We start from the raw sequence: 55,793 nt of genomic DNA on the forward strand, positions 1-55,793 counted from the left end.
TGGTACCCTGATGATTGGTATCCTGATTTGTCGGAGATTTTTCCGACCCTTGTTCGGATTTTTTTCCGACCTTGCTCGGAGATTTTTCCGAGGTAGATCGGATATTTTTCCGACCCTTGGCTTTTGGTGGGGTCGGATATTTTTCCGACCCATCCAGCTTCTGGTTCCACTCGACGGCCTTCTCTGTGAGGCGGAAAAGCGTGATGTTCGAAGTACTGGAAAGCTCAATCAAGCCGGCCTCTTCCAGGGCCTTCAGCATGCGATAAGCAGTGTCCGGCTTATCAGTGAGCAGCGGCAGCTCCTCGATGATCTTGGCCTTGCTCAGCGCGAAGAAGATCCCGTCAACGCCATGTGGAAGCGCCGAGCATTTGCCCAGCTCGCCAAATGCGCCGAGGCCCAGGCCCTGCGCAAAGCTTTTCCTGAAGTCGGCTCAGCGCCAACGGCCGACGAGATGGAAGGCAAGGCGTTCGAGGAGCCGGCGCGCGATGTCAGCCCGCGACAGCAAGCCCAGCCTGAACCGGAAGCGCTGCCCGCCTACTCCGACGAACTGCTGACCGAGAACATCGTGAAGTGGCAGCCACTAATTGACTCGAACCGCACCAGTCCTGAACACCTCATTGCGACCATCAGCAGCAAGTACATGCTGAGCTCGGCGCAGATTGAAAAAATCACCAACCTCAAAGCCCTCGATGGAGATTCAGCATGAAAATTCACAACGTAGCTCAAGGCTCCGCCGAGTGGCTTGCCCTTCGCGCCAAGTTCCGTACCGCCTCTGAGGCCCCGGCGATGATGGGGGCTTCGAAGTACCAAACCCGGAGCGATCTGCTGGCGGCCAAGAAGACCGGCATCACGCCCGATGTCACGCCGTCGCAGCAGTTCATCTTCGACAAAGGCCACGCCACTGAAGCGCTGGCCCGTCCACTGGCTGAGGCGTTGATCGGCGAAGAGCTGTATCCGATCGTTGCCACCGAGGGCAACCTGCTGGCCTCCATGGACGGCGCTACCATGCTCGGCGAGACACTGTTCGAGCACAAACTCTGGAATGAGTCGGTCGTGGCCCAGGTGAAAGCCGGAGAACTAGCTCCGCACTACTACTGGCAGCTTGAGCAGCAGTTGCTGGTCAGCGGCGCCGAGCGAGTGATCTTTGTTTGTTCGGACGGCACGCCGGAGAACTTCGTGCACATGGAATACCGCCCTGTCGCCGGGCGCGCGGCCCAGTTGATCGAGGGCTGGAAACAGTTCGAGGCAGACCTGGCCAATTTCGAGATGGCTGACGCTCCTTCAATCGTCGTCGGCAAGGCACCCGATGAGCTGCCAGCGCTGCGCATCGAGCTGACCGGCATGGTCACCGCCAGCAACCTGAAGGTGTTTGAAGACTCGGCCCTGGCTGTCATCGACTCGGTGAAAACCACGCTCTCTACCGACCAAGACTTCGCCGACGCCAAGAAGGCGGTCAAATGGTGCGGCGACGTTGAAGAGGCTGTCGCCGTCGCCAAAAAGCAGGCCCTGTCGCAGACCCAAAGCATCGACGAGCTGTTTTCGTCGTTGGATCGCATCAGTGCCCATGCTCGCGAGACACGCCTGAAAGTCGACAAGCTGGTGAAGGCTCAAGAGCTGCTGGTGAAGACCAACATCAAGCAAAAAGCCGAGCTGGCGCTGGCGGATCACATCGCCGCAATCAACAAGACGCTTGGCAAGGTCACGCTGCCTCATGTCGTTTCGGACTTCGCCGGCGCCATGAAGAACAAGCGCACCATCGCCAGCCTCCAGGACGCGGTAGATACCGAGCTTGCCCGGGCGAAGATCGACGCCAGTCAGGCAGCGGACAGTATTCGCTTGAACCTGACCAGCCTGGCGGAGCTCGCCGTTGATTACGCCTTCCTGTTCAACGACGTGCAGCAGCTGGTGACCAAGGCCAATGATGACCTGGTGACGCTGATCAAATTCCGAATCTCCGAACACCAGAAGGCGGAGAAGGTAAAGGCCGAAGCGAAGCGCATCGCCGAAGAGCAGGAAGCCCAGCAGCTGGCAACCATCAAGCCAGAGCCTGTCGTGGAGAAGGTGGCGACACCAGAGCCTGTCCGCACCGCTCCGGTCAAGGCGGCGCCCGTCGGCCAGGCCACAAAGCCTGTGCCGAGCCACACGGTGGAGCAGGTAGCGCTGCAGGCCAACGTAACGGACTTCGAGGCACTGATCAAAGCAGTGGCATATGGTCAGGCGCCGATCACGCTGCTTTTGGTCAACTGGGAAGCGCTCGACGCGATGGTCGCAGCGCAGGGTGCAAACTTCAGCATGGCCGGGGTGACACTCGGCAAGGCGGCAGCATGATCAGCAACCTCAGATCTGATATCGAGTTCCGGCGCGAAAAAGCGCTGGAGCTTTCCAGTCAGGTCCGGCGGCACCTGGCCGCCGGCGGCCAGCTCACCATCGGCGATAGCCCGGCGATCAATCCAGCGCCGGCGAAGCGTTCGGAATTCGTCGATCCGACAACCATCCTCAAGCGCCGCAAGCCGCTCATCACCCGGGCCGAGCGTGAAGCGCTGCGCAAACTCGCGGAGGCTTTATGAGCAAGCGCAAGCCGCACAACCTCAAAGCCCGCATTGACCGGTCCTGCCGGTCGCTGCTGGCCGCCAACCACGTCGCGGTGGTCAACATCGACCCCAGTGGCCGACAGGGCATGATCAACTACAAGTCGCTGAAGAACATCGCGCCCGGGAAGATCGGTCAGGCCGTCTGTGGCATTCCCCACCGCTGGACGATCTACCTCAGCGCCCTCTGCATCGACGCCCGCGGAGACCGGTACAGCAAATCGGTGGAGGTAGCGCCCGACGGCGTCTACCTCTCCGACCACCTGGAAGACGTGATCGAGCATTGCTACAAACAGCTGCGCGACGAAGCCAACCAGAGCCAGATGGTGGCTTCTGGCTGGATCGCCATTCCTGAAGTCATGTCGCTGGACGAGGAACACGCCGCGCGGATCTTCGAAGCCGTCGGCGCCTGGCATCAGGTGAAGGTCGATTCATGCGCCGCATAGCCCGCACCCAGCAACGCAAACGACAAACCTGGCTCGCACTGCCGGCCAGCGGAATAGAAGAGGTAGGCTATGGCTGTGACACAGGAAGAACGAACAGCCAAGCTTGCCGAGAAGCGGCAGGAACTGGGCGAGCAGGAAATGCGGCACACGGTCCCGTACGGCACCAGGCAGATGCTCGACGAGCTGATGCTCTGGCATGAGATCGAGGAAGTCAGCGAGGCGGTGCAACTGCTGGTGCTGAACGCCCGGGCCGTGGATCTGCCTCCGGCGCCGCCGAGAGTCAAAGGGCCGTCCGACAAAATCCGTCACTACTTCCGCCAGGGAATGCGTGACCGGCTGGCGGCAGTCACCGCAGAGCTGGGCGAGACAAAGGGTCGGGCGACCATCTGGCGCCTGATCGCATACGCCCACTCGCTCGGCGCCGAGAAGTCCGCGGCACTCTTCGAAATTAAGCGCCACGGTTTGACCGTATCGGAAAACGTGGCGCTCAAATTACGGCAAGCAGGTTTCGCCGAATCGCTCCAAATGAACGCCGAAGACGACGGCGAAAACGGCTGACAACCTACCCTGCTCGCTGCATTCAGTACCAGATGATCGGGCATTGAGCTCGTTTCAATCAGGCAAGAGCAAGCCCAGCAACTGTATTTACTACAGCGATGATCAACGGCGGAACCCAGGAGTCTTTCAACGAGCTTATGACTTTATGAATAAGGCCCTCGTCGGGCTTTTCTGATTCAAGCTGCTTTGCGAGTTCTGAAAGCGAGTCAATAAGGCCCTGCACTTGCTGAGTTATAGCGGTATCTGCGGCTTCATAAGCAATCTTGATGTCAGCGCTGCCGACTCTCACTTGATTACCTATCACCGAAGACCCAGGCCCTCCACCAGTAGCATTGACCACCATGCCGATACCGCCACTGGTCGAAATACTCTGACCAACAGCTGTTGCCTGAACGTTGATAGTGAACTGTTTTGGTTGTGCCGAAATGCTCTCGACCAGAGTTCGAATGATGAGAACAGCTTCGCTTCTTTCCATTGAGATTCTCCTTAATCCGGCACCGTGCCGGTAACACGTCATACCCCAACCCTAACCAAATTGCCACCACCGGACACCGGAGGGCGGCGCTTACCTGAGGTAAACGAAATGCCTGTACGCCATAGCGTCATCCACAAGATCGACAAGAAGCCCGACGGCAGCCCGGCTGTCCTGTTTCTGGGCGCTTCCGAGCAGGTCGAGAGCCAAGCCCGCGACGACCTGATGAGCCAGCTCAACGAAAGCTACAACGCCACCACCGGCAAGGGCTGGGGCTTCTTTCATCAGGAGTCAGGCGCCTACCCCTTCAGCGGCTGGCTGGGCAAGTACTTGGCCGGCGTCACCGACTTCCTGGCATTCAGCGCCACGGCCGTCGAGCACCTGACCAAGCTTATGGAAGAGTCGAACCTCACCACCGGCGGGCACGCCCTCTTCTGCCACTACCAGCAAGGCCTGACCGATTACTTGGTCATCGCCCTGGTGCAGGAAACCGAAGCGGTGACGATGACCGAAGAGCTCGCACTGATGACGGTGAAGCGCCTGGACCTGGACCATATCCGTCTGGCTGCACGCATCAACATCAGCGAATGGCAGAACAACAAGCAGTCGAAGCAGTACATCTCGTACCTGAAGGGCAAGCAGGGCCGGCGGCTGAACGATTACTTCCGCGACTTCATCGGCTGCCAGGAGGGTGTCGACGGCCCAGGCGAAACCAGGACCCTGCTCAAGGCGTTCAGTGACTTTGTTGAAAGCGAGGATCTGCCAGAAGAGTCAGCCCGGGAGAAGACGCACACCCTGGTCAGCTACTCAATGGCCCAGGCCAAAATGGGCGAGCCCATCACCCTCGACGAGCTGTCTGGCCTGATCGACGAAGACCGGCCAAAGAACTTCTACGACTTCATCAAGGCGAAAGACTACAGGCTTTCCGAGACCCTGCCCCCGGACAAGAAGACGCTCAACAAATTCCGGCGTTTCACCGGACGGGCCGAGGGCATGTCGATCAGCTTCGAGGCGCACCTGCTGGGCGACAAGATCGAGTTCGACGAAGCCGGCGGCACGCTGACGTTGCGCGGCCTTCCAACGCAACTGACCGAGCAGCTCAAGCGCGCCAGCGCCTAAACCTCATCGATTACGGCTTGAGCGTGAGAGCCGTCGCATGCGCGTCACTGATCTCCTTGCATGCCATGTCCACGTAGGGGTGGTCGACTCGGCGGTATGGGCTATGCCCCAGGATAAGCGCAGTGGCATGGTCCAAAAGATCCTTGGTGTTGATCCCCTTGCTTTCAGCAGCACCAATCACCGCGATCAGTGCTTGTTCCAATGCGATCTCACGCTCTTTGCTCATAACTGCTCCTTGATCCGGCTCCATGCCGGTCACCCGTAATACCCCATATCAACGAATCACGCCAGCCGGCAAGCGTTGCACCGCTAAGATCCTACTCATCGGATGAGGGCATTTCTAAATCCAGAATGTTAGGCAGTTTTTGAGCAAGAAGCCCCTTGATTTTTACTACATCAGTAAACTGTGTTACTGAAATTTCAAGCGCCAAAACTAGTAGAGCATTTGCCGCGTCATTCGCCTTAATCTTCCTTTGTTGAAGATTCTTCAATGCAGCACTTTTTTGGTCATAGGGAATGGTAGCGACTTTAGTTGAAGATATATGCACTTCTAAGTTGTCAGCTATTCGCCGTTGGTGCTCCATAAACATCTCGACCAAATTAATTTGAGATGTCTGATAGGCCTGAATTTCCGACTGCTGAGACTCTGTCTTTGCCAAGACTAACTGTTCCGACTGGGAAGCAAGAGTCTTAGCTTGAATATTATTAATAAAGCCAAACTCTTCCTTTTGCGCATCAAGCAACTCCCTCTGCAAGTAAACCGTTTTAAGAACAGCGAGAAGAGTGCAAAAGGATATTAGCGGGCCGAATACACCACCAAAATAACTACCAAATGCTGACCAATCTGAAGAGTTTGAAGAGCGTTGGCCACCGAATGTTTCCCAATAATAATAAGAGGCAAAAAAAGCGCTTACAAACACTATGCAAACCAATAAAAACCAAAAGCTAAAAACTGTTCTTTTCAAGCGTTCCATGCAGATCACCAACTATTAATAATCGGCGAAATATACCAGCGGAGCTTAAGTATGCCTATCATTTACGGAAGCGTGTGCAGCGGCATCGAAGCCGCCACCCAGGCCTGGCACCCGCAGGGCATGCGCGCCGCCTGGTTCGCAGAGATTGAGCCGTTCCCCTCGGCGGTCCTGGCCCACCACTACCCCAACGTGCCGAACCACGGCGACATGATCAAGCTGGCCGCCCTGGTGCTGGCCGGCAAGATCCCGGCGCCGGACGTGCTGGTCGGCGGCACCCCATGCCAGGCCTTCTCGGTCGCCGGTATGCGCGAAGGCCTCACTGACCCGCGCGGCGCCCTCACCATCAAATACGTGGAGCTTGCAGATGCAGTTGACTATGTTCGCGCCGGCCAGCGAAAGCCCGCCAGCGTCATCGTCTGGGAGAACGTCCCCGGCGTCCTCAGCGACAAAGGGAACGCCTTCGGATGCTTTCTTGGCGCGCTTGCTGGGGAAGACTGCGAGCTGCAGCCTCCAGGGAAAAAATGGCAGGACGCTGGTTGTGTGTATGGACCCAAAAGAACAATCGCGTGGAGGGTCCTGGACGCCCAATATTTCGGCCTGGCCCAACGACGCCGTCGTGTGTTCGTTGTCGCAAGTGCTCGAGACGGATTCGATCCCACCGAGGTACTTTTTGAGCGCGAAGGCGTGCGCCGGGATACTGCGCCGCGCCGAGGCGAGGGGCAAGACGTTACCGGAACAGCTCCTTTCGGCCCTGCACTCCAGTGCGGATGTGGATCCGTCTTCGCTGAATCGCTAGGCCAATACGGCTGCCCGAACTGCGAAGGCGATGAAGGCCCGGCGGTGTCAATGTTCGGCGGGATTCCGGCGTTCGGCGGTCATGGTCTGGAAGGATCAGTTGAGCGATCCGCCACGCTTACCGCGAAGGACACCCGCCTGGACGTGGAAAGCGAAACGTTCTTCGTCGCGCCCACCCTGGCTGGCGGGGGCCGAAAGTCCGGAGGGTACTCGCTCGACGACATCCCGCTCACGGCTCCAGCACTTCGTGCACAAGCACAAAGCAGCCACCGAGCCGACTCTGAAGCATTCATCGTGGCTGGCACACTGCAGGCCAGCGGCAAGGCGGCCGGCAGCGCCACTCAGCAGGATGCTGAATCGGGTCTACTGGTGGTACATGGCACGCAAGACCCTGGTGTCAGTGACAGTCTTGCCTTTGCCTTGGGTCGAAACAACGGAGCGGAAAACGCGGTGCTAGCGTTCTCCTGCAAGGATCATGGCGCTGACGCCGGGTTTATCGCTCCCACGCTCCGCGCCATGGGCCACTCAGGCAGCCACGCCAATGCAGGCGGTCAGGTCGCCGTCTGTATCACCGGCGACATCACGCACACGCTGAAGCCCGAAGTTTTCGACGGAAGTGAAGACGGAACAGGTCGGGGGCAGCCGATAGTCGAATGCCGCGACGTAGCCCAGACATTGACCAGCAACTACGGTAAGCAAGTCGACAACACAGACTCATCCCTGGGCCCCAACGTTGTGTCTTCCACCAGTGCTGTCCGTCGACTCACTCCCCGCGAGTGCGAACGCCTCCAAGGCTTCCCCGATGATTACACGCGCATCCCTTGGCGCGGAAGGGTTTTGGGTTTGTGCCCGGACGGCCCCCGCTACAAGGCGATCGGCAACAGCAAGGCCGTCACCGTGGTTCGCTGGATCGGCCGACGGCTATTGCGTCAACTGGCGAACTGATCAGCAAGCGCCAGGCGGAATGCCGTCTTTGTTGAAGTCCTTCAAGCGCTCACGCTCTTCCTCAGTGGAGTGAGCTGGAGTTTCCTGCTCTGGCTTTTTCTTCTTTTCTTCAGTCATTGCTATGTCCTCTGGGTGGTTGCTGTTTCGGCACCTCGTGGAATCAGCAGTTCAAATCAATCAGCTCCACCGCCTGGGCATGGCCCGGCTGTGACCCACGTGAAGCACATCAACAACCAGCGCGACAGCGCCGGCGGCAGATAGGGGCCAGCACACGAAATAGAAAAAGGTACGCCATGGCCGAGGAAGAACAGCAGCCGACGGCGGAAGCACTGAAGCAGCGCCGCAAGCGCGAGAAGGCAGCAGCGAAGGACGCTGCATTGGGCGTCGAGAAATTTACGATTGAGGTGGCGGGTATCTTCAAGAAAGACCTCAAGCGCCTGATGAAGCAGCACGGCTTTAACAACCAGCAGGAGGTGTACCAGACCCTGCTGCGCAACGCGATCGCCGCCGACTTCGAAACGGCGGCGCAGATGCTGATGTGTGTCACGACACCTTATGTAGTTACTGAAAAGGTGTCGAGCCTAATCCGTGCGGCAGGGCTGAAATCGCTCGCCGACGAACCGCCAGAGCCTGAAGACGAGATCGAAAACCCGCCGTAGTCGAGCGTTAAAGTACCTCTACCGCACTTGATATGCTTCATGTTGCGATTTCAACTCCTGTACTAAAGCCTTTGGCTCACAATTAGCACAGGGTTAGAAACGTTCTTGGCCGAAGGAGGCGTAATTGAAATATCAAATATCGCCTCGCCTTCGCCTTGGTCAATATCAAAATAGTTTATACAAAGGGATTCTGAGTATTGAGGCTCGCCAGCTTGACAAGAGATATTAAAGTTACAAGTAAATAATTCTTCCCATACGGCCCTAACATTTTTCAAGTGAGCGAGCTGCCCAGTAAAATCTAATCGCACCTTGGTCACTCTCGCCCCTTTGTTAGTAATACTCAGGACTATCATGAATGTGTTATCAAGCTGATGCGCAGTGAACTCCGCATCAAAAAATGGGCTTATCGATCTAGAGCGCTGAAGCTCGCGCGACCTTATATTAACTTGCTCCAAATCTAGCTGGGTACGTGCTAACTCAACCATATCCTTATGCTGATCCACTGAGTGTTTCAGCTCTTCGGCTTGGGATTTAAGCGCAGCCGAACTAATACTTAACTCACGCCCCTGTTGCAAGAATCCGAGAACCAACCAAAAAAATGCCAATGGACTAAACCCACCAGCTAAAAAGTCACCAAGCTCATTCAAGCCCATCGTACCGAACTTTGAATAACGATCACCTATTATTAAATGCATAGCAATTAAATAAGCTGCGCTTATAGCGAGCCCAGGCCAAAACAAAGAGTTACGCATAAATTCTCCAAACCGGCTCCATGCCGGTCACCCGTAATACCCCATATCAACGAATCACGCCAGCCGGCGAGGATCCACGTTGCTTTTTGAAAGTGTCATTTTTCAAGCATCTCGATATCCGCCTTTTCGCCGAGGATTACTTTCAGCGAGTTTTTTTGAGATTGCTGATACTCAAATGTCAAGTTGGTGATGTCGACCGCCAAATCTCCACTGGTTTTCACGATCTCTGGGAACATAGACTCTGGCAAATTAGATAGTGCCGCGGCACGTTCCGATATTTGTAAGCTGAGGATAGCTGCTTTGCCATCAAGCCGAGCAGCAGCTGATGCAGCGGCCACGGCCAACTGCTGCGCAGCGGTACTCATCTCCTTACCGTAGGCAGCGGTCTTAAGCTTGCTTTGAGCTGTATAGATTTCAGCAAGCGGTTTGGATCGAAGCTCAAAAAGTTTCAGCGCTGCTGAATTTCTCAGTTGCGCCTGCGTAGCAGATAGCGATGCGTCGGCCTGAGCCCGCGCTGCATCCACAGCTGCTTTACCAGTCAGCCAAGATGCTGCAGAGGCAGAAGCAAGGCTGATCACAGCAACAAGAATTCCATCAGACACTTTCACCAAATCAACTCCTTAGATTTCTCGGCGAACTATAGCCTGGAGGTATCCCTATGCCCACAGAAAACAAAACGGCCGAGCCGCTGAAGGTCGAGCGCTCAACAGTAACGAAGCTGGTGATCACCGGCGCACCGCGGCTCGATGCAATAACCGTGTTCCTCGAGGACTTCGGCCGGCGCGACTCCCCGATTTACTCGAACCCGAACTACCAGACCGCCCAGGGCAAGATCACCATCAACTGCTGGGACAACAGTTGGAACGCCTACTGGGGTGGGATGGGCCCGCGCACTGTCGCCGAGTTCGTCGCCGACTGCGGCTGGGACTATGTCCTGAACTGCCTGGATCGTGGGATCAGCCCAACTGTATTCAGCGGAGATGCGCTTCACACCCTGGCCAAGAAGTGCATCGTCCAGCGCCGCCGGCAACAGACCGGGCGACACGAGTGGGAGCTTGGCGAGTTGAGCAAAGATGAAGCCCGCGATCTTTGGCACGACATCGACTCATTACGCAGCATCGAGAGCCCGAACGAGTGCTGGCATCAGAGCGAGCTGCTGACTGAGCTGTTCGGGGATGAGTGGCATTACCCGCTCGACGGTAAGGCTGTCGAAGAAAACCACAAGTTCACCTACCTTCGCCGAGTGGTCGAGGCAGTCCAGTCAGCCCTCCGCCAGGAACAGCGGACATCGACCACCTGACTTGCCTCAAATGTTTTTAAACATACCCATCAGAACGGACTGGGCTGCCGAGCGAAACACCATCCCACAACGGATCATGCAGTGAGGTCACAGCCATAACACTAGTAATATCGTGGCAAACTTGATATCGAGAGCCGAACGCAGACACTACTTCCAAGCTAAACAAAAGATATTTATCATTAGTGCCCTCCGACTTATTATTGTCAATATCGTAACTAACTTCGAGTATCTTAATGTCGCCCGGCTCAATTACAAAACTAGTTACTTGACCACCTGACACAACGGTAAAAGGTCTAGGGTCTCTCAGATTCCCATGACAGCTTGGACCACGAAGAATATCTACACTTTTAACACAAAGAGCTTGCTTTCCAGTATTACTAACACTGTAGCTCAAATTCGTTTTAGCTCTGCTAACGACCTGACGATGCTGAATATAAATATTACGCTCATCAGTTTTCACCGACACCACCTCACCACTTTGCGAGCGCTCTAACATAGTTAGCGTTAAATCCGCTGGCTTATGAACATTAGCAAAGTAAAAACTCGCCGCTGCAATGAGCAGTGCGACTACAGAAACACCAATCGTTATAAAGTCTTTGAGCTGAAATTCCATGAGCGCCCCCATTGAGATGCGCTCAAGCATAACATCTCCACTTCCCCCCTCCCCCTTCAAAGTCAGCCGCTATAGCGGCAAGGACGAAGTCATGCCTGAAGAAAAAGTCGTGATGTACGAATCCCCACAAGCTGCCAGCATCCAAACCGTCACAGGCTGGGTAGGCGCTGATGGCCGCTTCTGGGGCAAAGATGAGCATATGGCGCGCTGGTGTGGCGCCACCCATCGCCAGTGCGAGAAGAATCCAGATCATCCGATCCACGAGATTCGGAGCTACTGCCAGCCTTGTTACCAGGAGAGCCGACAGGCGAAGTTCGCAGCGATGCCCGTCAAGGAGTGGTCCGGCGAACCGCTGGTAATATTCGATAGCGACCAGTACTTCTTTGACGAAGACAGCCTACGTGACTTCCTCATCGACAGCGATATCGACCTGGCAGACCTGCAGCTTTGCATCTGTGAGCCGAAAATGCCTCGCGAAATCGATCCTTCGGACGTCTTCAGCGATGATCTACCTGAAGACGGTGAGATCCGTGATCAGCAACTTGTCGCAGCGTTCGAACTGCTGAACGAAATGATTCGCCAGTCCGAGCCCCTTTCGTGGACTGAGGGCAAGGTCGCCGCTTCTCTGCCGCAATCTCTCCTTGATGAAGTCGCGGCTGCACGGGTGACGCCATGATCGCCACCCTCTGGTTCGCCTACGTCTTCATCTACAAGGGGTCAAGGCCATGATCATCAAGATTGCTTTTGACCCAGGCAACCTGAAACCAGACGATGAAGCCTATCCCGCTTTCCAGGCCGGCGGCGTCACGTTAAAGGTTTGGGCTCTCTACAAGAAGCACTTCATCACCTGCCAATACTTCCGGGAAAACCTGATCGCGATGGCAGAACTGTTTGAGCGAATGCTTGATATCGAAGACCGCGACGTTCTCCCGTACACAAACATTGATGAGTTCGTAGCCTACCTGGGCGCCTGTGGAATTTACGGAACAACAGCTGGCCCACGACACAAGGAGATGGTCGGGTGGGTTGTGAGGTACTGGGACTATTTCAACCTGGCCACCCAGTGGTCGTTGACCCTTCAGTACAAAGTCGTGAAGGAGGTTGACGAAAACTTGATCATTCGCGGCTTCCACTCCGCAACAGCCTAACCCAATCCCCCTAAATGCCTGCCGGTCAACGGCGGGCCACCTTCTGCCGCCCAGCGCGGCAAGGACACCCCATGTTCGCTATGAAACTCACCTCGATACTGCTGGGCGCTTTGCTGTACCCGGTCGCCAGCGGCTGCTGGTTCACCTGGATCGCGCTGGACCTGTTGGAAACCGGCACCACCGAGGCACTGATCTACGCCTTCGCCGGTACCTGCGCCTGGCTGCTGATCACCTTCGGCCTGGCCGTTCACATCATCAAGACAGCGCGGCCCACGGCCGGCGGGAGGTAGTTATGGATGGAATTCAATTCCTGTCGCATGAGGATGTTTGCGAATTGACCGGCGCCAAGACGAAAGCTGGCCAAATCATGGTCCTGTCCCGCAATGGCATCCGCCACACTATAAAGCGCAACGGCTGGCCCTGCGTGATCTCTGCTTCACTGCTGGCCGGGAAAAAAGATCGGCAGCCCGAAAAGGCTGAATGGCAACCAAGGATGGGAATTCAGTAGATGGCAAGACGACCAACTAACCCTGGCAGCATCCCTCGGCTGAGAAAGCGCCTACGGCCAGGGGGAAGGGTTTATTACTACTACGACGCTGGCGATAAACCTAGGAAGGAAATCGCACTTGGTTCCGACTACGGAGCCGCAATCGTTGAATATGCTCGACTTGAAAAGAGCCGGGCAGCCAATGCAATCGTCGCACAGGTGCTCACCTTCGAGTGCGTCGCAAACAAGTATATGGACGAGGTGGTGCCTACGAAGTCGCTGAACACACAAAAAGACAACATCCGCGAGCTAAAACAACTGTTGATTTTCTTCAATGATCCGCCCGGCCCGCTTGAGGCGATCGAGCCGAAGCACGTCGTTCAATACCTGCGTTATCGGTCGAAGACTGCGAAGGTGCGTGCCAACAGAGAAAAGGCCCTGCTCAGCGCTATCTGGAATTTCGCGCGTCAGAGCGGCTATACGTCGCTGGCCAATCCGTGCGCCGGCATCAAAGGAAACAAGGAGACGGGCCGGGACACCTATGTAGAAGACGAAATGTTTGCGGCGGTTTACCTGCACGCTGATCAGCCACTCAAGGACGCGTTAGATCTGTTCTATCTCACAGCTCAGCGCATAGGCGACACGCTGAAGATGGACGAACGTGACTTGCTGGATAACCAGTTGTTAATCAAACAGGGGAAAACGAGCGCCAAACGCCGAATTGAGGTTGTAGGAGAGCTCAAGGTAGTTATTGACCGCATTCTGGAAAGAAAAAAGGGGCACAAGATTCGATCAACCAGACTCGTCGTAATGGATAACGGCCAGGCGATGACAGCGAGCATGCTCAGGGGAAGATTTGACGCGGCCAGGATGAAGGCCGGAATTGAAAAGTCTGCATTTCAGATGCGCGACCTGCGCGCAAAAGCAGCAACAGACAAGGAGGAGTCGACAGGCAGTATTCGCGACGCGAGAGATCAATTGGGGCACACAACTGTCGGCATGACAGAGCAGTATATCCGGCGCCGCAAAGGCCTAAAGGTGCTTCCCACTAAGTGAAAATCCGTTCCGCAATAAAATATGAGCCCTTGAAAGCAAAGGGCTACAAGCGACGCATCCACCTACAATTGCGGAACGTAAATATCGCTAACCTACTGTTTTTTACGTCTTTGTGCGTGGACTTAAAATCCCCCGCTCGTAAGGGCGTCCCGGTTCGATTCCGGGTTCGGGCACCACAGATATGAAGGGCTTGCCGGGGAAACCTGGGCAGGCCCTTATCTTTTCTGCTGCGCAATTACCATCCTCCAGCGTCCTGCTGATCGAATGACCCTTACCAAAAATCAACCGAACTACGCCCCATCCCAAGGCTCTATCAGGAGAAGCCTGGACATTTCCAGGCCAACCCGCATGGAGCTGAATATGTCTGACGATCTGAACAACCGTGGCCCTCAAGACCGTGCTCGAGTGAACACTTCAGAAGCTTGGGAAGTGAAGCATTGGACGAAGGAATTCGGCGTAACTGAACAACAGCTTAAAGATGCGGTGAAGGCGGTTGGCCCAATGGTCGACGACGTGCGTAAAAAGCTCGGCAATTGAAGGTCGGTGGCGCCCCCGGCAGCACCAACTGAAGCCGCATCTGTTGCGGCTTCTGTTGTTTGCCATGTATCGGCGCGAAATCTGCAAAGCGCGGTAGCCATAGCGGTTTGCGTAATGTGGTTTTCCTTGTGTCCTGCAGGTTAACCCGCGATTGCGGCGGCACTGAGTGCGTGGATCTTGTCGACGATCTGGCGTGACGCCGTCCTTATTGCCGTGGTGGTATTGCCGGCGATGTGCGGCGTCAGTTGCGCGTTGGGTATAGCGGTCAACGGCGAGTCGAAGCGGTCTTTTTCCAGGGCAAAGGTATCGATGGCGACCGCTTTGATATGTCTGGGAAACCGGCTCATGAAGGCTGCCAGCTGGTGCTCGTCGACGATCCCGCCGCGAGCGGTATTGATGAGGATTGAACCTTGGCGCATCTGCCGGAACTCGTCAGTGCCGAACAAGCCTCGGGTCAACGCGGTGAGCGGTACGTGAATCGAAACGATGTCCGCCTCGGCCAGTAGCTGCTCAAGGCTTGCCCGTCGTTCAAGCTCAAGGCTGCGCGCCACTGCTTCGGTAAAACGTTCGGATCCGGTGGCGATCACCTTGATGCCCAACGCCGCAGCCTTGCGCGCTACCTGTCGGGCAATGCTGCCAGTGCCCACCAGCCCAAGCGTCAGTTCGGCGTATTCGGGGGTGGGTGCCAAGGTGCCTTTTGCCCAATGCCCCCTGTGCGTTTCGGCGTTGTAGTAATCCAGGTCGCGAGACAGAAACAGCGCCTGGGCCACGACGTATTCGGCAACGGCGGCCGCGTTGGAGCCCGGCGTGTTGAGTATCGCCACGCCATGCTGCTCGCACTCATGCCGATCGATATGATTAACCCCTGCGCCGGCCTGAGCGATGGCACGCAGCGGCGTGGTCAACGCGGGAGAGGTGGCGGCGCGGATCAGGCTGGCGCCAAGGGGGATGTTCAGGCGCGTCTTGAACACGCTGTAACCCCCTGCCCGCGTTACAGCGGCAATGAAGGCAGGCTCGTCATGGCAGTTGATCTCGGCATATTGAATGCGCGTGGAGTAGTGCTGCCGGATGCGGTCCTTGTCCGCGAAATAATGCAGGTTGAGGGTCACGTCCAGGCCCAGTTCAAGAAAGTGATCGACTTCCTCAAACAGCAACGGCGGGCCGGGGGCATCCAGTATCAGGGTGGTAAATGCCATTCAACTGATCCTCTTGGAGGGTCGTGCGCTGTACGGTCAAATCGAATGTCAGCCTGAACATCGCCAACCACTGCACATCAAAAAATACCGCGCGGTATTCGCAGGAGGCAAGCAGTCGATTCAGGTTACCACTGCGCAACTATGGGCTTGGAAAAGTCTCGGTGGTAAGTGAGTGTAAGAAGCTCCTGAAACCAAAATACTCGCTGCCATACAAAAAAGGCGCTCCGCAGAGCGCCTTCTTACCGCCGATTACCTCACTGTAAACTTACCTGACGCAGCTCAGGCTTGGCCTCGCCACCAATCGTGATGCGTTTGGGTTTGGCCTCTTCAGGCACCTCACGCAGCAGGTCGATGCTCAGCAACCCGTTGGTCAGCGATGCGCCGCGTACTTCGATGTGGTCCGCCAGGCGGAACGACAGCCGGAAAGCACGCTGGGCAATGCCCTGGTGCAGGTAAGCGACCTTCTCGTCGGTTTCGCGTTTTCCGCCGGAAACCGTCAGCACGCCTCGTTCGACCTGGATATCCAGATCCTCCTCGGTCAGGCCAGCCACGGCGATGACAATGCGGTACGCGTCGTCACCGTGCTTTTCCACGTTGTGAGGTGGATAGGAGTTCGGAGCCTCGCTGCGCAGCGCCGACTCGAACAGGTCATTGAAGCGGTCAAAGCCCACCGATTGACGGAACAGTGGGGCCAACGAAAGGGTAGTAGCCATTTTAAAATCTCCTGAGTTTCTCCAAGTGATTTAGTCCGCGACCCGTATGCGGCATCGCGTGATCAAAAATCTAGGGACGTGCAAAAGGATTTCAAGAGACCTGCAAAAAAAAATTTATCGCCCTCAAAACGCTGCCGCGAGAACCGAAATACCTGGGGTGTGCTCTAATCCAGTGCCAGGCGTGCGTTAACCCCCTTAAACGCCTGTGCGCAGCCCCTAGAGGTACACAAAATGAAAATGACACTCCCGGCCCTGGCATTGGGCGTCCTGATTTCTCAGTCGGCGCTGGCCGCCGGCGATGGCACCTCCGCGCTGGGTGGCGGTGTGGGTGGTGTGTTGGGCAATGTGGTCGGCCAGCAGCTCGGTGGCTCGACCGGTGCGGCCATCGGCGCGGGTGTAGGTGGCGCGGCCGGCGGTGCGGTGGGTGCGCAGAAAGGCAATCGAACCGAAGCGGCGCTGGGTGGCGGGGTCGGCGCTGCGGGTGGTTCAGTCATCGGTAATCACTTGGGTGGCAGCACCGGTTCAACCATCGGCGCAGGCCTGGGTGGTGCAGCCGGCGGCGCGCTGGGTAACAACCTGGCGGACGACGAAAGCGGCCACCGTTCCGACGGCAAACACAAAGGCAACAAGCATAAACACAAGAACAAGCGCCACTGATGACCTGACACGGCGTTGATTGCAACGCACCGGGATGAACGACGCAGAACGCCGTTCATCCCGGCTTGCCAGCCTTACATCGGCGTACTGCTCACCACCCGCAACGCCAGCCCCTCGTAGGCATCCAGGGTAATCGTAAACGTCCCCTCCTCCGTCAGATCCCCTTCCACGCGCTCATTGATGATATCCACCACCGGCCCCGGTGCAATGTTGGGCAGGTTCAGGGATTCGGTGATCGGCGTGGCGCCGAAGTTCAGCGCGGTGATCTGCGTGCCCTTGCCGGCCGGCAACTCATGCACCATGACCAGCAGCCCTGGATGCTCGACGTCCGGGATCAGGATCTGACGACTGGCGGCGATGTCGTAGGCGCGGCGCACGCCGAGGATTTTCTGCAGTTGCGAAGCGAATGAGTCCGGGTCCTGCAATTGGCTGTTCAAGCTGCCGTACAGGCTTCTGGAACGCGGCATCTGCCCGGCCGACAGCTCCGCGTCGGGGTTGAGGTCCACCAGGTCGTAGGCGCCACGATGGACCCAGCGGGTGTCGCCATCGGCCATCAGGTGCGCGACCTCGTCGGCCGCCAATGGCAGCGCGCCCACCAGGTCCCAGCCGGACAGCGCAAACACCCCAGGCTGCATGGCGTTGTACATCACCAGCAGCAAGTGGATCTGGCGAATCTGCTGGATATCGGCCGCAGTGATCGCGTCCAGGTCGCGAATGCCCAGGGCTGCGGTGATGATGCTGGCGGTGGTGCACGATACGCCGTTGGTGACGAATTTCAGGTTGTACGGCGCGTGTTCACCGGTCAGGCGTTCGTACATCTGCTCGCGGATGTGCTCGCGCAGGATGTTGCCGGGGAAGGTCTGGCCCTGGAACAGGAAGCTGTCATGGGCATGCAGCGTCCAGAAGTGCACCAGCTCCAGGGTCAGTTCGTCGTGGTTTTGCAGGGCATGGATCAGCGAGCCAGGGTCGATGCCCAGGCTGTGCATCTGGCGCAGCATCAGGCGCAGGAATTCAGCGTCGCCCATCAATAACGCGTGCTGGTAGGCGGGACGGGTGATGAAGTCATAGGACAGGTCGGCGCCGCCGTGGGACATGGAGGCGATGTCGTCCACGGTGAGGTTGAGTTCCTGGAAACTGAAACCGCCCGCCTTGCGAATCGCCCCGCCCAGTAACTGGTTGCCGGTGATCGACAGCGGATGGCTTTCCGACCAGGCGCTGCCGTCGAGCTTGCGCTCTACGCCGAGGAAGCCGTTGGCGTCCAGGCGCAGGATCTTCGCGCCCATCACATCAATGGCATGCAGCGCATCACCGATGATCATCTGCTGGGCGGCAAATGACGGATCGAGCCAGTTCAGCGACGGCTGGCCTTCCTTGAAGTAATGCAGGTAAACCCAGCGACGCGGCTTGCCATCCACGCCTACGACGACCGGCGTGGCGCTCCAATCGGTTTCCTTCACGCCGGGCTCGAAGAAAATCACCCGCTGCAACTGGCCGACGATGTAGTGCTTGTCGCGCAGCGCATCCACCTGCTGCGGGCTGAGGTTCTGCGCGTCGCGGCCCTCGGCGACCTCTGGCAGCAACGCCCAGTCTTCATCGCGGATTTCGACCATGTGGTACAGGCCGGGGTAGTCTTCATAGGCCATTTCCGCCAGACGAAAATCCGCGCCCTTGCCGGTGTGCGATGGGATCACGTCGTCGATGACCACCGCATTATGCGCGGCGGCCATGCGCGTCAGCGCCTGCAGCTGCGCCTCGGTACCCAGTAGCGGGTCGATGTCGAAGCTGATGCGGTCGAAGTTGCCGTCGATGGTCGGCGTGTAGTCAGTGCCGGACAGACCGCCGGACTTCTTCAACGGCCCATTGTGAATACCCTGGATGCCGATCTTCGACAACGCATGCCACAAGGCTTCGTCCCCCAGCGCTTCGAGCACGGTGCCGTCTTCGCGGGTGACGATTGATGCCGGATAGGCGGTGAACCAAACCGAGGACAAGGCTGACGCATCACGCGGCCTGGTTTGCGCAAAGGGCTGTTGCCACATCCGTCCCTGCCCCGAATAGAGCTTGGCCCGCTGGCGCGCCGCGTGCAGCATGGAGCGCTGCACCAGCCAATTCACATGATCGTTGTCCGCCGCCGTCATAAGCCTGATACCTGTGGTCGTGAGAGGTTACTCGTAAGCATAGGAGCGACGAGCGAAGCGATTCGTTGCATTGAAATGCAGATCTGACTGTACTGATCGTCCCCACGCTCTGCGTGGGAATGCCTCCTGGGACGCTCCGCGTCCCGCCAACCGGCGTACCTTTGAGCGACTGCGCATTGGTGACGCGGAGCGTCACAGGCTGCGTTCCCACGCGGGAGCGTGGGGACGATCGTTGAACTGACCCACCGATATCGGGGGCAAGCCCCCTTGTGTCTTGAGCCAGGATTAGACTGAGGGTGAGAGCGGTGAGTAGCAAGCTGAATGCCCCGAGTGCTTAAAGCACGTGTGGGAGCCCACGCTGCTACTCACCTCTCCGCTCTGGACATGAGCCCGAACAGTTGAACGAGCCCACCTCGAACAGTTACAAGCGTGGGCCAAGCCAGAGCGCTCTCACATTAAGTGTAAGAGGATTTGGCTATGTTTTCCTATCCAGCAGGTATTGATGTTTCCAAGGACAGCCTTGAGGCTCGAGTTAATCAGGTTGACGTTGGGGTAAATTGCGCTAACGCCGAAGAAGATTTCCCTGGGTTGATTGGGTGGCTATTGCTTCACCAGGTTGGTCGCGTGGTATTGGAGGCTACTGGCGGTTATGAGCGCAAAGTCATGAAGGCGCTTCAGGCTGCGGGCCTTGATGTCATCTGCATCAATCCGCACCGAGCCAAGAGTTTTTCCAGGGCGATGGGCAAACAAGCCAAAACCGACCCGATAGACGCAAAGTCTCTTGCGCACTATGCAGCTGTTCTAGACTCGCCAAGCGCCCGAGTTACAAGCCCGGAGCACGATAAGCTGCGCGCGTTGGTCCAGCAGCGGGAGCATTTTGTTCAGCAAAGAGATGACGACAGACGACGCCTGAAAACAGCTTCCTGCGATGCGGTAAAGCCTGCATTACAGAACCATATCGACTATTTGACCATGGCAGTGGAGGCGATAGATCAACTGATTCGTCAAAGTGCGAACGAGTTAGATAGCGAAAAGGTGGCTCGACTGTGTTCAGTCAAAGGAATCGGGCTGGTTACTGCCACCAGTCTTATGGCTTACCTGCCTGAGCTGGGAGAGATTGGAGGACGCCCTATCGCGGCACTAGCGGGCCTCGCTCCGTACAACAACGACAGCGGAAGGCATAAAGGTGCACGCCATATTAGTGGCGGAAGGTTTTCAGCCCGTCGCTCACTTTACATGGCCTGTTGGGTGGTTATCCGTGACCAGCCAGAATTCGGGACTCGATATAAGGCGCTACGTGATAAAGGGAAATGCGCCAAAGTCGCGTTGATCGCCTGTATGCGCGTTTTGTTGGTACGTCTGAACGCGATGCTGCGTGACCGCACTGAATGGAAAGAGCGCACCGATTAGCTCGGTAGCAGCAATTTCCTTCAGCATTGCACGGCCTAAGCTGTGGGAGCTTTGCTGCCTATGAAAATGACTTCTGAATTGAATCCAATAAGACAGTTGCTCCCACATTGGGTTTTGCGTTGTTACTCGGAGATGGAGCGGTCGACCAGCACCTGGGCTTCTTCTACCAGCTGCTTGAGGTGGTCTTCGCCCACAAAGCTTTCGGCGTAGATCTTGTAGATGTCCTCGGTACCCGATGGGCGCGCGGCGAACCAGCCGTTTTCGGTCATGACCTTCAAGCCGCCAATGGCCTGGTTGTTGCCTGGCGCATGGCTGAGGATCTGCTGGATGCTTTCCCCGGCCAGCTGCGTGGACGTGACCTGCTCCGGCGACAGTTTGCCCAGCAGGGCTTTCTGCGCGGGCGTGGCCCTGGCATCAACGCGGGTGGCAAAGGGCTCGCCCAACGCATCGGTCAGGCCGCGGTAGATCTGGCTTGGGTCCTGGCCTGTGCGCGAGGTCATCTCGGCGGCGAGCAAGGCCGGGATCAGACCGTCCTTGTCGGTGCTCCAGACCGTGCCGTCCTTGCGCAGGAACGAGGCACCGGCGCTTTCTTCGCCACCAAAGCCCAGCGAACCTTCGAACAAACCATCAGCAAACCATTTGAAGCCCACCGGCACTTCGTACAAACGACGCCCGATGCGCGCGGCAACGCGGTCGATCAAGCCGCTGCTGACCACGGTCTTGCCCACCGCCGCATCGGCGCGCCAGTCGGGACGGTTCTGGAACAGGTAGTCGATGGACACCGCCAGGTAGTTGTTCGGCGCCAACAGCCCGCCGGACGGCGTCACGATGCCGTGACGGTCGTGGTCCGGGTCGCAGGCAAACGCCACATCAAAGCGCTCCTTGAGGCCGATCAGGCCTTGCATGGCGTAGCTGGATGACGGGTCCATGCGGATCTGGCCGTCCCAGTCGACGCTCATGAAGCGGAAGGTTGCGTCGACGTCGGTGTTGACCACGTCCAGGTTCAAGCGGTAGTGCTCGGCAATCGCCGACCAGTAGCGCACCCCTGCTCCGCCCAGCGGGTCCACGCCCAGGCGCAGGCCGGCGCTGCGGATGGCGTCCATGTCGATCACATTGATCAGGTCGGCCACGTAGCTGTTGAGGTAGTCATGGCGATGGGTGGTATCGGCCTTGAGCGCCTGGGCATGCGTGATGCGCTTGACCCCGGCGAGCTTGTTGGCCAGCAGCTCGTTGGCCTTGGCTTCGATCCACTTGGTGACATGGGTGTCGGCCGGGCCGCCGTTGGGCGGGTTGTACTTGTAGCCGCCACTTTGCGGCGGGTTGTGGGATGGCGTGATGACGATACCGTCGGCCAGCCCGCTGGTGCGGCCACGGTTGTAGCAGATGATCGCGTGGGAAATCGCCGGCGTCGGGGTGTATTCATCGCCTTCGGCGAGCATCACATGCACACCGTTGGCAGCGAGCACTTCCAACGCACTGGCGCCGGCCGGCGTCGACAGCGCGTGGGTGTCCAGGCCTACGAACAACGGGCCATCGATGCCTTGGGCTTCGCGGTACAGGCAGATAGCCTGGCTGATTGCGAGCACGTGCCACTCGTTGAAGCTCAGTTCGAACGAGCTGCCACGGTGCCCGGAGGTACCAAACGCCACGCGCTGGGTGGAGATCGCTGCATCAGGCTGGCCAGTGTAATAGGCCGTGACCAGTCGCGGGATATCCACCAGCAACTGGGCTGGTGCCGGCTTGCCCGCAAAAGGACTGATAGTCATGCATAAACCTCGAAAAATAAGGATTCGGAAAAATGACAGTTTACGGTGACTTGGACTACCGCGCGACGGTATCGATCCAACAACCGATACAGAAATTTCTTACACGTCAGATCTGCGACTGCTGCAGCGCCTCGGCCAATGCATCCAGAGCAACGTGCAGGTTCGGATGACCACTGAACGCATGACCGAGGCGCATATGCTGGTGATGCAGACCGCTGAGGCTGAACAGCTCACCAGGGGCGATCACCACATGCTGAGTGACCATGCGCTGGAACACGTGGCGCATATCTACCGCCGCCATCGACTGTAACCAGAAACTGGCGCCGGCGACCGGCATGCGGTAGCTCACCTGCCCCTCCAGGTGGGCGTCCAGGCGCCGGCTCATGGCCTGCGCTTGTTCGCGCAGCCGTTGCTGGAGTGTCTGCACGTGCTGGTCAATCCGCCCGTTTTCGTACAAGCGAGCAATGGCGCGCTGACGAATCGACGATAACCGGAATGCGCGCAGCGCAAACTGGCGTTGCAACTCAAGGCTCAGTTGGCGCGACAGTACAAAGCCAAAGGGCGCTTCCGGGCCCAGAGTCTTCTCGAACGAGGAAAACACGATCAGGCGCTCAGGGTTGACCAGGTGTCGCAGCGCCGCAGGGGATGGGACGAAGCTCAGTTCGCCATAGGTGTCGTTCTCCAGCAGCCAGCAGCCGAATCGGTCCAGCAGATGCGCCACCTGCAGTCGCTCCTGAACCGACAATACGTTGCCCGATGGCATGCTCGCCACCGATGACAGCAGCACCAGATGCACCGGCTCATGGCTGAGCAGGTGTTCAAAGGTGGCCAGGTCGAATCGGCCATCGGTGTCCCAGGGCAACTCGATAACCCGCACGCCGGCGCTCTGCAACAGGCGCAGGACCAGATAATCGCAGGGTGATTCAGCCACCACCACGCTGTCCTTGAGGCCCAGAACGTCAATCAGGATCTCAAGGACGCCGCGCACGTCGGCGCCGATATACACCTCATCCGCCTGCCAGCAGCGCGTGGGTGACGAGGTGTAGCGTGCCGCCAACGCCGCGCGCAGCTCCCACACGCCGGCAGGCTGGGAGTGAGTTTGCAAGTGATGGGGGTGCCGGCGGATCAGTTGGCGCTCCAGCGTAAGCAATGCGCCATCCAGGGAGCCGAGCAGTGCCGGTTCATCGCCACTGAGCACCACCATGGCCGGCCGCCGCGCCGCCGCGTAAAGGCGCTCAAGCAAGTCCCCGCTCGCTGTCACTTGCGCGTTGGCAGCCACCGGCCAGGCAAAGTAGCCAGACTTGGCCACCGAGTAGATCCGCCCTTCCTTTTCCAATATCGAGTAAGCGTATTGAATCGTCGAGATCGACACCTTCAAGCGAGTCGACAGCTGTCGCAGGGAAGGCAGCTTTACCGGCTTTTCAAGGCTGACTTCGTTGATCAGGTTGATCATGTAGCGGTACACCGCCTGATAGGCAAAATCCGCTTGCCGCTCCCCTCGCAGTTTCATCAGCGGCCACCCGGGTTTGCACGCACAGGCACGCTGCTAACGCCCCGACAATTGCGCAGTCTGCGCATGCACATGCACCCCGCGCTGTTTGCGCGGGTCGATGCCCCGGCGCGTCTGCTGAGTGCGCTTGCGGTACAGGTGCTGCAACAGCGGCAAGGGCAAGCCACTGGTGTCGATCAGCCACTGCTGCAGCATGTCTGCGGCGGGTTTGCCCTGCAGCGCCTTGTGCAATTCGGGAAGGCCCACCAGCATGCCGGGGTGGCACTGACGCAGATAACCCTCCAGACGCTCGCCATGGTGGATGAAGGGTGAAAACAGCAGGCAAGTCAGTTGGCCTTCGTCCAGGCCGAAGAACTCCTGGGCGTATGACGTGGACAATACGCGCCCGTCGTCACTGCCCAGCTCATCGATCAACGTGCCGGGGATGTGTCGGCGCAGCATCGCATCCCGCGCTTGGCGCACGAACGCCTGGACGCCCTCCTCGTAAGACAATTCACGCAGGCATTGGGCTTGCAACCCGTGCAAGTGCGCCATGAGCAACGGGTTGGGGTAGTCCGGGTGACTGAAGTGGAAGTCAAACGGGTCCGGCTTGTGCGCTAGAAACTCGGTAAGCAGCGGTGCCGAGGCGACGTCGACCTCGTCGAGCAAGTCGGCAACCCCGATGTAAGCCAGATGGCGATGCCCGCCACGGCTGGGACGCTCGGCCTCCACGTACTGCTCACCATAAAGGTCGCGGTAGCAACCGGCGCTCCACTCTTCCAGGCGCGCAAACAGGATATTGAGCGAGGCTGGCCGGCGCGGCGGAACAATCACGCCGGCGTCCAGGGCCGAGCGCTTGAGCCAGGCCAGGTACTGGCTTTGCTTGCGCGCGGAGTCACCGCTGACCACGGCGTGTACGCCGCCGTTCCAGGTGCTCACGCGCTGGTAGAAGTCCCCCAGGGCCAGGTAAGTGTCGCTGCACAGCGTTGCACGGACATCGCCGGACGTCAGGTGCCCGATCATCAGCATATTGCGCTGGCTCACCTCACGGCCGACGCTGGAGGCAGGCCGCTGATGGTTGAAAGGCTGCACCTCCTGGTTTTCCACCATCAGCAGTTCCACGCGGGGGTCATCGTGAAAAAACAGCGCGTTGTAGCCCTCGTTCAGGCTGGTGAGTGTCGCCTGGGTCATCCCGGCATGCCGCAGAGTCGCTACCCTCAGGTGAAAGGTCTTGGGCGCACGGCCTGCGATGCTCAGTTGCGCCGCCCGCAGCAGCGCCAGGGTATAACTGCTGACCTCGCCGCCACCGTGGGCGATCAGCACCTTATAGTTACCCACCTGTTCCATGCCACCTGCGGCCACCACTATTCGCTGGATCAACAATTGAAGTGCAGTCCGTTCGGCGCGAGTGAAGTGCCCCATCAAACGTTGCAGAACTTGCTGATAAACATAGTTCATGGCTTGTTCGTGAATTGCGCTCATTGTTCTACTACCTGAGTTGAAATATCTGTTTCAAGCAACTCGTTGAGGTCATTGCTTGATCCATTACATTGATGGATTTGTTTTCCGCCGTAGCGCACAAGGATGATTAAACATTAGCACCTTGCAATAAAATTACCGGAGCGCAGATCCAGGTGCCTTGCGACCCAGCAGCCGTCCAGACGCGCCAATGCGCGGTCGCCTGTAGCCAGATCGCATACCCTAGGAATATTCCGACAACCTCCTACAGCGCATTAATGGATTAATTAGCGAAAATTCCGACAAATATTAAATCGCCCATTTAATCCGGACCTCCTGCAGAAAGACCCAATATCCTGATTATCTTTTCGACGGCCAGGCGCTCGCCTTGTAAGTTTGCTGATGCGAGACAGTAATGTCGGACGGCTAATCATTGCTCAATCCCTGAGATGATGGTTAAGCCACAATTATCGGCACTCAAATAATGATTAATAGATACAGAACAGCGCAGGAAAGCAGTTCAGATGATCCCCGGCGCGAACTTCAGTCGCGCCCACACAACAGCGCCGCACTGGATTTCAGGGCGGCGTAAGGGTCAAAGGTATTGTTTGCGGGGCGCAACGCCCTCGGGGCGGCTCAACCCTGGCGTGGGTTAAGCCCTTACAAATGGCGCATCTGCTGCATACGTGCAGACGCTGGAGTATTCATTTGCGAATACTCCTACAGCTCAAACAGCCTCAACCTGCAACGCAACTCGTTCGCGGCAAGGGCATTCGTCCATGTAGCGGTGCGCTTCGACGAACTGACTGAATGGAAACACCGTGGTTTTCAGCGGCACCAGTACCCGGTCGGCAGTCAGTTGGTTGATATCACGCAAGGCGCGCTGCAACGCTACCTGGTCCTGGATGATGCCCAACTCCGGCTTACCGGTGAAGTTGCCGATGCAATGCACGAAAAACTGAATATTCTTCTGGAACGCAGCACACGCCGGGAACGGTGTCTGGTTACCGCCTTGCAGACCGTACAGCACCAGGCTGCCGCGTGGCGCCAGCACGTCCCCGAGCAATGACATCTGCGGTCCGCCCAGGCCGTCGAACACCACATCGACGCCGCGGTTATCGGTGATTTTGTTGATTTGCATGAGCAGGTCCTGCTCTTCGGTGACGATGACTTTTTCCGCCCCGAGGGACAGCAGGTAATCACGCTCCGCACTGTCCTTGGTCGCCGCGATCACCCGCACACCCAGGGCTTTGCCCAACTGCACGAACGACGGCCCGGCACAGTGGCTGGCATCGGTCACCAGGGCAAACTGCCCAGGTTTGACGCGCGCCAGGTCCATGTAGGCAAAGTAGGCAATCAACAGCGGCGTGTAATGCACGCTGGCTTCAATCGGGCTCAAGACATCCGGGTAACGGGTCAGGGCCGAACGGGGCAGGACGATCTGTTCGCCATACACCGGGTAGTCATTGGGGCTTTCGGCGGGAAAACTGGCGACTTTATCGCCCACCGCCAAGTCGTCCACGCCATCGCCCAGGGCGACCACGACACCGGCCATTTCATGACCAAGGCCCGACGGCAGGCGTGCATGGGAGGACGCCAGGTTCTGGCGCCACAGGATGTCGTACCAGCTGATACCAATTGCGTCGACACGCACCTGCACTTCGCCCGGTGCGGGCTGTGCGGCTGCATGCTCTTCGCATTTGAGCACCTCGGCCGGACCAAACTTGTGAAAACGAATCGTGCGGGACATCGCAAACCTCGTCAAAGTAACCTCTAATGCCATGAACTCTATCTGGGCTTTCCCGCCAAGACCACCGGTCGCCATTAATAGTCGACATGCCTGTCATTGATTCCGCTTCTGAGGCATAGACCTCAGCTTGCGTAGGAAAACTCAATTATCCGGTGCAGAGTACCAGCCTTTCCCCGTAAGATTCATGCCGGTCATGCTTACGAAGGGAGCCTTGGAGGTTCTTGATATGACCGCTTTCGTCAAGTTCGCTGACTCTTCCAGGACACAAGATGAACCGTAACGACCTGCGTCGTGTCGACCTGAACCTCTTGATCGTATTCGAAACCCTGATGCACGAGCGCAGCGTGACCCGCGCCGCCGAGAAGCTTTTTCTCGGCCAGCCGGCCATCAGCGCCGCCTTGTCACGCCTGCGGGGGCTGTTCGACGACCCCCTGTTCGTACGCACCGGACGCAGCATGGAACCGTCGGCCCGCGCCGTCGAAATCTTCGCCCTGCTCTCCCCGGCCCTGGACTCGATCTCCACCGCCGTCAGCCGCGCCGCCGAGTTCGATCCCGCCACCAGCACCGCAGTGTTCCGCATCGGCCTGTCCGATGACGTGGAATTCGCCCTGCTGCCGCAATTGCTCAAACGCCTGCGCGCCGAAGCCCCCGGCATCGTGCTGGTGGTGCGTCGCGTCAACTACATCCTGATGCCCGGCTTGCTCGCCTCAGGCGAAATCTCCATCGGCGTCAGCTACACCGCCGATCTGCCGGCCAACGCCAAGCGCAAGGTACTGCGCCGCAGCCTGCCGAAACTGCTGCGCGCCGACAGCGTGCCGGGCTCATTGAGCCTGGACGACTTCTGCGCCCGACCGCACGCCCTGGTGTCCTTTGCCGGTGACCTGAGCGGGTTTATCGATGAAGAGCTGGAAAAACTCGACCGCAAACGCCACGTGGTGCTGGCCGTGCCGCAGTTCAATGGGCTGGGGACGCTGCTGGCCGGCACCGACATCCTCGCCACCGTGCCGGACTACGCGGCTGAGGCGCTGACATCAGCGGGTGGCTTGCGAGCGGAAGACCCACCGCTGCCGGTGCGTTCGTTTGAATTGCATATGGCGTGGCGTGGGTCGCAGGACAATGACCCGGGGGAGCGGTGGTTGAGGTCGCGGATTCAGATGTTTTTTGGCGACCCTGAGAGTCTTTAGGCGTCGTCGGGCAGGCTGTTTAGCTGATCATTTCTGCCTTTCCACAAACCATGGAGATCTATTCACTTCCAGTGGATTGCTACATTGGGGGCATATCTGAGGGCATGCTTTGGATGGTTTGAAAAGGATGCCCCCAGCCTGAGGCCAAGCAGGCTATTGATGAGGATGGGTGGACTGAGGGAGATATGAACCCTCGGCCCTACCTCGTATCAATGGCCGAGCCGTAGTGAGCGCACCACCAACCACGCTGGACAAATGCGTGCAAATGTAAAAAATTATGATGGCATAATGCCTCGGCAACCTGCAAAATCCACACGTTTCCAACGGATTTTAAGGAGCGGTTCCGATGACATGGCCAGTCACGCTGAAACTCGACAGCGCAGCCTACCCGCTCAGCGTGGTGCAACGCGCCGCTTATTCCCTGGCCGACACTGTCGCGATCCAGGTCGGTATTGAAACCAATCAGATAAGCCTCACGGCCCACCCCGCTGAAGCAAGGCTAACGCTTTCCCCGGAGCAGGCTCACTCGCTGATCCTCCAGCATCTGAACGACTTTGCCCTACGCGACCATATCAACCGCGAAACAGCAGGGTTGCGCGAAGTCCTGGCCCGAGCCGCGCTCGCTGGATGTGGGGTTTCGCAGTGACACTGATAGCGACAGACGCCAAGCACTACCGCTTGCTGCCTTTTCGATTCATGCGCATGAACACGGGACATGACCGTGACATCCTACTCACCTCCGATACCGGTGAGTACATGCACGTGAACGACGCGCAATTACGAGCCCTCAGTTACTTCGACGTTCAAGCAAGTACGCCTTTTTACAAGGACTTGCTGGCCCGCCACTTCATCTACGAACCAGGCCGCCACGACCCATTCCCAGAAATGGCCGCGCAGTATCGCAGCCGCAAGGACTTCCTCTTCCAGGGCCCAGCACTGCACTTGTTCGTAGTGACATTGCGCTGCAACCACACCTGCCAGTACTGCCAGGTGTCGCGTGCCCCTCTGGGAGGATCCGGCCACGACCTGTCGGAAGCGGATGCACAGGCGGCGGTCGATCGCCTGTTCGAATCGAACGCTCCCGCCCTGACTGTGGAATTTCAGGGTGGCGAGCCGCTTCTGGCCTTCGAGCGCGTCCGCCAGATTGTCGAATGGATCGTTGAACGAAACGTGGTCGAACAACGGGATATCCAGTTCGTCATCACCACCACGCTGCACCACCTGACGGAGGAAATACTCGACTTCGCAGAACAAAATCGCATCCAGTTTTCGACCTCGCTCGATGGGCCGGCGCCCTTGCACAATGCCAACCGCCCTACCCCGTCACGAGACTCCTACGAATGCACTGTAAAAGGCATCCAGTGGGTCCGTGAACGCCTTGGCCATGATGCAGTTTCCGCGCTGACCACGCTGACTTCAAGAAGCCTCGAACAACCTGAAGCGATCATCGATGAGTATGTAAGCCAGGGCTTTTCCAGCATCTCGCTTCGGCCTCTGAGCCCTTATGGGTTTGCCACCAAGATTGCCCATCGACTTGATTACCCTATTGAGCGATACCTGGCCTTCTACAAGAAGGCACTGACCTATTTGCTGCATATCAACCAACAGGGCGTATTCCTCTCAGAGAGTTATACGAGCCTGTTGCTGAAGAATATCCTGACACCCTTCTCCTCCGGCTATGTAGACCTGCGCTCCCCCGCTGGCGCAGGCACTGCGGCGCTGGTCTACAACTATGACGGTTACGTCTATCCCTCGGACGAAGCCCGAATGTTGCTGGAGATGGGTGAAGACGGCTTAAGGCTCGGCACCGTGCAGCAACCCTTGTCTGAATTGCTCGCATCGCCCGTTATGAATGCGTTGCTCGCCAGTGGTGTAGCAGAGGCGCTGCCGGGCTGCTCCGATTGCGCACTTGTCCCGTACTGCGGTGCTGACCCCATCGAACACTACGCCCGTCAATCTGACCCGATCGGACACCGAGTGTTCAGCAGCTTCTGCAAGAAGAACATGGGGCTGCTGAAGCATCTTTTCGGTCTGCTTTGCGATGGCGACGACAACGTACAGAGAGTGCTGCTGTCTTGGTTGAACAGGCGCTCTTACAACGATGTTCGATTTCCGGGTTACAGAGGCTGATGGCGATGCTGCGCAAAGATACCCGCTTCGAAATCCATCACCTGAATGAGCCGAAACTGCTCAAAGTCATCACTCTGGATGAATTCATCGAACAAGGCCTGGCTGTTTGTGCCGGAAGCGCTGAATTCGGTGACCTGCTGCTTTGGCTGCCAAACGAAGAACGGCTACGGAGCCCGCATCTGCTCTCATTACCAGTGGGTGGATTCCTGATCCCGGAGCCATTGATCGGCGACTTCGACTGCGCGCGGCCATACCTGCACACCCCCAAAGATGCGGATGTCGTGCAGCCCGGCGATGTCATTGCCATCACACCAGGCAACGCGTTAGTGCGAGTGCTCTATCGACGAGGCTCAGACAGCAACCTGCTGTTCATGACCGATCGTTGCAACAGCCTCTGCCTGATGTGCTCGCAGCCGCCCAAAGATATCGATGACAGCTGGCACATCAAGGAGAACCTACGGCTGATCGACCTGATGGACCCGGGCGAAGAAAATCTGGGAATCAGCGGTGGAGAACCAACGCTTTATCGCGACGGCCTGCTGGAAATCCTGGCCAAGTGCAAAGCCGTTTTGCCACAGAAATCCATTCATGTACTCAGCAACGGGCGTCTGTTCCAAGACCCGAGCTGGATCGCAGCGCTCTCTGCAATCGGCCACCCTCAGTTGAGCTGGGGCATCCCGCTGTATGCCGACAATGCCGAAGACCATGACCATGTGGTGCAGGCTCCCGGCGCGTTTAGCGAAACCCTGCAAGGCCTTTACAACCTGGCGCGCGCCAACCAGATCATCGAGATACGCGTGGTGCTCAATCGCCTGACCGCGCCACGCTTGCCGGAGCTCGCCCACTACGTGTTCAGGAACCTATCCTTCGTGCGGCATGTTGCGCTGATGGGTATCGAAAGCACCGGCCTGGCCAGGAAAAACTACGAAGATCTGTGGATTGACCCGCTGGACTATCAGGAGTCGTTGAGCCAGGCCGTGTATTTCCTGTTCAACCGAGGAGTGCCGGTTTCGATCTACAACCTGCCCCTGTGCCTGATCCCGGCCCACCTCTCGCGTTTCGCCCGGCAGAGCATCTCGGACTGGAAGAACCTGTTCATCGATACCTGCCAGCAATGCGCAGCCGTCAAACATTGCTCCGGCTTCTTCAAATCCCACACCGACCGCTGGCAGAGCCGCGGCGTACGACAACTATCGACAGAGGCCTTTAGCGCCTACGCAAGGAGTGCACAGTGAAATTGCTTGACCGCTGGAAAGTCCTGATCAGTGGGATCACCCTGCTGCCCATGGCAGGTACCACCCTGGCACAGGCAGGCAATATGTCGCTCGCCGATGCGAACTGGCAGCCTGCCGACAAGCTGCAACCCCCGGTATTTGCCGATACGCTCAATGCGCCAGACGCCGTGAACATCTATGCGGCACATCGCTCGCACAGTTCACATAGCTCCCACAGCTCGCACAGTTCTCACTACAGCGGCTCGGGTGGCTATAGCGCACCTCGCTACTACAGCCCACCCACTACCAGCACCCGAAGCTACAGCGCGCCGAGTGCTTCGAGCAGCACCCCAAGCAGCAACAGCCTTTATCAGTCGTCTGGCACTACCAGCGGGACAAGTTCGAGCACTTCTAAGAGCCGCGCGACCAATGAGCAGAAAAGCAACCTGGTCACCCGTGTGCAGACCGCGCTGATGGTGCGCCAGTATTACCAAGGTACCATTGATGGGGTGATGGGCAAGACGACACGTGGTGCGTTGATGGCCTTTCAGATGGACAGTGGGCTGACCGTGAATGGCCGGATGGATACGCCATCGCTGAATGCTTTGGGTATCAAGATTCCATAGTCGCTTCAGGTTAAAGCTGCGCTTACTGATGAGCAATACGTACGGATACAGAAATGGCAAGGATTGATCTGAAAGTCCCCTTCTCAGAAAAAGATGAAGCGAAATCACGCGGTGCCAGATGGGACCCAAGCCTGAAGACTTGGTACATCCCGGAAGGTGTCGACATCGCCCCCTTGGCTCAATGGCTGTCCGTAACAGCGCATGCAGACCTGGAGCACGGACCCGAATTTAGTGTAAGAGCACCGTATTACTACGTCATAGAGTCCGTGTCCGAGTGCTGGGGCTGCTCTAATTTGACCCGCGTGTTCTCGTTCAAGCTGCCCGAGCAACACGAAGAGTTCGATTACTACGAGGATGAGGACGAAGATTTCGCGCTCACAAGCTACCTCGGCGAATGGAAGTGCCATGGGTATCGCGGAACGGTCTCCAACGTCGCCAGCCTCTCTCCCTTGGTCACGAAGCAGATCCATCACTTCACCAACAAGTTCACGCAGGCCTACAGCAAAACGGCAAGCAGCCGCTACCTGATGAATCACTGCGAAAACTGCGGAGCAAAGCTCGGCGATTTCTTCATGCACAGCGAACCTGGTGGAGCTTTCTTCCCGACCTCTCCACAAGAAGCTAAGCGGATGACGCTCATCAGAATCAACGAGCGGTTCGACGCCAACTGCAGCGTTGGCTTTGCATCCGAAGATTTTTTCGACTGGATGCAGGTTCGCGAGCAATCCTAATTACCCCATCCGATCTCGGACTGCCCGAGGAACCTATACGAACTCCTATAGCATTACGCGCTCAATCCTGCGATTACATCACCTGCTGGACCTGATCAGCTTCAGGCTCTAGCGCAACCACTGTCGCGATATGGTTGGTGATGCCGAAAGGAATGTGCACGGATGGAGCAACTGCGCTAGTCGACTTAAGGTGCCCTGATTGGTCATCGAAGAAGATGTGTGGTTTCAATACACCTAAAATTTTTCCTTTCTCGATGCCACCCAGGAAGAATGCGTCATTGGCCATGACACCCCAACTCTTGAGTGTATTCATCGCACGCTCATGAGACGGAGCATTGCGAGCTGTGACGATCGAGATGCGTATGCGGTTTTCGTATTTAGGATTGAGCTTCTTGTGCTTCTCCTCGACCGACTGGATTTTGGATATTCGCACCATGAACTCCTTCAGCGGCCCAGGGTTATGTGGCTGCATAACGTTCTTCACTTCGTGCGCATGGAACTCAGACAATCCAGAGGCCTGCATGATTGTTTCAGACTCATCGCCGGCGAGCACGCCGTCAAAGTCGAATGCGATGCGTAGGGTTTTATCAGTTTCGTCGTCTTCGAATTTTGAATCGAGCACCTGGCCAGCCGGGTACCCGGCCTTGATAGCCGCTTCCACGTCTTTTTTGTCACCCGACAAAAATAAAGCGATATTCAGTGCTGGTATGTATTCATAAGGGGATTTTCCCTGCATGAAAATCGCCCTTGTCATCCCAAGCCCGTAGTGCTCGATAGTCTTCAGTACGCGCAGCCCAGTGTCGGGATCATTGCGCGAAAGAAGTATTACCTCGACGAGCGGATCCGTTGGATCGACGCTCAGGTCATTCACTGACAGTAAGCGCTTGATGAAGGGGAACGCTATCCCCTTAGGAAGCGGGACGTGAAGATTTTTTTGCTGAAACTTGCGGTATTCCTCCTCCCCCTGACTCTGAAACATTGCGTCCGATGCCAGCAGATCAAACACAGCGCTGGAAGCGACGCCGATCACCAGGCGATTCTCTAACTCGTAGGGCATTGGAACCTCTCTTGATGCTTCTAAACGCAGATATTGATGGGCATCAAACATGCCGATCGATTTCAGGGCGGATCGAGAAGCACACATCGCGCGCCTCCTGCATGCACAGTCAGGCATATCAATCTTCAAATCAATCAGCAGGTTGCTTTATGTAGGGGGTTGACTCTGAGCCACCCATCACCTGATCGCCGGACGTCGGCCTCAAGCTATTCTCCTGAGAGAAGATGGCATAATATGCCACCAATCCAAAGTATCTGTTTACGTGAAACTGGAGCTAGTTATGGCGACGCGAAACGTTGTGCTCACCCCTCACCAGGATCAGGTTATCCATGACCTGGTGCAGTCCGGCCGTTATCAGAATGCCAGCGAAGTGATGCGAGAGGGTTTACGTTTATTGGAGCAGCGCGTCGCCGAAGACACCGCCAAAATTGAGGCGCTGCGTCAGGCGACCTCGATCGGCATCATGGATCTTGAGCACGGGCGCTTTACTCAGGTGAACGAAGGGTATCTGGAGCACTACCTCGAGGGCTTGAGCCTGGAGGCAGCCCTCCCCGCGAGAGAGAAACACTGAGCATGCCGCAGTATCGGATTTCCAATCCGGCGCGCACCGACATTGTCGACATCCTTAGGCTCTCCCAGACGCAGTTCGGCGATCAAGCACGCCAGCGCTACCAGGCGCTGATCCTTGCGGCGCTGCAAGCGCTTGCCGACACGCCTTATCGCATTGGCAGCCACGACCGCGATGAGCTTGCGCCGGGCCTTCGCAGCTACCACCTCATCTATTCACGCCAGCAGGCCAAACAAACCCATGGAACGGTTAAAAGCCCACGCCATATCGTGTTCTATCGTGTGGCAAACGACGACGTGATCGAGGTCGTCAGACTCCTTCATGACGCCATGGAAGTGCAGTTGCACTTACCTAACGACTGATCAGCGACCTCCCTAGCGACCAGAACCGGCAACATCACGCAGAGCACGAGCATCTCGCAAGTCAATTTCAGGATAGGTGCTGAGAGACAGACCCGACGACTCTTCTTAAAGATATAGACTCAATACGCATATCCTCTTCCGAACGACCAAGGATTTGCCAGATAGCGGCTGCTCAACCAGTATACGAAGGCGCACCGAATACCAGCCACTGCCATACTGGAGTCCGCCGGAGATCGCCATTGGCGATCACTCGCGCATTCGGTTCGAACGGGGGCAAAACTGGGGGCATATTTTAATTTTTAAGACCTGAAAATACCGTCCTAGAGACCTGTCCAAATGTTTTTTGGCGACCCCGATAGCTTGTAATGGAATTCCACCAAGGTCCAAAAAAGCTCTTATTAACGTGAGGTTATGGCGAATATAGTCCAGTCCCGTCCGTCCATTTCCACTGGATTCCAGAGCCCATGGGGGCGTAATTGAGAGCAAAATTTTAATTTATAAAAACGTTGCCTCCACTTATGCACGCAGACAACGCTCCTATTTTCAGAGGAAAACTCAGCGAACGGGAGTCGACAGCCCACTATCCGGACACCTGCGGCTTACTGGCCCAGAATGTTCTTCAACGCAGCGGTATGGCTGGCCGGGTCGTTTACGCTGGACATCACTTCGATGATAGTGATCTGCTGATCGTTCATCGTCATCAACGAGGCCATCAGTAGTTTCAGGCCGTTGAAATCGTCGGTGCCGTCCAGGCGGTACATCTTCAAGCCGTTCACCTCAAGGGTGTTCTCGCCAGTCATACGAAAGTTGGGTGACGCGGCCTGCTGCTTTTCCTTCAAGGTATCTATGGCACGGCCAAACGCAGCGTCCGGGGTGGTGCCCGCAGTCGACGCCGGACCTTCGGTAACGATGATGGCCCGCTCGCTTTCCGGATCGAAGTACATCGTGCCGCCGCTCTCGCTGTTCAAGGTACGGGCCTCGACACCTTTGAGCACGAACGTCAGCTTGCCGCCTGCCAGGGACACCGATTGCGTGTCCGGCGCCACCGTAGCGTTTTTTTCAGGCGGGGCAGCACCTGCCATCGTGGCCGCGCCGCTCAAGACAGCAAGCACGCACAAGGAACGGGGCCAGCCCAACAGCAAATGCTTCGACATTGATAGCGCCTTTGTTTTCAGGCCGTCGAGTACCGACGGCCTGTCGTGCGAACAGCCTAGCTTACTTGCCCGCTCACTTGCCCAGGATGTTGTTCACAGCCACAGGACTAACCTGGACGCTGATCAAGTTTTTTCAGCAACCTCTGGAACGCCGCCAGCACCTGCGCAGGCCGCTCCAACATCAATTGATGACCACACCGCTCCAACACCTCAAAGCTACCCGTCGGCAGCTGTCGGGCGAGCGCTTCCCCCCCAATGGAGGGCGTCAGTCCGTCGCTGTCTCCTGCCAACACATAAGTCGGCAAAGTCAGTCGGGCCAAGGCATCGGCGTCGGGCCATTGGGCGTTCTGCAGTAGAGACTTGAACACATACAGACGATTGCGACGGGTCAGGTTTTCCTCGTAGGCCACCAGCCGAGGATCGGCTGCGGGGTGCCACGCACGCTGACGAAAGCCCTTGGCGAGCAACGGCCGCAGCAGTTCCAACACCCAGGCAGGCAGCGCCATCAGACCGCCGCGGCTCAACGGGCGATGCAGTTGGGTGCCCAGCAGCAGGGCGCCATCCATGGTCACCTGCGGCAACCTGCGTGATAGCTCCAACAAGGCACTCAACCCCAGTCCGGTACCAAAGGAATGTGCAACCAGGATATTGCGCCGTGCAGCGTAGCGACCCAGTATTTCCAACTGATCTGCCACCAGTTCCGACCAGGCATAGGCCTGCGGCTGGCGCGGCTTTTCGCTATCGCCATGCCCCAACAGGTCCCATGCCACCAGGCTGTATCCCTGATCCGACAACGCGTGCCATAACTCGCGCCATTGATCCTTGTGACCCCCACCACCATGCCCGAAGAACAAGACTGTATCTGCCTGATGCGTGCCTGGTTGATAAGCGATGCTCAGGTGGCGCCCTGGACGGATTTCCACCCGCTCGCCCCGCACCAAAGGTAAATCGGAAAAAGCGTGTAAATCAGCCATGAATGGGACAAGCCTCCTGCGGTTCAGGGTTTTGAGGAATGATTGTCGAAGGGGATGCTGTGCGGTGAAAACCACGTAATAAGATCTGGGTATAAGCATGTTGCGGGTGGGTCAGCAGCGTTGCCGTTTCCCCCTGCTCCACCACATGCCCGCCCTGCATCACGGCAATGCGATCACACAGTCTGGCGGCCACTCGCAAGTCGTGGGTGATGAACACAATGCTCAGCTTGAGCCGACGTTGCAGGTCTTCAAGCAACTCGAGGATCTGTACCTGGATCAGCGCATCCAGAGCGGAAACGCATTCGTCCGCGATGAGTATTTTCGGCTCCACAGCCAAGGCACGGGCGACACCGATTCGCTGGCGCTGGCCACCGGAGAACTCATGAGGATAGCGTTCGAACGCGGCTGCGGGCAGCCCAACCAACTCCAGTATTGCCCGCGCGCGCCGCTCGGCCTCGGCCTTTGAGTGTCCCTGTACCAGCGGGCCGGTCATGACGATACGACCGACGGTCTGGCGCGGATTGAGCGAGGCAAACGGGTCCTGAAAAATCATCTGCACATCGCTGCGCAATGCTCGCAAACGCCCTTCGGACAGCGCCGTTACATCCTGACCCAGCCATTGAATTTGCCCACTGTCAGCACGTAGCAGCCGAACAAGGCAACGCCCCAGAGTGGATTTCCCCGAGCCTGACTCCCCAACAATGCCCAGGGTTTCACCCTGGCGCAGGGTCAACTGAACCTGCGCCAGGGCCTGGGTGGCACGCTTGCGCCACCAACCGCTGTGGCTGTGAAACACTTTATTAAGTTGCTCGGCGTTGAGCACCACACTCCCGTGCACCGTCGCGCGCGGGGCCCGCGGTTGCGCCGAGACCGCTGCCAACAGTTGCTGGGTATAAAGCGCCTGAGGCTTGCGCAACACCTGATGGGCGCTGCCCTGCTCCACCCGTTGACCTTTCTCCAGCACCAGCACGCGGTCGGCAATGGCCTCGACCACGGCGAAATCATGGGTGATGAACAACAGCGCCATGCCCTTGTCCTGTTGAATCTTGCGTAACAGATCGATGATCTGCGCCTGGGTGGTCACGTCCAGCGCCGAGGTAGGTTCGTCGGCGATCAGTAACGAGGGATCGAACGCCAATGCCATGGCGATGACCACGCGCTGACGCTGGCCACCGGAGAGCTCAAAGGGATAGACCAGGCGCAGGCGTTCAGGATCGGGCAGGCCGACATAACCCAGCAACTCCACAACCCGTCGGCGACGCTCCTGGGCCGATTTCACCCCGTGGGCGCGCAGGGTTTCATCGATCTGCTCACCCACGCGCAGCAGCGGGTTCAGCGCGCTCATGGGTTCCTGGAACACCATGCTTATATCTCGCCCGCGCAGCTGGCGCATCGCGGTTTCACTGAGCTTCGCCAGGTCTTCATCACGAAACAGCAGGCGCCCGCTTTCCACGCTCAGCGGCGTCGGTAACTGGCGCAACAATGCCTTGGCCAGCATCGACTTGCCGGAGCCGGACTCGCCCACTACACACAGGCACTCGCCGCTGCGCAATTGCAGCGACAGGTCATACAGCGCGTGACTGCGGTCGGCACCGGCCGGCAAGGCGATACGCAGGTTTTCCACGCTGAGCAACGTCATAGCGGCCTCCCCGGTTCAAAGGCCACGCGCAGACCTTCGCCCACCCGGTTCACCGCCAGCACGCACAGCACAATCGCCAACCCCGGCAGGAAACTCATCCACCAGGCATCGCGCAGCAGCCCACGGGACGCGTTGATCATGTGCCCCCAGCTCATGGCCTCAGGGTCGCTCAGGCCGAGAAACGCCAAAGCCGACTCAGTGAGGATCGCCGTGGCCATCACAAAGGTCATCACCACCAGCAACGGTGCCAGCGCATTCGGCAGAATTTGTTGACTGATGATGCCCCAGGGCGACTGCCCCAGCACCCGCGCCGCTTGCACAAACTCACGTTGTCGCAGGGTAAGGAATTCGCTGCGCACCAGCCGCGCGACGCCCGGCCACGCCACCAGCGAAATCGCCAGCACGATGGAACCCAGGGACGGCTCCAGCACCGCCACCAGGATCACCGCCAACACTAACTGCGGAATGATCTGAAAGAACTCGGCGATCCGCATCAGCACGCCGTCGAGCCAGCCACCGAAATAACCGGCGACAGCGCCCACGAGCAGTCCCACCAGCAAGGTCGCCAGACTGGTCAACGTCCCCACGGCCAGGGACACACGGGCACCGTAGAGCAAGCCGCTACCGAGGTCGCGGCCAAGCATATCGCTGCCCAGCCAGTGCGCCGAATCGTGGAACGGCGGGAGCATCGGCTGGGTGTTCATTTCCCAGGGCGAGCTACTGGTGAGCCACGGCGCGGCAGCCGCCAGTGCTGCCAGCACCAGCAAAAACACCGCGCCGGCCAGCGCCGACGGCTGGTGAATAAAGCGTGTGAGCACCGCCATCAGCCCTGTCCTCCAGCGCCAATACGTGGATCCAGCAGACGGCAAATCACATCGGTCAACACATTGAAGCCCACCACCAGAATCGAGATCACCAGAAAGCCGCCCATCAACACACCGTAGTCACGCTGGGCCAATGAGTCATACATCAAGCGGCCAATGCCAGGCCAGGAGTACACCACCTCCACCAGTAACGCGCCGCTGGCCAGTTGGCCGAGTTGCAAACCAGCGAAAGTCACCACCGGCAGCAGTGCATTGCGCAACACATGTACATACAGAATCCGCCGTGGATACAGGCCTTTGGCGTGGGCAGTGCGCACGTATTCCTGACCAAGGGCATCGAGCACGGCGGCTCGGGTGAGGTGGATATACAGCGCCAGAAACAGCACGCACAGGGATAGGCACGGCAACAACAGATGCCGCAGGCGATCCAGCAGCGAGAAGTCCCGGCCCACGGTCTCCATACCGAACGCCGGCAACCAGTCCAGACTTACGGAGAACAGCAGAATCATCAGCATCGCCAGCCAGAACGGCGGCATCGCGTACAGCAATAACGCACTGTGGGAGATCACGCCGTCCAGCCAATGCCGCTTCCGCCGTGCCCGCGCCGCCAGCACACCCAAGGTCACGCCGAGCACGGAAGACACCACAAAGGCCGAGCCCATCAATGCCAGCGTCGCCGGCAACCGCTCGGCGATCAGCGACCACACCGAGGTCTGGTTTCGGTAGGAATAACCCAGGTCCAGGTGGGCGATATTGCCCAGGTATATCAGCAACTGCTGGAGCAGCGGTTTATCCAGGCCCATGGTCTGGCGCAGCTGCTCGATAAACTGCGCATCGTCCACCCCCGCCTCTCCTGCCAACAGCAATGCAGGATCGCCCGGCGCCAGTCGAATCAGCAGGAAACTCAGCACCAGCACCGCCACCACCATCAGCAACGCCTTGACGAGCCGCCCGCTAAAATACAACACGCCGTTCATGGCGCCACGGCCTCGAGGTACACACTCTCGTAGTCCTCGTTAAGGCTGGTAGCGGTCTGCAGCAGGTTTTTCACCTGTTTGTGAAACAGCGTCGGGTAACGCATTTCGAAGATCGGCGCGATGGGCAGGTCGGTGTTCAGCACGTTCTCCAACTGGCTGTAGAGCTGTTTGCGCTCCGGGCCTTCCGGGGTATCGGCGACTTTCGCCCACAAGGCATCGGCCTCGGCGCTGTTGTAGCCGCTGACGTTGGCGAACGGCGAGGTCTTGAGGATGTAGTCGGAGCGGAACAGGTAGGCGCTGGTCAGGTAGGGGTCGCCGATCTGGAAAATAAAGTTGTAGGTCAGGTCGAAGTCCCAGTCGCTCACGCGCTGGAACCAAGTCGCCGCGTCGGACGTCACCACCTGCACCTTGAAACCCAAGGGCTGCAAGGACTGCTTGGTGTATTCGGCCAGGCGCTCCCAGGCTCCCCCCTTCTCGCCATTGAGCAGGCGAATGCGCACCGCGCCGACATCCACGCCGGATTCGGCAATCAGCGCTTTGGCCTTGTTCACGTCATAGGCGTACTGCGGCAACTGGGGATCGTGGTAAGGCGAGCTGGACACAAATGGCCCCTGGGCGACCTTGCCCGAGCCGAAGAAGATGTTATCGACGATGAACTGGCGGTTCAGCGCATACAGGATCGCCTGGCGCACCTTGGGGTTGTTCAGCGGCGGCTTGCGCGTGTTGATTTGCAGGAAGGCCAGCCCAGAGTACAACTCCCAGCCTTTTTCCGACGACTGCACATCGGGCAAGGCAGTTAAGCGCTTGAGGTCGGCGTAATCCGCATCGCCGCTGCGCAATACTTGCACATCGTTACGCTCGAACGCGGCGGCACGCGAAGAGGCATCAGGAATGACGTGGAAGATGATGCTGTCGAGGTGCGGCAGGCCCTTTTTCCAGTAGTTGGGGTTCTTGGCCAGCTTGATATAGGCGCCGCGTTTCCACTCGACGAACACAAACGGGCCGGTACCCACCGGTTTCAGGTTGTAGGGGTTGTTACGAAAGTCGGTGTTCTCGTAAAGGTGCTTGGGCACCACCGGGCGCAAGCCGCTGCCCAAGGCCGAAAGCAACGGCGCGAACGGTTTCTTCAGGTGAAAGACCACCTGCAGCGGGCCTTTGGCGGTGATGCTCTGGACGTACTCGGTGATGATCCCCCCGAGGCGTTTGTCCACCTCGGGGTAGAAGGTCTGAAAGCTGAACACCACGTCATCGGCGGTGAACGCCGGACCGTCGTGCCAGTGCACGCCGTCCTGCAAGTCGAACGTGTAGGTGAGGCCGTCAGGGGAGATGGTCCAGGCTTTGGCCAATACCGGTTTGGGCGCAAGGTGTGTGTCGAAGGTGAGCAGGCCCTGGAGCACCTTGCCGCTCACGTATTGGGTCGATACATGGCTGACTACGCCGTGCATCAGCGAGGGCGGCTCCGGCTGGGCCACCAGATTGAGCACGCCGCCCTCCTGCGGTTGTGCGTGAGCCTGGCCGGCCAGCAACGCGGTGCACAGTGCCACCGACGTGAGGGCACTGCGGAAAGAGAATGAGCGCATGGAGTCTTCTCGAATCGAAAAATATAACGAGGGTTTTGCAAGCGCTGTGCCATGGCCGGTTGGGCGGGGATTGCTGGGGTTGGCGGTGATCGCGCTGATGAAAAAACCACAGAGCTGCGCCGGAGTGTGCAAAAAGCAGCAGCAAGGCATTTCAACTGTGGGAGGGGGCTTGCCCCCGATACCGGTGGGTCATCAATGAATGAGCCAACTGACACGCCGCTATCGGGGGCAAGCCCCCTCCCACAGGTTCACCGCTGGTCGATGGCACAAGGTTTGCCCCTGTAACCGTCATCTGAATCAACGAGCCTCGCCGCCATGTCACTGGATTACCTGGGCAACCCCATCGACACCACCGACCCGACCACCCTCCAAGGGCTGGACGACTTCATAGGCGGCTTCCTCGGCTACCAGCCCCGTGCCGAACGCATCCTTGCCACCGCCGATGCCGATCCCGACTCCGCGCTGGCCAATGCGTTTGCCGGCTTGCTGCTGATGTTCATCGAGTCGCCCGAGGGCCCGGCGCTGGCGGAAAAATACCGCCAACGTGCGGCGCATGCCGTTCACCCGCGCGCCCAACTGTACCTTGGCGTGCTGCACGCCTGGATCAAGGACGACCTCGATCAAGTCCTGCGTTTGAGCGAGAACCTGCTCGACCGCTACCCCCGCGACCTGTTCGCCGCCAAGCTCAACCAGTACCTGGAATTCAATCGTGGCAACTGGCCCGCCCTGTTGCGCATCGGCCTGAAGGCCACCGCTGGCGCACCCGATATTGCCCACAGCCACGGCCTGCTGGCGTTCGCCTACGAGCAATGCCACCTGCTTGAAGAAGCCGAAGCCTGCGCGCTGCAAGCCTTACGCCTGCAACCCGCGGAGCCCTGGGCCCAGCACGCCCTGGCACATGTGATGTTGACCCAGGGACGCATCGAGGAAGGCACGGCATTCCTGGAAAGCGTGAGCCATCACTGGGACGGTTTGAACTCGTTCATGTACACCCACAACTGGTGGCACCTGGCGTTGTTCTACCTGGCGCGGGGCGAGAATCAGCGCGTGCTGGAGATTTACGACAAGCACGTATGGGGCATCCTCCCGGAATACTCCCAGGACCAGGTCGGCGCCGTGTCCTTGCTCGCGCGATTGGAACTGGCCGGAATCGACGTGGGCGAGCGCTGGCAGGCGCTGGCACCCTACCTGCAACGCCGGGTCTGCGATACGGTACAGCCGTTCCTGAGCGTGCAGTACCTGTATGGCCTGGCCCGGGCGGGCAAGCCGGAGGCGGATAGGTTGCTGGCGGCGCTGCGCCAGTACAGCTTCGACGCACGGCCGGTATGGGGCGAAGTGACCTTGCCGTTGGCGCAGGGCTTATTGGCCCATGCACGTGGCGACTGGCAACAGTCGCTGGCGCAACTGACGATCGCCCTTCCGCGGCTGAATGAGATTGGTGGCAGCCACGCACAACGCGATCTGTTTGCCCTGGTGGAGCTGGATGCACGAGTGAAGGCCGGGGATTGGTTGGCGGCGCAGCAGACACTGGAATTGCGGCGCCGGTATGACGAGTGGGATGTGCTGACGAATCGGCGTTTGGTGCGGGTGTATGAGGCGTTGAGGTTGCCGGCGCTGGCGGCGAAGGCACAGACGCGCCTGTCACGTTTCACCTGAACAGCAGGAGCCGGCTTGTGGGCTCCTACAGTTGCTCGCGGCTAGCCCCTGGCACTGAACACCCCTCTGGCAATCGCCCGCGCCACGCAATCCGCAGCCGCCGAGCCAATACAGCCAATTTCCACCTGCCGCCGTGGGCCATCGGTCAACTCAACCGCCGCCGACGCCAAGGCAAACATAGTGTCGCCATCAAACGGCAAATGCGCCGGACGCACCGCACGGGCAATCCCGTCCTGAGCCATGATCGCCACGCGTTTGCACTCAGCCACAGTGAGCCGAGCGGTACTGGCGACCACCACCAGTGTGGTGTTGGCCCCGGCTTGCAGGCGGCCCATCGAATCCAGGCGTGACAGCTGCGGCATCGGGTCGCTGCAGTCCATCTCGGCTTCAGGTCGCCGGCCACCGAACTCCCCCGCGACTTCCCAGGGCCACGCCCAGAAGGTCTGGCCGTCAGGCATGTACACCGAGCCTATCGGGTTGGCGACCACCAATGCAGCGACGATCAAGCCATTTCCCAGATTCAGGGAAGCGGTACCCAGCCCACCTTTGAGCACCCCGGCCATGGCGCCACGACCGGCACCCACCGAGCCCAATTCAAAGTCCTCACCTGCATTGGCCAGCGCCTCGAAGCCCAAGCGTCGGTAAGGCGGTTCCAACCCCCAGTCTTTGTCGCCGCCGTTAGCCAAGTCATGCAACACCGCTGCGGGCACGATGGGAATAGCCGGAGCGCCGGGTTTGAGGTGCAGGCCCACTTGGTCCTGGGACAGTTTCGCCGCCACCGCATCCGCCGCCCCCAGGCCGAAGACCGAGCCGCCGGCAAATACCAGGGCGTGGAGCTGGCCGACCATGTTTTCCGGCTCAAGCGCGGCCGTTTCGCGCCCGCCAGGGCCACCGCCGCGAATGTCGATGCTGGCAGTCCAGAAACCATTGGGGCGAATCACTGTGACGCCGGTGTCGACGCGCAGGTCCGTGGCGTGGCCGACCGTGAGGCCTGGGATATCGGTGAGGGCATTGCGCGGGCCGGGTCTAGGCATACAGAAATAGCTTCCTTGGGTTCAGGGTGTCGCGTGGGCAGAGCAAGTCGTGTGCCAAGCACAACCACCCAAGCCTTACGGCTAAATACCCGGTTGCCGATGAAAGCCCCTGCACAAAAACCAACACCCTGCCCTTGAGCCTGTTAAAAAAACACCACCCACCCGTTTAACAACCGATAAGCCTCTGTTTTTAAACACTTTTAACAGATGGCACAGCCCTTGCTCTCCAGCCTTCCCACCAGAGCTTGAACTCAACAAGCCGTCCTCTATCAAGGCCCAACACCTTAAACCACTGGAGTAGTCCCATCATGAATGCATCACGCGCCACGGGTCGCCGACCCAGTAAGGCCTTCGCCCACACGTTGTTGTTTATTGCCCTGTACGAAGCCGCCAGCTACAGCAGCCTGACGCTCGCCGCCGACGCGCCGGCCAGCGATAACCCCTTGGACACCGTTGTGGTGATCGGCAACCGTGGCCAGGCGCGCACCCTGGCCGAAAGCCCGTCCCCCGTGGACGTGATCTCCTCCAAGCAACTGCTGGCCACCGGGCAAGGCGACCTTACCCGCGCCCTGAGCAAGGTACTGCCATCCCTCAATCAGCCAGCATCGTCAGGCTTCGGCTCAACGTCGGTGGTGCGCCCGATCAGCCTGCGTGGCCTCAATGGCGACCAGGTGCTGGTACTGGTCAATGGCAAGCGTCGCCACAACAGCGCGCTGCTCAATAACGGCACCTACCTCAACTCCGGCTCGCAACCGGTGGACTTGGACATGATCCCCACCGCTCTGGTGGATCATGTCGAAGTGCTCCGTGACGGCGCCTCCGCCCAGTATGGTTCGGATGCGATTGGTGGCGTGGTCAACATCGTGCTCAAGCAGACCGACCACGGCGGCAGCCTGTCCACCCGCTACGGCCAGAACTATGAAAACGGCGATGGCGAAACCGCGCGCCAAACCGGCAATGTCGGCCTGGCGCTGCCCAACGACGGTTTTATCAACCTCGGCCTGGATGTGAAAAAACAGAAGATCTCCGACCGCTCCGACAACGCGCCCTATACCGACTCGGCCGGCAACACCAGCCTGCAACACACCTACTACGGCACCGGCCTGCCCGAGGCACGCAACTTCAGTTTCGGCTACAACGCCGAGCTGCCGGTGGACGATGCCCTCACGCTCTACTCATTCTCCACCTACACCCGCCGCAACTCGGAAAAACCACTGGCTTTCCACCAGCCCGCCAGTTTCGACGGCATCCGCACACCCTTCCCCGAAGGCATCGAAGACACCCTGCGTTTTATCGAAAATGACTTCCAGGTAGCGTTTGGCGGCAAGGGCGAACTCGCCGGCTGGGACTATGACCTGTCCAGCACCTATGGCCAGGACCACGCCGAAGCGACCCTGCGTCACACCTACAACCTGAGCTACGGCCCGGACTCGCCGACCTCGGTAGACACCGGCGTCAAAACTTTCAGCCAATGGACCAACAACCTCGACCTGACCCGCGCCTTTGATTTCGGCCTGCACAAACCCACGCAGATTTCGTGGGGCCTGGAGCAACGCTACGAGAATTACAAGATCGGCAAGGGTGACCTCGCCTCCTACGCCAGCGGCCCTTTCACCACCGGCGCCAGCGGTGGCCTGATCGCACCGGGCACCATCTCGGGTGCCGGCACCACACCGCAGGATGCTGCGCAAAAAGGCCGCACCAGCCTCGCCGGGTACGGTGAGATCGGCCAGGACTTCACCGATAAATGGCACGTCGACCTGGCCGGTCGCTACGAGCACTACAACGATGGCTCGGGCACCACGACCAACGGCAAATTCTCCACCCGCTACCAACTCACACCGATCCTGGCGGTACGCGGCACCTTCAGCACCGGTTTCCGTGCGCCTTCGCTGGCCCAGCAGATTTACAGCTCCACCTCGCAGACCAGCGTCAATGGCCAGCTGTTCGACTACCGTAACGTGGCGGTCAACTCCGACGTGGCCAAGGCGCTCGGTGCCGAGACGCTCAAACCCGAGAAGTCCACCAACTTCAGCCTGGGCCTGACCCTGCAACCGACGGACGCCACCAGCATCACCCTGGATGCCTACCAGATCAAAATCAAGGACCGCATCGCGCAAACCGGCTACCTGGGCGGCACACCGCAAATCAGCGCAATCCTCGCCGCAGCGGGCCTCAACCCGAACCAGGCGGTGACCTATTTCACTAACGCCCTCGATACCACCACCCGCGGCGTCGACCTCGTCGGAGACTACCGCCAGAGCATCGGTGCCTACGGCAACCTGCGTTACACCTTGGGCTTTAACTGGAACACCACGCGGATCGACGACATCCACGCCTCTAGCGTGGCCCAACAAGCCCTCGGCCCAACCGGTGGTTATGACCGTCAGCGCCAGGGCAACCTCAAGTACGGTTTGCCGCAATCCAAACTGCTGCTGGGCACCACCTGGACCGTCGACAAGTTCGAGATCGGCCTCAACCTGACCCGCTACGGCGAGTACACCCAGTACGGCACCGCCGAATCCTTCGACCGCACGTTCTCGCCAGCGTGGATCACCGACCTGAACATCGACTACCACCTGACGCCAGCCATCACGCTGAATGCAGGTGCCAACAACCTGTTCAACAAGTACCCGGAACGCACTGACCTGGCCAGCAGCTCGGGCGGCTTCCCCTATGGCAACTTCTCGCCCTACGGCACCACCGGCGGCTACTGGTACACCGGCGTGACGTACAACTTTTAATCCAGCCTGCGGAGCCGGTTCACCCGCTCCGCACCTGCCCCTGATGGGAGCCTGTTCATGACCCGCCGCACCGACAAACTCAAACTGGGGGCCTTCCTCGCCAACAGCGGCCACCACGTCGCCGCCTGGCGCCACCCGTTGGCCCAAGCCGATGCCAGCCTGGATTTCGAGCATTTCAAACACATTGCGCAGACCGCCGAGCGCGGCAAGTTCGATGCATTGTTTATTGCCGATGTGGTCGCCTTATGGGGCCACCATCACGATGCCCTGAGCCGTACGGCCCGCGCCGAACACTTCGAACCGCTGACGTTGATGTCGGCCCTGGCTGCCGTCACACACAACATCGGGCTGATCGCAACGGCGACCACCACCTACAACGAGCCATACCATATCGCGCGCAAATTCGCGTCCCTGGACCACCTGTCCAAGGGACGCGCCGCCTGGAACCTGGTGACCTCGGTGGTCTCGGATGAAGCGTGGAATTTCGGCCGCGAAAATCACGTCGACCATGGCGACCGCTACCAGCGTGCCGAAGAATTCCATGACGTGGTCAAGGACCTGTGGGACAGCTGGGACGACGACGCCTTTACCCGCGACAAAGCCAGTGGCGAGTATTTCGACCCGGCCAAATTGCACATCCTCAACCATCGCGGCAAGCACTTTGCCGTACGCGGCCCGCTCAACGTGGCGCGCCCGCCCCAGGGCCACCCGGTACTGGTGCAGGCCGGTGCCTCGGAGCCGGGCAAGCAACTCGCCGCCCGGGTTGCCGAACTGATCTTCGCCCACTCGCATAACGTGGAAGGCGCCCAGGCGTTCTACCAGGACATCAAGGCACGCGCCGCTGCCCTCGGCCGCAACCCGGATCACGTCAAAATCCTGCCCGGCATCACACCGTTTATTGCCGATACCCGTGAACAAGCCAAGGTGCTGTTCGAAGAGTTCCAGGCGCTGATCGACCCGGTGCTGGGCCTGCGCCTGCTGGCAGACACCTTGGGCGATGACATCGACCTCTCCGGCCACGACCTCGACGGCCCATTGCCGGACACCCCCGTGGGCCAACGCGGCAGCCGTCGGGATAAGGTGCTGGAATTGGCGCGCACGGAGAACCTGAGCATCCGCCAGTTGTACTTGCGCCTGGCCGGAGGCAACCCTGTAGTGGGTACCGCCGAGGACGTTGCCGATCACTTTGAGGCGTGGTTCCAGGCGCGGGCATGCGATGGCTTCAATGTGTTCTTTCCCTACTTCCCTGGCGCCATCGACGTGTTCGTCGATCAGGTGATTCCGTTGCTGCAGGCGCGTGGGTTGTTTCGCCAGGAATACGAGGGCACCACCCTGCGCGAAAACCTCGGCCTGCCGCGCCCGGACAACCGCTTTACGGGAGGGAGGGCATGAAACGCCGCGCCTGGATGCTCGCCTTCGCCAGCATGATCGCCCCCAAGGCCTTCGCCTTGAACATCTTGCTGAGCAACGACGACGGCTATCAGCATCCGAACATTCGCGCACTCTACACAGCGCTGAAAGCCCAAGGTCACAACGTAAAAATCGCCGCGCCCCAGAGTGATCAGAGCGCGCGAGGCGGTTCGTTTTTTTTCGGTCGCGAAGTCAGTGTTGGGCGCGATACCGACCCTGCTTACCCCGACAGCTACTACATCAGCACCACCGACAAAGGCCTATGCCAGAGCGCCGAGTGTGCCGGCAAGGCAGTACAGATCGAAATCAGCGGTACGCCGGTGATGGCACTGCTGATGGGCCTGAAAAAAGTCCTGCCACATCCCGACCTGGTGATCGTCGGCCCCAACCCTGGCAATAACCTCGGCGCGATCAATATGGCCTCCGGCACCTTCAATACCGCCAGCGTGGCGTTGCAGTCGGGCATTCCGGCGTTGGCGGTGAGTACTGATCTGAAGGAGACAGACCCGCAGCGCGCCGCCCAACTGGTAGCAAACCTGGTGCATGCCCTCGACCAGCATCGCCAACCCCATGGCGCGCTGCTACCGCCGGGCCTGGGCTTGAATATCAACCTGCCCAAGGATGCGCAGATAAAAGGCGTCAAACTGACCCGCGTCGGCAGCTATGTGGGTTTTGAGGCGCTGTACACCGATGATCTCAAGCAGTTCAACCTGCCCGGCAAACCCGGCATCGGCTTCCAATACAGCCCCGCCGCTAGCGCTGCGCAACAGAACGATGAAGCGGTGTGGCTGAACAAAGGCTACCTGACCATCAGCCCGTTCAGCGGCCTGCCGGAATCCGTCAGCGCAGGGCCAGCACTGCAAAAGCAGTTGGCCCATGAGGTGAAACCATGAGTGCAGGCTTTTCCCTCGGCTTTCTGAGCCGGGTCTATAGCCCGAGTGCTGATCCAAAGGTCTACCGCGACACCCTGGAACTGTTCAAGGTTGCCGAAGCGCTGGGCTTTGACAGTGGCTGGTTAGCGCAGCACCACTTCGCCAGTGAAAATGGGCGTTTGCCGTCGCCATTGGTATTGTTGGCGGCCGTCGCCCAGCAGACACGGCATATCAGCCTTGGCACCGGGATTATCGTATTACCCCAGGAGACGCCGCTGCGCCTGGCGGAAGACGCCGCCGTGCTGGACGTGCTGTGCAACGGCCGACTGGAACTGGGCCTGGGTGCGGGTTTTGATCCTGAAACCTTCCTCGCCTTCGGCCGCGAACATGAAGCACGGCATCGTGACTACGAACAGCACCTTCAACAATTGCTCAATGCATTTGGCAACGCGCCGCTGACCGACAGCGGTTCCCGCCTCCTGCCACGCACCCACGGTTTGAGCCAGCGTGTGTGGGAAGCCACCGCGCGGGTCGAGCTTGTAGCCGAACGTGGCCACGGCCTGGTCATGGCACCCAATCCGCATTTGCCTGCCCAAGCCGGTGTTGACCTGGTGAACCGCTACCGCAACGCCTGGACCGGCGACAACGGCACGCCCGCACGCGTAGCACGGGTGCAGGCCTTGCTCCCCGCACCGGACGACGCCACACGCCGCGATATCCAGGCCTATGTGCAACGCCAGCAAAGCATCGGCGTACTCAAGGGCGCGCTGGACGCTGACTTCGACAGCACCCTCAAGCGCCTCGGCGTGTTGCACGGTCCGGTGGAGCAGATCATCGAGCAATTGCAGCAAGGCCCGCCATTGACAGCCCACGACCAACTGATCCTGCAAGTACAAACCACCAGCACGCCGTTGCGCGAGGCGATCCGTGCCCTGGAGATCATCCGTGAACACATTGCACCCGCACTGGGCTGGCAACCCACAGGAGCCCCGTCATGACGTTCAAATTGGGTTTCCTCAGCCACGCTTTTGGTGACGACCCCCAGCAGGTCTACCTCGACCTGATCGAACAATTCGAGGTGGCTGAAGCCCTCGGCTTCGACGGTGGCTGGATTGCCCAGCACCACTTGAGCAATGGCTTTGGTCGTCTTCCCTCACCCTTGGTGCTGTTGGCGGCCGTTGCCGAACGCACGCGGCACATCGAACTGGGCACCGGAGTGATTGTGTTGCCATTCGAAGACCCGATCCGCCTGGCCGAGGACGCCAGTGTGCTGGACGCCTTGAGCAGCGGACGCGTGCAATTGGGCCTGGGCAGTGGTGGCGCCAACCTCGATAACTTCAGCGCCTTTGATCGCGACCCAAGTCGGCGCCAGGCGGATTTTGCCGAGCGTCAGCAACGTTTGCAGCGCCTTCTGGAAGGTAAAGCGCTGACCGGCGAATTGACGTTGCAACCGCCTGCATTCAGTCTGGCCGAACGCCTTTGGCATTCCCACGGCACCACTGAAGGCGCGGTCTATACCGCTCGACAAGGCAATGGACTGCTGCTGGGCACCGCCACCCATGATCCGCTCACCGTGCAAAAACCTTTGGCGGACGCGTATCTGCAAGCCTGGTCCCGCACTGACCGCGCACCGCGTATCGGCGTGGTGCGTGCCATTTTCCCCGCCATCGACCGCACCAGCGCCCAGGCCGAACTGTCGGTGGATATCGAGCGGCATATCCCGCGCCTGCAACGTGAGGGCCTGATCGGCGAAGCCTTGGATTTGCAGGAACACCTGCGCTTGATGAACGTGCACCACGGCCATCCCGATGAAGTGATCGAAAGCTTGCAACAGGACCCTTCGCTGCTGCCTTATGCTGATTACATCATCGCTGTGGTTCAGGCCGAAAGCTCGACCCAGGCACAAATTCTCAAGCGCCTGGAAATCCTGGCCCAGGATATCGCCCCGGCCTTGGGTTGGAAAAAACGATGAATAATGGAGCGTATGCATGCCTCTGGAATTCAGCTGGTTGATGCCCCTGTGTACGCCTGACTGGGCGGCGCGGCCGGGACAATGGGTTCAATTGGCCCAGGCAGTGGAATACGCCGGGCTCGATGGCCTCTGGATTCCCGGCGGGGCGTTATGTGCCGACAGCCTGGTCGTGGCGGCAGCCTTGTGTGCGCATACACGCAGCGTGCAGTTGTCGGTGAGTGTGCCGCCGCAAGTGATGCTGCCAGCCGCGCTGGCCACTACCCTGCAAAGCCTGCAGTCGATCAGCGGCCACCGTGTACGGTTACATTTACCCAATAGCGAACACAGTGCCTTTGGGGAGTGGCTCAACCGCGACCAACGCAGCGAACGCATTGGCGAATATCTGGAACTGCTGCAACAACTGCTGGCGTCCAACACTGAAGGGTTCGACTATCAGGGCCGTTATTTCCAACTGGAGAACGCCGGCTTCACCCGCCGCGAAATACCCGCCCCATTGTTGCTCCTGGACGACACCCAGAGCCATGCATTGGTGGCGGCACATGCGCGGACCTGCCTGTTAGCGCCTGGCCTCCCATCACGACTGGCCCAGGAGATACAGCGCTGGCGGCAGATCCAACCTACGCTCGAGTTTGCCTGCACGTTTGGCTTGATCCTCGGCGACAGCGAAGACCTCGCCTGGGAGGCCGCCGCCACTTTATTATCGGTCCCTCAATTGCCCGAGGAACCCCTGGCCACACTGCCCCGAGCACGCCACCCGCTACGCCAGTGGGAAGTGCATCCCAACCTGTTGCAACGGGAAGCCGGCCAACCGCTGATCCTGGTGGGCACCCCGCAACAAGTCGCTACACGCCTGCAAGAACTGCACGGAATGGGCTTGAATCACCTGATCCTGGAGGGCGGACCGTCAGTCAGCGAAGTACTGCGCTTCGGCGAACAGGTTTTACCGTTGCTTTTCCAACAGGGTTTGCGCAAGGAGCGCCTGCACCATGACTGATGATTTACGCCCACCGATCCAACTGGACTGGTTTTTACCCACCAATGGCGATGGCCGGCACCTCACCAGCAGCGGCTTGCCAAAGGTCGGGTTGTTCCAGCAAGGCGAGCGTGCACCGACGCTGGACTATCTGCGCCAGATTGTACGCGCCACCGAACAGGCCGGTTTCGACGGCATCATGGTGCCCACCGCGGCCGGGTTTGAAGACCCATGGCTGATCACTGCGGTGCTGGCCCAGGAAGTGCGCCGCCTGAAATTCCTCCTGACGCTGCGACCGGGCACCGAGCTTCCAGCCTATACCGCCCACCGCGCGGCGACGTTGCAACTGCTCAGCGAGAACCGCCTGGCGTTGCATGTGGTGACCGGCTCCAGCCGTTTTGAACAGCGTTCCCTCGGGGATTTTCTCGAACACGATGAACGTTACGCACGCACCGCAGAATTTCTGCAGGTGTTCCAGGCCGTGTGGGCAGCCCAACCGCCCGCGCATCAGGGACGTTACTACCGCAGCGGCATTCAAACGCCGATTGCGCCAGGCGCACGAGTACCGCCGATTTACTTTGGCGGCGCCTCCGAAGCCGCCGAGCGTGTCGGTGCGGCCCATGGGCAAACTTATCTGATGTGGTGCGAACCGCCGGCGATGATCGCCGAACGCATCCAACGCATGCGTGACCTGGCGGCCGCCCAAGGCCGTACGCTGCGCTTCGGTCTGCGTTTGCACGTGTTCGCCGCTGCCACTGACGACGCGGCCTGGGCCCACGTGGAACGGCTGCTGGAAGAAATCCCAACGGATACCATTGACCATGCACAACGCCAGATGGCGGCATATGAGTCGGTGGGGCAAAGCAGGCAGACGCAGTTGATGCAGGGCCGTGGGCGCGGTGCTCGAGAACTTGAGGTGTCAGCCAATCTTTGGGCCGGTGTAGGCTTGGTACGCGGCGGCGCAGGAACAGCGTTGGTCGGCAGTTATGCGCAGGTGGCAGAGCGAATCGAGGAGTACCACCGGTTAGGGGTGGACAGTTTTATTCTGTCGGGTTTTCCCCATTTGGAGGAAGCGATTCACCTGGGCGCGCAGTTGCTGCCTCAGTTACGCCGTATAGGTAGCCCACCCAGCCCGGTCAAACAAGGTTGAACGCAGATCAGGGTTTTGCTCGGCCTTTGAGCATGCCGTGATTGACCAGCAAGGTGCGCATGGCGTTGCGCGTAATGCCCAGCAGGTCTGCAGTGCGCAGCTGGTTGAAGCCGCAATAGGAAAAAGCCTCACGAACGATCAAGTCCTCAATATCGTGCAAGAGCGAATCACCGGGGGCATCAAAGAGCCGCAATAACTGTTCACGCACCACTTCCTGAGGGAGCTTTTGTACCGCACCACTGGTTCCGCTTTGCAATGCACTGAGGCCTGCAGAGAACTTCAAATGCTCGGGGCGGATGGGTTTGTTGCCGGCCACCAGCAAAGCCAAATGCACAACATTTTCGAGCTCTCGGATATTCCCCGGCCAGGGATAATCAAGCAGCGCCTGAGTGGCCGACTCCGAAAGCATAGGCTCATTGATTTTAAGGCGCGCACTGTAGAGTTTCCTGAAGTGTTCCACCAACGGCAGAATGTCCAAGGGACGTGCCCTTAACGGCAGAACTTCCACTTGCGCGACGTTTATTCGATAGAACAGATCGAGCCGGAAATTACCGGCTTCAATGGCCTGTTCCAAATTGACGTTGGTCGCCGTCACCAATCGGATATTGATCTTGATCGGTTTGCGCGAGCCGACCCGAACCACCTCCTGTTCCTGTAAAACACGCAGCAATTTAACTTGCAAAGGCAGCGGCAGATCACCAATCTCATCGAGAAACAGCGTCCCCCCATCTGCCTCCTCGAACCAGCCAGCTCGTCGACCGACAGCGCCTGAGAAGGAACCGGCCTCGTGGCCAAAAAACTCGCTTTCAGCCAGGGTCTCACTGATCGCACCGCAATTGACCGCAATAAAAGCGCCAGTGCGGCCACTGCTCGAATGGATGTAGCGAGCCACCAACTCCTTACCGGTGCCTGTCTCTCCATTGATCAGCACTGGAGCGTCACTGGGCGCCACCCGCTGCAGATACTCCAGCAACTGCCGAGACCGGGGGTCGGCAAATACCAGCGCTTTGGCTCGGATTGAAAGAGGATCTTTATCGCCCTGGGGCAATGTCAAAATCGGGCTGGGGTGTCCGCGCGGGATGTTCATAGACAATTTCCAATGGCGGCCATGAAGGAATTAGCCGCACTTTACTGCTCGCGCCATATAACAAGAAATATTAAAAAAACATGAGGATATAACCTCGCGACAAGAACAGTTTAGAGCATGCCCTGCGCTGCCGCACATCCTCAAACGCATAGTCAACACAACGCCCTCCCATCAGCAGGCTGACCCAATCGAGCAGTACCGCCCATCAAGCCGTTTGTTAAAGCGAGAGGTTGCGCCTAATATCGCAAGTCCGAACTTGCATAACGACTGTCAAGGCTTGCTCATTACCCAGCCCGCATATTCGAAGGAGTGGCATGCAGATGAAAGAATCCAAAGAAGTGTACGAACGCATCAGTGAACAGTTCGAGGATTTCACCACCAGGGCCTCTCAACGCAAGGTGGAGGTCGACACCTTCCGTAGCATGGTCGGTAATGTCGAGGGCCTGCGTATCCTGGACCTGGCCTGTGGGCATGGTTTCTTCAGTCGCCAGTTGAAGGACTGGGGCGCGGCCAAGGTGCATGGCGTGGATATTTCCGAAAACATGATCTACCAGGCACGGCAAGCCAACGACGGTATCGCCTACGAAGTACGGGACGTGGCGAAGATGGGCCGTATCGGTGCCTACGACATGGTGACCGCGGCCTGGCTGTTCAACTATGCCAGCAGTGTCGACGAACTGAGCAAGATGTTTCAGTCGGCGGCCGACAACCTGAAGCCCGGTGGTCAATTGGTGGCCTATACCGCCAACCCGTCGTTCGAACTGCAAAAAGGCAATTTCACTCGCTATGGGATTGAGGTGTTCGATGAAACCCCGGTCGCCGGCGGGTTTCGCTGCAACGCGCAGTTCA

56 protein-coding genes and 1 pseudogene (2 of these 57 only partly in view) are annotated in these 55,793 nt (G+C 58.8%); 34 read left to right on the forward strand and 23 right to left on the reverse strand.

From position 1 onward, the window contains the following. Nucleotides 1–340, reverse strand: a pseudogene (locus SC318_RS13660) (phage replication protein) (its annotated part extends 512 nt beyond the left edge of the window); the annotation flags it as partial. A 9-nt stretch (nucleotides 341–349) separates the two neighbouring features. Here SC318_RS13660 and SC318_RS13665 point away from each other — a divergent pair. The 5 genes from SC318_RS13665 to SC318_RS13685 all read left to right on the forward strand — a co-directional run bounded on the left by SC318_RS13665 (nucleotide 350) and on the right by SC318_RS13685 (nucleotide 3,592). After that, complete coding sequence (locus SC318_RS13665; RefSeq protein WP_413817561.1) at nucleotides 350–706, forward strand: recombinase RecT; 357 nt, start codon at nucleotides 350–352, stop codon at nucleotides 704–706. Next, entirely contained in the window at nucleotides 703–2,328 is a 1,626-nt protein-coding gene (locus SC318_RS13670) for a YqaJ viral recombinase family protein (RefSeq protein WP_320427192.1), read from the forward strand. The genes SC318_RS13665 and SC318_RS13670 overlap by 4 nt, the downstream gene beginning before the upstream one ends. Continuing rightward, the gene (locus SC318_RS13675; protein WP_124386783.1) at nucleotides 2,325–2,567 is read left to right on the forward strand and encodes a hypothetical protein; all 243 of its coding nucleotides are present in this window, start codon (nucleotides 2,325–2,327) and stop codon (nucleotides 2,565–2,567) included. The genes SC318_RS13670 and SC318_RS13675 overlap by 4 nt, the downstream gene beginning before the upstream one ends. After that, nucleotides 2,564–3,034, forward strand: a complete 471-nt coding sequence (locus SC318_RS13680) for a hypothetical protein (RefSeq protein ID WP_320427193.1) — start codon at nucleotides 2,564–2,566, stop codon at nucleotides 3,032–3,034. The genes SC318_RS13675 and SC318_RS13680 overlap by 4 nt, the downstream gene beginning before the upstream one ends. 69 nt (nucleotides 3,035–3,103) lie before the next feature. Then, nucleotides 3,104–3,592 (forward strand): hypothetical protein, encoded by a 489-nt coding sequence (locus tag SC318_RS13685; protein WP_320427194.1) that lies wholly within the window; start codon nucleotides 3,104–3,106, stop codon nucleotides 3,590–3,592. 58 nt (nucleotides 3,593–3,650) lie between these two features. On the opposite strand, the gene SC318_RS13690 is transcribed toward SC318_RS13685, so the two are convergent. Then, nucleotides 3,651–4,067 (reverse strand): hypothetical protein, encoded by a 417-nt coding sequence (locus tag SC318_RS13690; protein ID WP_320427195.1) that lies wholly within the window; start codon nucleotides 4,065–4,067, stop codon nucleotides 3,651–3,653. A gap of 108 nt (nucleotides 4,068–4,175) precedes the next feature. Between SC318_RS13690 and yejK the strand changes: the two genes are divergently transcribed. Next, on the forward strand, nucleotides 4,176–5,183 hold the full coding sequence (gene yejK / locus SC318_RS13695; protein ID WP_320427196.1) for a nucleoid-associated protein YejK: 1,008 nt from the start codon (nucleotides 4,176–4,178) through the stop codon (nucleotides 5,181–5,183). Between the two features lie 10 nt (nucleotides 5,184–5,193). On the opposite strand, the gene SC318_RS13700 is transcribed toward yejK, so the two are convergent. Both SC318_RS13700 and SC318_RS13705 read right to left on the reverse strand, forming a co-directional pair. Next, on the reverse strand, nucleotides 5,194–5,409 hold the full coding sequence (locus SC318_RS13700) for a hypothetical protein (RefSeq protein ID WP_098466819.1): 216 nt from the start codon (nucleotides 5,407–5,409) through the stop codon (nucleotides 5,194–5,196). 91 nt (nucleotides 5,410–5,500) lie between these two features. Further along, nucleotides 5,501–6,157 (reverse strand): hypothetical protein, encoded by a 657-nt coding sequence (locus tag SC318_RS13705; RefSeq protein WP_320427197.1) that lies wholly within the window; start codon nucleotides 6,155–6,157, stop codon nucleotides 5,501–5,503. Between the two features lie 51 nt (nucleotides 6,158–6,208). Here SC318_RS13705 and SC318_RS13710 point away from each other — a divergent pair, with 51 nt between their 5' ends. Continuing rightward, nucleotides 6,209–7,897, forward strand: a complete 1,689-nt coding sequence (locus tag SC318_RS13710) for a DNA cytosine methyltransferase (protein ID WP_320427198.1) — start codon at nucleotides 6,209–6,211, stop codon at nucleotides 7,895–7,897. A gap of 293 nt (nucleotides 7,898–8,190) precedes the next feature. Next, entirely contained in the window at nucleotides 8,191–8,556 is a 366-nt protein-coding gene (locus SC318_RS13715; RefSeq protein ID WP_320427199.1) for a hypothetical protein, read from the forward strand. 62 nt (nucleotides 8,557–8,618) lie between these two features. Here SC318_RS13715 and SC318_RS13720 read toward each other — a convergent pair whose 3' ends face one another. Together SC318_RS13720 and SC318_RS13725 are read right to left on the reverse strand one after the other, a co-directional pair. Further along, nucleotides 8,619–9,308 carry a hypothetical protein gene (locus SC318_RS13720; RefSeq protein ID WP_320427200.1) on the reverse strand — a complete coding sequence of 230 codons (690 nt, stop codon included), beginning with the start codon at nucleotides 9,306–9,308 and terminating at the stop codon, nucleotides 8,619–8,621. A gap of 95 nt (nucleotides 9,309–9,403) precedes the next feature. Beyond that, nucleotides 9,404–9,916, reverse strand: a complete 513-nt coding sequence (locus SC318_RS13725) for a hypothetical protein (RefSeq protein WP_320427201.1) — start codon at nucleotides 9,914–9,916, stop codon at nucleotides 9,404–9,406. A 50-nt stretch (nucleotides 9,917–9,966) separates the two neighbouring features. On the opposite strand from SC318_RS13725, the gene SC318_RS13730 reads away from it, so the two are divergent. Further along, nucleotides 9,967–10,608, forward strand: coding sequence for a phiTE_072 family protein (locus tag SC318_RS13730; RefSeq protein WP_320427202.1), 642 nt, complete (start codon nucleotides 9,967–9,969; stop codon nucleotides 10,606–10,608). A 16-nt stretch (nucleotides 10,609–10,624) separates the two neighbouring features. On the opposite strand, the gene SC318_RS13735 is transcribed toward SC318_RS13730, so the two are convergent. Continuing rightward, nucleotides 10,625–11,251, reverse strand: a complete 627-nt coding sequence (locus SC318_RS13735) for a hypothetical protein (RefSeq protein ID WP_320427203.1) — start codon at nucleotides 11,249–11,251, stop codon at nucleotides 10,625–10,627. A 61-nt stretch (nucleotides 11,252–11,312) separates the two neighbouring features. Here SC318_RS13735 and SC318_RS13740 point away from each other — a divergent pair, with 61 nt between their 5' ends. The 6 genes from SC318_RS13740 to SC318_RS13765 all read left to right on the forward strand — a co-directional run bounded on the left by SC318_RS13740 (nucleotide 11,313) and on the right by SC318_RS13765 (nucleotide 14,449). Next, entirely contained in the window at nucleotides 11,313–11,897 is a 585-nt protein-coding gene (locus tag SC318_RS13740) for a hypothetical protein (protein WP_320427204.1), read from the forward strand. 49 nt (nucleotides 11,898–11,946) lie between these two features. Next, the gene (locus SC318_RS13745) at nucleotides 11,947–12,369 is read left to right on the forward strand and encodes a hypothetical protein (RefSeq protein WP_320427205.1); all 423 of its coding nucleotides are present in this window, start codon (nucleotides 11,947–11,949) and stop codon (nucleotides 12,367–12,369) included. Nucleotides 12,370–12,440: 71 nt separating this feature from the next. Next, nucleotides 12,441–12,659 (forward strand): hypothetical protein, encoded by a 219-nt coding sequence (locus SC318_RS13750; protein ID WP_320427206.1) that lies wholly within the window; start codon nucleotides 12,441–12,443, stop codon nucleotides 12,657–12,659. Between the two features lie 2 nt (nucleotides 12,660–12,661). Beyond that, a complete protein-coding gene (locus SC318_RS13755) occupies nucleotides 12,662–12,877 on the forward strand; it encodes a DUF4224 domain-containing protein (protein ID WP_124386796.1) in 216 nt (71 codons plus the stop codon). Further along, a complete protein-coding gene (locus tag SC318_RS13760; protein WP_320427207.1) occupies nucleotides 12,878–13,912 on the forward strand; it encodes a tyrosine-type recombinase/integrase in 1,035 nt (344 codons plus the stop codon). Between the two features lie 360 nt (nucleotides 13,913–14,272). Beyond that, nucleotides 14,273–14,449 carry a DUF3606 domain-containing protein gene (locus SC318_RS13765; RefSeq protein ID WP_320427208.1) on the forward strand — a complete coding sequence of 59 codons (177 nt, stop codon included), beginning with the start codon at nucleotides 14,273–14,275 and terminating at the stop codon, nucleotides 14,447–14,449. A gap of 140 nt (nucleotides 14,450–14,589) precedes the next feature. Here the strand turns inward: SC318_RS13765 and SC318_RS13770 are convergent, their stop codons facing one another. After that, nucleotides 14,590–15,645, reverse strand: a complete 1,056-nt coding sequence (locus SC318_RS13770) for an NAD(P)-dependent oxidoreductase (RefSeq protein ID WP_320427209.1) — start codon at nucleotides 15,643–15,645, stop codon at nucleotides 14,590–14,592. 254 nt (nucleotides 15,646–15,899) lie between these two features. After that, nucleotides 15,900–16,358: an Hsp20 family protein gene (locus SC318_RS13775; protein WP_124386804.1), complete on the reverse strand. Its 459-nt coding sequence runs from the start codon at nucleotides 16,356–16,358 to the stop codon at nucleotides 15,900–15,902. Nucleotides 16,359–16,589: 231 nt separating this feature from the next. On the opposite strand from SC318_RS13775, the gene SC318_RS13780 reads away from it, so the two are divergent. After that, nucleotides 16,590–17,015, forward strand: coding sequence for a hypothetical protein (locus SC318_RS13780; protein ID WP_320427210.1), 426 nt, complete (start codon nucleotides 16,590–16,592; stop codon nucleotides 17,013–17,015). 74 nt (nucleotides 17,016–17,089) lie between these two features. Here SC318_RS13780 and treS read toward each other — a convergent pair whose 3' ends face one another. Beyond that, nucleotides 17,090–19,153 (reverse strand): maltose alpha-D-glucosyltransferase, encoded by a 2,064-nt coding sequence (treS, locus tag SC318_RS13785; protein ID WP_320427211.1) that lies wholly within the window; start codon nucleotides 19,151–19,153, stop codon nucleotides 17,090–17,092. Between the two features lie 477 nt (nucleotides 19,154–19,630). On the opposite strand from treS, the gene SC318_RS13790 reads away from it, so the two are divergent. Beyond that, entirely contained in the window at nucleotides 19,631–20,563 is a 933-nt protein-coding gene (locus tag SC318_RS13790) for an IS110 family transposase (protein ID WP_320427212.1), read from the forward strand. 122 nt (nucleotides 20,564–20,685) lie between these two features. On the opposite strand, the gene pgm is transcribed toward SC318_RS13790, so the two are convergent. From pgm to SC318_RS13810, 4 genes are all read right to left on the reverse strand, one after another. Beyond that, nucleotides 20,686–22,329 carry a phosphoglucomutase (alpha-D-glucose-1,6-bisphosphate-dependent) gene (gene pgm, locus SC318_RS13795; protein ID WP_320427213.1) on the reverse strand — a complete coding sequence of 548 codons (1,644 nt, stop codon included), beginning with the start codon at nucleotides 22,327–22,329 and terminating at the stop codon, nucleotides 20,686–20,688. A gap of 106 nt (nucleotides 22,330–22,435) precedes the next feature. Beyond that, entirely contained in the window at nucleotides 22,436–23,839 is a 1,404-nt protein-coding gene (locus tag SC318_RS13800; RefSeq protein WP_320427214.1) for an aminotransferase-like domain-containing protein, read from the reverse strand. Between the two features lie 36 nt (nucleotides 23,840–23,875). Continuing rightward, nucleotides 23,876–25,300, reverse strand: a complete 1,425-nt coding sequence (locus SC318_RS13805) for a hypothetical protein (protein WP_320427215.1) — start codon at nucleotides 25,298–25,300, stop codon at nucleotides 23,876–23,878. A gap of 703 nt (nucleotides 25,301–26,003) precedes the next feature. Then, a complete protein-coding gene (locus tag SC318_RS13810; RefSeq protein ID WP_306493158.1) occupies nucleotides 26,004–27,026 on the reverse strand; it encodes a zinc-dependent alcohol dehydrogenase family protein in 1,023 nt (340 codons plus the stop codon). A gap of 269 nt (nucleotides 27,027–27,295) precedes the next feature. On the opposite strand from SC318_RS13810, the gene SC318_RS13815 reads away from it, so the two are divergent. The 6 genes from SC318_RS13815 (at nucleotide 27,296) to SC318_RS13840 (ending at nucleotide 32,911) form a co-directional block, all read left to right on the forward strand. Next, nucleotides 27,296–28,210 (forward strand): LysR family transcriptional regulator, encoded by a 915-nt coding sequence (locus SC318_RS13815; RefSeq protein WP_010210548.1) that lies wholly within the window; start codon nucleotides 27,296–27,298, stop codon nucleotides 28,208–28,210. A 346-nt stretch (nucleotides 28,211–28,556) separates the two neighbouring features. Continuing rightward, the gene (hxsD, locus tag SC318_RS13820; RefSeq protein WP_122436946.1) at nucleotides 28,557–28,856 is read left to right on the forward strand and encodes a His-Xaa-Ser system protein HxsD; all 300 of its coding nucleotides are present in this window, start codon (nucleotides 28,557–28,559) and stop codon (nucleotides 28,854–28,856) included. Further along, a complete protein-coding gene (gene hxsB / locus SC318_RS13825; protein WP_320427216.1) occupies nucleotides 28,853–30,340 on the forward strand; it encodes a His-Xaa-Ser system radical SAM maturase HxsB in 1,488 nt (495 codons plus the stop codon). Before hxsD ends, hxsB begins: the two co-directional genes overlap by 4 nt. Continuing rightward, nucleotides 30,340–31,575, forward strand: coding sequence for a His-Xaa-Ser system radical SAM maturase HxsC (hxsC, locus tag SC318_RS13830; protein ID WP_320431233.1), 1,236 nt, complete (start codon nucleotides 30,340–30,342; stop codon nucleotides 31,573–31,575). Before hxsB ends, hxsC begins: the two co-directional genes overlap by 1 nt. Next, nucleotides 31,572–32,180 carry a His-Xaa-Ser repeat protein HxsA gene (gene hxsA / locus SC318_RS13835; protein WP_320427217.1) on the forward strand — a complete coding sequence of 203 codons (609 nt, stop codon included), beginning with the start codon at nucleotides 31,572–31,574 and terminating at the stop codon, nucleotides 32,178–32,180. The genes hxsC and hxsA overlap by 4 nt, the downstream gene beginning before the upstream one ends. 53 nt (nucleotides 32,181–32,233) lie before the next feature. After that, complete coding sequence (locus tag SC318_RS13840) at nucleotides 32,234–32,911, forward strand: DUF5710 domain-containing protein (protein WP_320427218.1); 678 nt, start codon at nucleotides 32,234–32,236, stop codon at nucleotides 32,909–32,911. 73 nt (nucleotides 32,912–32,984) lie between these two features. Here the strand turns inward: SC318_RS13840 and SC318_RS13845 are convergent, their stop codons facing one another. Next, nucleotides 32,985–33,968: a 5'-nucleotidase gene (locus tag SC318_RS13845; RefSeq protein ID WP_320431234.1), complete on the reverse strand. Its 984-nt coding sequence runs from the start codon at nucleotides 33,966–33,968 to the stop codon at nucleotides 32,985–32,987. Nucleotides 33,969–34,248: 280 nt separating this feature from the next. Between SC318_RS13845 and SC318_RS13850 the strand changes: the two genes are divergently transcribed. Together SC318_RS13850 and SC318_RS13855 are read left to right on the forward strand one after the other, a co-directional pair. Then, nucleotides 34,249–34,539 carry a type II toxin-antitoxin system ParD family antitoxin gene (locus tag SC318_RS13850; protein ID WP_320427219.1) on the forward strand — a complete coding sequence of 97 codons (291 nt, stop codon included), beginning with the start codon at nucleotides 34,249–34,251 and terminating at the stop codon, nucleotides 34,537–34,539. Between the two features lie 2 nt (nucleotides 34,540–34,541). Further along, the gene (locus tag SC318_RS13855; RefSeq protein ID WP_320427220.1) at nucleotides 34,542–34,898 is read left to right on the forward strand and encodes a type II toxin-antitoxin system RelE/ParE family toxin; all 357 of its coding nucleotides are present in this window, start codon (nucleotides 34,542–34,544) and stop codon (nucleotides 34,896–34,898) included. Between the two features lie 599 nt (nucleotides 34,899–35,497). Here the strand turns inward: SC318_RS13855 and SC318_RS13860 are convergent. The 6 genes from SC318_RS13860 to SC318_RS13885 all read right to left on the reverse strand — a co-directional run bounded on the left by SC318_RS13860 (nucleotide 35,498) and on the right by SC318_RS13885 (nucleotide 42,046). Beyond that, complete coding sequence (locus SC318_RS13860; protein ID WP_320427221.1) at nucleotides 35,498–36,052, reverse strand: DcrB/PsbP domain-containing protein; 555 nt, start codon at nucleotides 36,050–36,052, stop codon at nucleotides 35,498–35,500. A gap of 107 nt (nucleotides 36,053–36,159) precedes the next feature. Beyond that, a complete protein-coding gene (locus tag SC318_RS13865; protein ID WP_320427222.1) occupies nucleotides 36,160–37,026 on the reverse strand; it encodes an alpha/beta fold hydrolase in 867 nt (288 codons plus the stop codon). Further along, a complete protein-coding gene (locus SC318_RS13870; protein ID WP_320427223.1) occupies nucleotides 37,019–38,665 on the reverse strand; it encodes a dipeptide ABC transporter ATP-binding protein in 1,647 nt (548 codons plus the stop codon). Before SC318_RS13870 ends, SC318_RS13865 begins: the two co-directional genes overlap by 8 nt. Next, on the reverse strand, nucleotides 38,662–39,489 hold the full coding sequence (locus tag SC318_RS13875; protein WP_320427224.1) for an ABC transporter permease: 828 nt from the start codon (nucleotides 39,487–39,489) through the stop codon (nucleotides 38,662–38,664). Before SC318_RS13875 ends, SC318_RS13870 begins: the two co-directional genes overlap by 4 nt. Continuing rightward, nucleotides 39,489–40,466 carry an ABC transporter permease gene (locus tag SC318_RS13880; RefSeq protein ID WP_320427225.1) on the reverse strand — a complete coding sequence of 326 codons (978 nt, stop codon included), beginning with the start codon at nucleotides 40,464–40,466 and terminating at the stop codon, nucleotides 39,489–39,491. The genes SC318_RS13875 and SC318_RS13880 overlap by 1 nt, the downstream gene beginning before the upstream one ends. Further along, the gene (locus SC318_RS13885; RefSeq protein WP_320427226.1) at nucleotides 40,463–42,046 is read right to left on the reverse strand and encodes an ABC transporter substrate-binding protein; all 1,584 of its coding nucleotides are present in this window, start codon (nucleotides 42,044–42,046) and stop codon (nucleotides 40,463–40,465) included. The genes SC318_RS13880 and SC318_RS13885 overlap by 4 nt, the downstream gene beginning before the upstream one ends. Before the next feature lie 315 nt (nucleotides 42,047–42,361). On the opposite strand from SC318_RS13885, the gene SC318_RS13890 reads away from it, so the two are divergent. Then, nucleotides 42,362–43,702: a tetratricopeptide repeat protein gene (locus SC318_RS13890; protein ID WP_320427227.1), complete on the forward strand. Its 1,341-nt coding sequence runs from the start codon at nucleotides 42,362–42,364 to the stop codon at nucleotides 43,700–43,702. A gap of 41 nt (nucleotides 43,703–43,743) precedes the next feature. On the opposite strand, the gene SC318_RS13895 is transcribed toward SC318_RS13890, so the two are convergent. Further along, nucleotides 43,744–44,736 carry a P1 family peptidase gene (locus SC318_RS13895; protein WP_320427228.1) on the reverse strand — a complete coding sequence of 331 codons (993 nt, stop codon included), beginning with the start codon at nucleotides 44,734–44,736 and terminating at the stop codon, nucleotides 43,744–43,746. A 308-nt stretch (nucleotides 44,737–45,044) separates the two neighbouring features. Here SC318_RS13895 and SC318_RS13900 point away from each other — a divergent pair, with 308 nt between their 5' ends. The 7 genes from SC318_RS13900 to SC318_RS13930 are packed head-to-tail and all read left to right on the forward strand — an operon-like array spanning nucleotide 45,045 to nucleotide 53,857. Then, entirely contained in the window at nucleotides 45,045–47,480 is a 2,436-nt protein-coding gene (locus SC318_RS13900) for a TonB-dependent receptor plug domain-containing protein (protein WP_320427229.1), read from the forward strand. Nucleotides 47,481–47,537: 57 nt separating this feature from the next. After that, entirely contained in the window at nucleotides 47,538–48,872 is a 1,335-nt protein-coding gene (locus SC318_RS13905; protein ID WP_320427230.1) for an LLM class flavin-dependent oxidoreductase, read from the forward strand. Then, nucleotides 48,869–49,783: a 5'/3'-nucleotidase SurE gene (locus SC318_RS13910; RefSeq protein ID WP_320427231.1), complete on the forward strand. Its 915-nt coding sequence runs from the start codon at nucleotides 48,869–48,871 to the stop codon at nucleotides 49,781–49,783. The genes SC318_RS13905 and SC318_RS13910 overlap by 4 nt, the downstream gene beginning before the upstream one ends. Then, nucleotides 49,780–50,760: an LLM class flavin-dependent oxidoreductase gene (locus SC318_RS13915; protein ID WP_320427232.1), complete on the forward strand. Its 981-nt coding sequence runs from the start codon at nucleotides 49,780–49,782 to the stop codon at nucleotides 50,758–50,760. Before SC318_RS13910 ends, SC318_RS13915 begins: the two co-directional genes overlap by 4 nt. Further along, nucleotides 50,757–51,734 (forward strand): LLM class flavin-dependent oxidoreductase, encoded by a 978-nt coding sequence (locus tag SC318_RS13920; protein WP_320427233.1) that lies wholly within the window; start codon nucleotides 50,757–50,759, stop codon nucleotides 51,732–51,734. The genes SC318_RS13915 and SC318_RS13920 overlap by 4 nt, the downstream gene beginning before the upstream one ends. Nucleotides 51,735–51,750: 16 nt before the next feature. Continuing rightward, nucleotides 51,751–52,728 (forward strand): LLM class flavin-dependent oxidoreductase, encoded by a 978-nt coding sequence (locus SC318_RS13925; protein WP_320427234.1) that lies wholly within the window; start codon nucleotides 51,751–51,753, stop codon nucleotides 52,726–52,728. Beyond that, nucleotides 52,721–53,857: an LLM class flavin-dependent oxidoreductase gene (locus tag SC318_RS13930; protein ID WP_320427235.1), complete on the forward strand. Its 1,137-nt coding sequence runs from the start codon at nucleotides 52,721–52,723 to the stop codon at nucleotides 53,855–53,857. The genes SC318_RS13925 and SC318_RS13930 overlap by 8 nt, the downstream gene beginning before the upstream one ends. 7 nt (nucleotides 53,858–53,864) lie before the next feature. On the opposite strand, the gene SC318_RS13935 is transcribed toward SC318_RS13930, so the two are convergent. Next, the gene (locus SC318_RS13935; protein WP_320427236.1) at nucleotides 53,865–54,944 is read right to left on the reverse strand and encodes a sigma-54 interaction domain-containing protein; all 1,080 of its coding nucleotides are present in this window, start codon (nucleotides 54,942–54,944) and stop codon (nucleotides 53,865–53,867) included. Between the two features lie 320 nt (nucleotides 54,945–55,264). Between SC318_RS13935 and SC318_RS13940 the strand changes: the two genes are divergently transcribed. Beyond that, nucleotides 55,265–55,793 carry the 5' portion of a class I SAM-dependent methyltransferase gene (locus SC318_RS13940; RefSeq protein ID WP_057722654.1) on the forward strand. Its footprint extends 200 nt past the window's final position, so only the first 529 of its 729 coding nucleotides appear in the window; it begins with the start codon at nucleotides 55,265–55,267; the stop codon falls past the right edge of the window.

Origin of the sequence: Pseudomonas sp. MUP55 (assembly GCF_034043515.1) — a bacterium.
Taxonomy (GTDB): Bacteria; Pseudomonadota; Gammaproteobacteria; order Pseudomonadales; family Pseudomonadaceae; genus Aquipseudomonas.

Coding starts and splice junctions, on each gene's coding strand:
- SC318_RS13665 (WP_413817561.1), top strand. CDS start 350: ATGTGGAAGCGCCGAGCATTTGCCCAGCTCGCCAAATGCGCCGAGGCC.
- SC318_RS13870 (WP_320427223.1), bottom strand. CDS start 38,665: ATGACGTTGCTCAGCGTGGAAAACCTGCGTATCGCCTTGCCGGCCGGT.
- SC318_RS13900 (WP_320427229.1), top strand. CDS start 45,045: ATGAATGCATCACGCGCCACGGGTCGCCGACCCAGTAAGGCCTTCGCC.
- SC318_RS13675 (WP_124386783.1), top strand. CDS start 2,325: ATGATCAGCAACCTCAGATCTGATATCGAGTTCCGGCGCGAAAAAGCG.
- SC318_RS13700 (WP_098466819.1), bottom strand. CDS start 5,409: ATGAGCAAAGAGCGTGAGATCGCATTGGAACAAGCACTGATCGCGGTG.
- SC318_RS13680 (WP_320427193.1), top strand. CDS start 2,564: ATGAGCAAGCGCAAGCCGCACAACCTCAAAGCCCGCATTGACCGGTCC.
- SC318_RS13930 (WP_320427235.1), top strand. CDS start 52,721: ATGACTGATGATTTACGCCCACCGATCCAACTGGACTGGTTTTTACCC.
- SC318_RS13790 (WP_320427212.1), top strand. CDS start 19,631: ATGTTTTCCTATCCAGCAGGTATTGATGTTTCCAAGGACAGCCTTGAG.
- SC318_RS13740 (WP_320427204.1), top strand. CDS start 11,313: ATGCCTGAAGAAAAAGTCGTGATGTACGAATCCCCACAAGCTGCCAGC.
- SC318_RS13925 (WP_320427234.1), top strand. CDS start 51,751: ATGCCTCTGGAATTCAGCTGGTTGATGCCCCTGTGTACGCCTGACTGG.
- SC318_RS13810 (WP_306493158.1), bottom strand. CDS start 27,026: ATGTCCCGCACGATTCGTTTTCACAAGTTTGGTCCGGCCGAGGTGCTC.
- SC318_RS13920 (WP_320427233.1), top strand. CDS start 50,757: ATGACGTTCAAATTGGGTTTCCTCAGCCACGCTTTTGGTGACGACCCC.
- SC318_RS13730 (WP_320427202.1), top strand. CDS start 9,967: ATGCCCACAGAAAACAAAACGGCCGAGCCGCTGAAGGTCGAGCGCTCA.
- SC318_RS13935 (WP_320427236.1), bottom strand. CDS start 54,944: ATGAACATCCCGCGCGGACACCCCAGCCCGATTTTGACATTGCCCCAG.
- SC318_RS13690 (WP_320427195.1), bottom strand. CDS start 4,067: ATGGAAAGAAGCGAAGCTGTTCTCATCATTCGAACTCTGGTCGAGAGC.
- SC318_RS13860 (WP_320427221.1), bottom strand. CDS start 36,052: ATGTCGAAGCATTTGCTGTTGGGCTGGCCCCGTTCCTTGTGCGTGCTT.
- yejK (WP_320427196.1), top strand. CDS start 4,176: ATGCCTGTACGCCATAGCGTCATCCACAAGATCGACAAGAAGCCCGAC.
- SC318_RS13865 (WP_320427222.1), bottom strand. CDS start 37,026: ATGGCTGATTTACACGCTTTTTCCGATTTACCTTTGGTGCGGGGCGAG.
- SC318_RS13905 (WP_320427230.1), top strand. CDS start 47,538: ATGACCCGCCGCACCGACAAACTCAAACTGGGGGCCTTCCTCGCCAAC.
- SC318_RS13845 (WP_320431234.1), bottom strand. CDS start 33,968: ATGCCCTACGAGTTAGAGAATCGCCTGGTGATCGGCGTCGCTTCCAGC.
- SC318_RS13895 (WP_320427228.1), bottom strand. CDS start 44,736: ATGCCTAGACCCGGCCCGCGCAATGCCCTCACCGATATCCCAGGCCTC.
- SC318_RS13705 (WP_320427197.1), bottom strand. CDS start 6,157: ATGGAACGCTTGAAAAGAACAGTTTTTAGCTTTTGGTTTTTATTGGTT.
- SC318_RS13805 (WP_320427215.1), bottom strand. CDS start 25,300: ATGAGCGCAATTCACGAACAAGCCATGAACTATGTTTATCAGCAAGTT.
- SC318_RS13915 (WP_320427232.1), top strand. CDS start 49,780: ATGAGTGCAGGCTTTTCCCTCGGCTTTCTGAGCCGGGTCTATAGCCCG.
- SC318_RS13885 (WP_320427226.1), bottom strand. CDS start 42,046: ATGCGCTCATTCTCTTTCCGCAGTGCCCTCACGTCGGTGGCACTGTGC.
- SC318_RS13760 (WP_320427207.1), top strand. CDS start 12,878: ATGGCAAGACGACCAACTAACCCTGGCAGCATCCCTCGGCTGAGAAAG.
- SC318_RS13720 (WP_320427200.1), bottom strand. CDS start 9,308: ATGCGTAACTCTTTGTTTTGGCCTGGGCTCGCTATAAGCGCAGCTTAT.
- SC318_RS13765 (WP_320427208.1), top strand. CDS start 14,273: ATGTCTGACGATCTGAACAACCGTGGCCCTCAAGACCGTGCTCGAGTG.
- SC318_RS13910 (WP_320427231.1), top strand. CDS start 48,869: ATGAAACGCCGCGCCTGGATGCTCGCCTTCGCCAGCATGATCGCCCCC.
- treS (WP_320427211.1), bottom strand. CDS start 19,153: ATGACGGCGGCGGACAACGATCATGTGAATTGGCTGGTGCAGCGCTCC.
- SC318_RS13735 (WP_320427203.1), bottom strand. CDS start 11,251: ATGCTTGAGCGCATCTCAATGGGGGCGCTCATGGAATTTCAGCTCAAA.
- pgm (WP_320427213.1), bottom strand. CDS start 22,329: ATGACTATCAGTCCTTTTGCGGGCAAGCCGGCACCAGCCCAGTTGCTG.
- SC318_RS13880 (WP_320427225.1), bottom strand. CDS start 40,466: ATGAACGGCGTGTTGTATTTTAGCGGGCGGCTCGTCAAGGCGTTGCTG.
- SC318_RS13780 (WP_320427210.1), top strand. CDS start 16,590: ATGAAAATGACACTCCCGGCCCTGGCATTGGGCGTCCTGATTTCTCAG.
- hxsD (WP_122436946.1), top strand. CDS start 28,557: ATGACATGGCCAGTCACGCTGAAACTCGACAGCGCAGCCTACCCGCTC.
- SC318_RS13800 (WP_320427214.1), bottom strand. CDS start 23,839: ATGAAACTGCGAGGGGAGCGGCAAGCGGATTTTGCCTATCAGGCGGTG.
- SC318_RS13815 (WP_010210548.1), top strand. CDS start 27,296: ATGAACCGTAACGACCTGCGTCGTGTCGACCTGAACCTCTTGATCGTA.
- SC318_RS13840 (WP_320427218.1), top strand. CDS start 32,234: ATGGCAAGGATTGATCTGAAAGTCCCCTTCTCAGAAAAAGATGAAGCG.
- SC318_RS13685 (WP_320427194.1), top strand. CDS start 3,104: ATGGCTGTGACACAGGAAGAACGAACAGCCAAGCTTGCCGAGAAGCGG.
- SC318_RS13770 (WP_320427209.1), bottom strand. CDS start 15,645: ATGGCATTTACCACCCTGATACTGGATGCCCCCGGCCCGCCGTTGCTG.
- SC318_RS13875 (WP_320427224.1), bottom strand. CDS start 39,489: ATGGCGGTGCTCACACGCTTTATTCACCAGCCGTCGGCGCTGGCCGGC.
- SC318_RS13855 (WP_320427220.1), top strand. CDS start 34,542: ATGCCGCAGTATCGGATTTCCAATCCGGCGCGCACCGACATTGTCGAC.
- hxsC (WP_320431233.1), top strand. CDS start 30,340: ATGGCGATGCTGCGCAAAGATACCCGCTTCGAAATCCATCACCTGAAT.
- SC318_RS13710 (WP_320427198.1), top strand. CDS start 6,209: ATGCCTATCATTTACGGAAGCGTGTGCAGCGGCATCGAAGCCGCCACC.
- SC318_RS13850 (WP_320427219.1), top strand. CDS start 34,249: ATGGCGACGCGAAACGTTGTGCTCACCCCTCACCAGGATCAGGTTATC.
- SC318_RS13755 (WP_124386796.1), top strand. CDS start 12,662: ATGGATGGAATTCAATTCCTGTCGCATGAGGATGTTTGCGAATTGACC.
- SC318_RS13750 (WP_320427206.1), top strand. CDS start 12,441: ATGTTCGCTATGAAACTCACCTCGATACTGCTGGGCGCTTTGCTGTAC.
- SC318_RS13670 (WP_320427192.1), top strand. CDS start 703: ATGAAAATTCACAACGTAGCTCAAGGCTCCGCCGAGTGGCTTGCCCTT.
- SC318_RS13775 (WP_124386804.1), bottom strand. CDS start 16,358: ATGGCTACTACCCTTTCGTTGGCCCCACTGTTCCGTCAATCGGTGGGC.
- SC318_RS13745 (WP_320427205.1), top strand. CDS start 11,947: ATGATCATCAAGATTGCTTTTGACCCAGGCAACCTGAAACCAGACGAT.
- SC318_RS13715 (WP_320427199.1), top strand. CDS start 8,191: ATGGCCGAGGAAGAACAGCAGCCGACGGCGGAAGCACTGAAGCAGCGC.
- SC318_RS13890 (WP_320427227.1), top strand. CDS start 42,362: ATGTCACTGGATTACCTGGGCAACCCCATCGACACCACCGACCCGACC.